At 41.8% G+C, this 54429-nt stretch carries 57 protein-coding genes and 2 pseudogenes; 50 read left to right on the forward strand and 9 right to left on the reverse strand.

All coding sequences use genetic code 11. The annotated features are described in order from the left end of the window. Positions 1–486: 486 nt before the first annotated feature. Entirely contained in the window at positions 487–1311 is an 825-nt protein-coding gene (locus ACE1TI_RS15575) for a tetratricopeptide repeat protein (protein ID WP_375008483.1), read from the reverse strand. Positions 1312–1683: 372 nt separating this feature from the next. Between ACE1TI_RS15575 and ACE1TI_RS15580 the strand changes: the two genes are divergently transcribed. The 10 genes from ACE1TI_RS15580 (at position 1684) to ACE1TI_RS15625 (ending at position 13748) form a co-directional block, all read left to right on the forward strand. Then, the gene (locus ACE1TI_RS15580) at positions 1684–3348 is read left to right on the forward strand and encodes an N-acetylmuramoyl-L-alanine amidase (protein WP_375008484.1); all 1665 of its coding nucleotides are present in this window, start codon (positions 1684–1686) and stop codon (positions 3346–3348) included. A 204-nt stretch (positions 3349–3552) separates the two neighbouring features. After that, positions 3553–5046, forward strand: coding sequence for an S-layer homology domain-containing protein (locus tag ACE1TI_RS15585; RefSeq protein ID WP_375008485.1), 1494 nt, complete (start codon positions 3553–3555; stop codon positions 5044–5046). A gap of 469 nt (positions 5047–5515) precedes the next feature. Beyond that, the gene (locus ACE1TI_RS15590; RefSeq protein WP_375008486.1) at positions 5516–6655 is read left to right on the forward strand and encodes a polysaccharide pyruvyl transferase family protein; all 1140 of its coding nucleotides are present in this window, start codon (positions 5516–5518) and stop codon (positions 6653–6655) included. Between the two features lie 22 nt (positions 6656–6677). After that, a complete protein-coding gene (locus ACE1TI_RS15595) occupies positions 6678–8018 on the forward strand; it encodes an O-antigen ligase family protein (protein ID WP_375008487.1) in 1341 nt (446 codons plus the stop codon). A 3-nt stretch (positions 8019–8021) separates the two neighbouring features. Continuing rightward, positions 8022–9146 (forward strand): glycosyltransferase family 4 protein, encoded by a 1125-nt coding sequence (locus ACE1TI_RS15600; RefSeq protein ID WP_375008488.1) that lies wholly within the window; start codon positions 8022–8024, stop codon positions 9144–9146. Further along, on the forward strand, positions 9130–9606 hold the full coding sequence (gene pssD / locus ACE1TI_RS15605) for a PssD/Cps14F family polysaccharide biosynthesis glycosyltransferase (RefSeq protein ID WP_375008489.1): 477 nt from the start codon (positions 9130–9132) through the stop codon (positions 9604–9606). Before ACE1TI_RS15600 ends, pssD begins: the two co-directional genes overlap by 17 nt. Further along, positions 9603–10082: a PssE/Cps14G family polysaccharide biosynthesis glycosyltransferase gene (pssE, locus tag ACE1TI_RS15610; RefSeq protein WP_375008490.1), complete on the forward strand. Its 480-nt coding sequence runs from the start codon at positions 9603–9605 to the stop codon at positions 10080–10082. Before pssD ends, pssE begins: the two co-directional genes overlap by 4 nt. Positions 10083–10127: 45 nt before the next feature. After that, positions 10128–11660: a murein biosynthesis integral membrane protein MurJ gene (gene murJ / locus ACE1TI_RS15615; RefSeq protein WP_375008491.1), complete on the forward strand. Its 1533-nt coding sequence runs from the start codon at positions 10128–10130 to the stop codon at positions 11658–11660. Next, positions 11657–12955, forward strand: a complete 1299-nt coding sequence (locus tag ACE1TI_RS15620) for a UDP-glucose dehydrogenase family protein (RefSeq protein WP_375008492.1) — start codon at positions 11657–11659, stop codon at positions 12953–12955. The genes murJ and ACE1TI_RS15620 overlap by 4 nt, the downstream gene beginning before the upstream one ends. 28 nt (positions 12956–12983) lie before the next feature. Continuing rightward, entirely contained in the window at positions 12984–13748 is a 765-nt protein-coding gene (locus ACE1TI_RS15625; RefSeq protein ID WP_375008493.1) for an S-layer homology domain-containing protein, read from the forward strand. A gap of 619 nt (positions 13749–14367) precedes the next feature. Here the strand turns inward: ACE1TI_RS15625 and ACE1TI_RS15630 are convergent. Together ACE1TI_RS15630 and ACE1TI_RS15635 are read right to left on the reverse strand one after the other, a co-directional pair. Then, positions 14368–15699: a SpoIID/LytB domain-containing protein gene (locus ACE1TI_RS15630; RefSeq protein WP_375008494.1), complete on the reverse strand. Its 1332-nt coding sequence runs from the start codon at positions 15697–15699 to the stop codon at positions 14368–14370. 140 nt (positions 15700–15839) lie between these two features. Then, the gene (locus tag ACE1TI_RS15635) at positions 15840–16058 is read right to left on the reverse strand and encodes a hypothetical protein (RefSeq protein ID WP_375008495.1); all 219 of its coding nucleotides are present in this window, start codon (positions 16056–16058) and stop codon (positions 15840–15842) included. Positions 16059–16516: 458 nt separating this feature from the next. On the opposite strand from ACE1TI_RS15635, the gene ACE1TI_RS15640 reads away from it, so the two are divergent. Both ACE1TI_RS15640 and ACE1TI_RS21920 read left to right on the forward strand, forming a co-directional pair. Continuing rightward, complete coding sequence (locus ACE1TI_RS15640; RefSeq protein ID WP_375008496.1) at positions 16517–17575, forward strand: glycosyltransferase family 4 protein; 1059 nt, start codon at positions 16517–16519, stop codon at positions 17573–17575. 661 nt (positions 17576–18236) lie between these two features. Then, positions 18237–18797: a reverse transcriptase domain-containing protein gene (locus tag ACE1TI_RS21920; RefSeq protein WP_483860652.1), complete on the forward strand. Its 561-nt coding sequence runs from the start codon at positions 18237–18239 to the stop codon at positions 18795–18797. A gap of 684 nt (positions 18798–19481) precedes the next feature. Here the strand turns inward: ACE1TI_RS21920 and ACE1TI_RS15650 are convergent. Together ACE1TI_RS15650 and ACE1TI_RS15655 are read right to left on the reverse strand one after the other, a co-directional pair. Then, complete coding sequence (locus ACE1TI_RS15650; protein ID WP_375008497.1) at positions 19482–20525, reverse strand: LCP family protein; 1044 nt, start codon at positions 20523–20525, stop codon at positions 19482–19484. 307 nt (positions 20526–20832) lie between these two features. Further along, the gene (locus ACE1TI_RS15655) at positions 20833–21480 is read right to left on the reverse strand and encodes a YigZ family protein (RefSeq protein ID WP_375008498.1); all 648 of its coding nucleotides are present in this window, start codon (positions 21478–21480) and stop codon (positions 20833–20835) included. 239 nt (positions 21481–21719) lie between these two features. Here ACE1TI_RS15655 and ACE1TI_RS15660 point away from each other — a divergent pair, with 239 nt between their 5' ends. The 14 genes from ACE1TI_RS15660 (at position 21720) to ACE1TI_RS15725 (ending at position 34508) form a co-directional block, all read left to right on the forward strand. Next, positions 21720–22865, forward strand: a complete 1146-nt coding sequence (locus tag ACE1TI_RS15660) for a sensor histidine kinase (protein WP_375008499.1) — start codon at positions 21720–21722, stop codon at positions 22863–22865. 181 nt (positions 22866–23046) lie between these two features. After that, positions 23047–23760 (forward strand): response regulator, encoded by a 714-nt coding sequence (locus ACE1TI_RS15665; RefSeq protein WP_375008500.1) that lies wholly within the window; start codon positions 23047–23049, stop codon positions 23758–23760. 959 nt (positions 23761–24719) lie between these two features. Continuing rightward, positions 24720–25565, forward strand: a complete 846-nt coding sequence (locus tag ACE1TI_RS15670; RefSeq protein ID WP_375008501.1) for a DegV family protein — start codon at positions 24720–24722, stop codon at positions 25563–25565. Between the two features lie 97 nt (positions 25566–25662). Further along, the gene (locus tag ACE1TI_RS15675) at positions 25663–27177 is read left to right on the forward strand and encodes an ATP-dependent helicase ComFA (RefSeq protein WP_375008502.1); all 1515 of its coding nucleotides are present in this window, start codon (positions 25663–25665) and stop codon (positions 27175–27177) included. Next, complete coding sequence (locus ACE1TI_RS15680) at positions 27171–27929, forward strand: ComFC family protein (protein WP_375008503.1); 759 nt, start codon at positions 27171–27173, stop codon at positions 27927–27929. The genes ACE1TI_RS15675 and ACE1TI_RS15680 overlap by 7 nt, the downstream gene beginning before the upstream one ends. 24 nt (positions 27930–27953) lie before the next feature. Next, on the forward strand, positions 27954–28379 hold the full coding sequence (locus tag ACE1TI_RS15685) for a TIGR03826 family flagellar region protein (RefSeq protein ID WP_375008504.1): 426 nt from the start codon (positions 27954–27956) through the stop codon (positions 28377–28379). A gap of 86 nt (positions 28380–28465) precedes the next feature. Beyond that, positions 28466–28741, forward strand: coding sequence for a flagellar biosynthesis anti-sigma factor FlgM (flgM, locus tag ACE1TI_RS15690; protein ID WP_375008537.1), 276 nt, complete (start codon positions 28466–28468; stop codon positions 28739–28741). A 90-nt stretch (positions 28742–28831) separates the two neighbouring features. After that, positions 28832–29326, forward strand: coding sequence for a flagellar protein FlgN (locus tag ACE1TI_RS15695; RefSeq protein WP_375008505.1), 495 nt, complete (start codon positions 28832–28834; stop codon positions 29324–29326). 26 nt (positions 29327–29352) lie between these two features. Next, the gene (gene flgK, locus ACE1TI_RS15700) at positions 29353–30942 is read left to right on the forward strand and encodes a flagellar hook-associated protein FlgK (protein ID WP_375008506.1); all 1590 of its coding nucleotides are present in this window, start codon (positions 29353–29355) and stop codon (positions 30940–30942) included. A 20-nt stretch (positions 30943–30962) separates the two neighbouring features. After that, entirely contained in the window at positions 30963–31853 is an 891-nt protein-coding gene (gene flgL, locus ACE1TI_RS15705) for a flagellar hook-associated protein FlgL (protein ID WP_375008507.1), read from the forward strand. A 295-nt stretch (positions 31854–32148) separates the two neighbouring features. Further along, entirely contained in the window at positions 32149–32739 is a 591-nt protein-coding gene (locus tag ACE1TI_RS15710; RefSeq protein ID WP_375008508.1) for a DUF6470 family protein, read from the forward strand. A gap of 22 nt (positions 32740–32761) precedes the next feature. Further along, positions 32762–33223: a flagellar assembly protein FliW gene (fliW, locus tag ACE1TI_RS15715; protein ID WP_375008509.1), complete on the forward strand. Its 462-nt coding sequence runs from the start codon at positions 32762–32764 to the stop codon at positions 33221–33223. Further along, positions 33223–33456 carry a carbon storage regulator CsrA gene (csrA, locus tag ACE1TI_RS15720; RefSeq protein WP_375008510.1) on the forward strand — a complete coding sequence of 78 codons (234 nt, stop codon included), beginning with the start codon at positions 33223–33225 and terminating at the stop codon, positions 33454–33456. Before fliW ends, csrA begins: the two co-directional genes overlap by 1 nt. A gap of 353 nt (positions 33457–33809) precedes the next feature. Beyond that, positions 33810–34508, forward strand: a complete 699-nt coding sequence (locus ACE1TI_RS15725; protein ID WP_375008511.1) for a response regulator transcription factor — start codon at positions 33810–33812, stop codon at positions 34506–34508. Positions 34509–34567: 59 nt separating this feature from the next. Here the strand turns inward: ACE1TI_RS15725 and ACE1TI_RS15730 are convergent, their stop codons facing one another. Continuing rightward, a complete protein-coding gene (locus ACE1TI_RS15730) occupies positions 34568–35050 on the reverse strand; it encodes a competence protein ComK (RefSeq protein WP_375008512.1) in 483 nt (160 codons plus the stop codon). 512 nt (positions 35051–35562) lie between these two features. Between ACE1TI_RS15730 and ACE1TI_RS15735 the strand changes: the two genes are divergently transcribed. The 15 genes and pseudogenes from ACE1TI_RS15735 (at position 35563) to ACE1TI_RS15805 (ending at position 43857) form a co-directional block, all read left to right on the forward strand. Then, positions 35563–37326 (forward strand): flagellin N-terminal helical domain-containing protein, encoded by a 1764-nt coding sequence (locus ACE1TI_RS15735; protein ID WP_375008513.1) that lies wholly within the window; start codon positions 35563–35565, stop codon positions 37324–37326. 100 nt (positions 37327–37426) lie between these two features. After that, on the forward strand, positions 37427–37930 hold the full coding sequence (locus ACE1TI_RS15740; protein ID WP_375008514.1) for a hypothetical protein: 504 nt from the start codon (positions 37427–37429) through the stop codon (positions 37928–37930). A 32-nt stretch (positions 37931–37962) separates the two neighbouring features. Beyond that, entirely contained in the window at positions 37963–38247 is a 285-nt protein-coding gene (locus tag ACE1TI_RS15745; RefSeq protein ID WP_375008515.1) for a hypothetical protein, read from the forward strand. 88 nt (positions 38248–38335) lie between these two features. Beyond that, positions 38336–38509 (forward strand): annotated as a pseudogene (locus ACE1TI_RS15750) (DUF8042 domain-containing protein); the annotation flags it as partial. Between the two features lie 476 nt (positions 38510–38985). Next, a complete protein-coding gene (locus ACE1TI_RS15755; protein ID WP_375008517.1) occupies positions 38986–39117 on the forward strand; it encodes a hypothetical protein in 132 nt (43 codons plus the stop codon). 63 nt (positions 39118–39180) lie between these two features. Then, a complete protein-coding gene (locus tag ACE1TI_RS15760; RefSeq protein WP_375008518.1) occupies positions 39181–39474 on the forward strand; it encodes a JAB domain-containing protein in 294 nt (97 codons plus the stop codon). 429 nt (positions 39475–39903) lie between these two features. Further along, positions 39904–40056 carry a hypothetical protein gene (locus ACE1TI_RS15765; protein ID WP_375008519.1) on the forward strand — a complete coding sequence of 51 codons (153 nt, stop codon included), beginning with the start codon at positions 39904–39906 and terminating at the stop codon, positions 40054–40056. Positions 40057–40092: 36 nt separating this feature from the next. Beyond that, on the forward strand, positions 40093–40302 hold the full coding sequence (locus ACE1TI_RS15770; protein ID WP_483860653.1) for a flagellin: 210 nt from the start codon (positions 40093–40095) through the stop codon (positions 40300–40302). Positions 40303–40506: 204 nt separating this feature from the next. Then, positions 40507–40875 carry a DUF8042 domain-containing protein gene (locus tag ACE1TI_RS15775; RefSeq protein WP_483860654.1) on the forward strand — a complete coding sequence of 123 codons (369 nt, stop codon included), beginning with the start codon at positions 40507–40509 and terminating at the stop codon, positions 40873–40875. A gap of 18 nt (positions 40876–40893) precedes the next feature. Next, positions 40894–41151, forward strand: coding sequence for a YjfB family protein (locus tag ACE1TI_RS15780; RefSeq protein WP_375008521.1), 258 nt, complete (start codon positions 40894–40896; stop codon positions 41149–41151). Next, entirely contained in the window at positions 41148–41381 is a 234-nt protein-coding gene (locus tag ACE1TI_RS15785; RefSeq protein WP_375008522.1) for a hypothetical protein, read from the forward strand. Before ACE1TI_RS15780 ends, ACE1TI_RS15785 begins: the two co-directional genes overlap by 4 nt. 66 nt (positions 41382–41447) lie before the next feature. Continuing rightward, positions 41448–41612 carry a hypothetical protein gene (locus tag ACE1TI_RS15790; RefSeq protein ID WP_375008523.1) on the forward strand — a complete coding sequence of 55 codons (165 nt, stop codon included), beginning with the start codon at positions 41448–41450 and terminating at the stop codon, positions 41610–41612. 37 nt (positions 41613–41649) lie between these two features. Beyond that, positions 41650–41796 carry a flagellar protein FlaG gene (locus tag ACE1TI_RS15795; protein WP_375008524.1) on the forward strand — a complete coding sequence of 49 codons (147 nt, stop codon included), beginning with the start codon at positions 41650–41652 and terminating at the stop codon, positions 41794–41796. A gap of 146 nt (positions 41797–41942) precedes the next feature. Beyond that, on the forward strand, positions 41943–43508 hold the full coding sequence (locus ACE1TI_RS15800; RefSeq protein WP_375008525.1) for a flagellar hook-associated protein 2: 1566 nt from the start codon (positions 41943–41945) through the stop codon (positions 43506–43508). 136 nt (positions 43509–43644) lie between these two features. Further along, a complete protein-coding gene (locus ACE1TI_RS15805) occupies positions 43645–43857 on the forward strand; it encodes a WYL domain-containing protein (protein WP_375008526.1) in 213 nt (70 codons plus the stop codon). Positions 43858–43915: 58 nt separating this feature from the next. Here ACE1TI_RS15805 and ACE1TI_RS15810 read toward each other — a convergent pair whose 3' ends face one another. Further along, on the reverse strand, positions 43916–44557 hold the full coding sequence (locus ACE1TI_RS15810; protein ID WP_375008527.1) for a YczE/YyaS/YitT family protein: 642 nt from the start codon (positions 44555–44557) through the stop codon (positions 43916–43918). Positions 44558–44813: 256 nt separating this feature from the next. Between ACE1TI_RS15810 and ACE1TI_RS15815 the strand changes: the two genes are divergently transcribed. From ACE1TI_RS15815 to ACE1TI_RS15840, 6 genes are all read left to right on the forward strand, one after another. Then, complete coding sequence (locus ACE1TI_RS15815) at positions 44814–45665, forward strand: alpha/beta hydrolase family protein (RefSeq protein WP_375008528.1); 852 nt, start codon at positions 44814–44816, stop codon at positions 45663–45665. A 238-nt stretch (positions 45666–45903) separates the two neighbouring features. Beyond that, positions 45904–46101 carry a flagellar cap protein FliD N-terminal domain-containing protein gene (locus tag ACE1TI_RS15820; protein ID WP_375008529.1) on the forward strand — a complete coding sequence of 66 codons (198 nt, stop codon included), beginning with the start codon at positions 45904–45906 and terminating at the stop codon, positions 46099–46101. Then, a complete protein-coding gene (gene fliD / locus ACE1TI_RS15825) occupies positions 46098–46673 on the forward strand; it encodes a flagellar filament capping protein FliD (protein ID WP_375008530.1) in 576 nt (191 codons plus the stop codon). The genes ACE1TI_RS15820 and fliD overlap by 4 nt, the downstream gene beginning before the upstream one ends. Before the next feature lie 45 nt (positions 46674–46718). Beyond that, positions 46719–47279 carry a flagellar export chaperone FliS gene (gene fliS, locus ACE1TI_RS15830; RefSeq protein ID WP_375008531.1) on the forward strand — a complete coding sequence of 187 codons (561 nt, stop codon included), beginning with the start codon at positions 46719–46721 and terminating at the stop codon, positions 47277–47279. Position 47280: 1 nt separating this feature from the next. Beyond that, the gene (gene fliT, locus ACE1TI_RS15835) at positions 47281–47643 is read left to right on the forward strand and encodes a flagellar protein FliT (RefSeq protein ID WP_375008532.1); all 363 of its coding nucleotides are present in this window, start codon (positions 47281–47283) and stop codon (positions 47641–47643) included. 509 nt (positions 47644–48152) lie between these two features. Next, entirely contained in the window at positions 48153–48548 is a 396-nt protein-coding gene (locus ACE1TI_RS15840) for a DUF8042 domain-containing protein (RefSeq protein ID WP_375008533.1), read from the forward strand. 72 nt (positions 48549–48620) lie between these two features. Here the strand turns inward: ACE1TI_RS15840 and ACE1TI_RS15845 are convergent, their stop codons facing one another. Beyond that, complete coding sequence (locus ACE1TI_RS15845; protein WP_375008534.1) at positions 48621–49703, reverse strand: DUF6612 family protein; 1083 nt, start codon at positions 49701–49703, stop codon at positions 48621–48623. A gap of 492 nt (positions 49704–50195) precedes the next feature. Between ACE1TI_RS15845 and ACE1TI_RS15850 the strand changes: the two genes are divergently transcribed. The 3 genes from ACE1TI_RS15850 to hpf all read left to right on the forward strand — a co-directional run bounded on the left by ACE1TI_RS15850 (position 50196) and on the right by hpf (position 53141). Continuing rightward, entirely contained in the window at positions 50196–51623 is a 1428-nt protein-coding gene (locus ACE1TI_RS15850) for an NAD-dependent succinate-semialdehyde dehydrogenase (protein ID WP_375008535.1), read from the forward strand. Between the two features lie 486 nt (positions 51624–52109). Continuing rightward, positions 52110–52310, forward strand: coding sequence for a cold shock domain-containing protein (locus ACE1TI_RS15855; RefSeq protein ID WP_375008538.1), 201 nt, complete (start codon positions 52110–52112; stop codon positions 52308–52310). Between the two features lie 246 nt (positions 52311–52556). Beyond that, the gene (hpf, locus tag ACE1TI_RS15860; protein ID WP_375008536.1) at positions 52557–53141 is read left to right on the forward strand and encodes a ribosome hibernation-promoting factor, HPF/YfiA family; all 585 of its coding nucleotides are present in this window, start codon (positions 52557–52559) and stop codon (positions 53139–53141) included. A 41-nt stretch (positions 53142–53182) separates the two neighbouring features. On the opposite strand, the pseudogene ACE1TI_RS15865 reads toward hpf, so the two are convergent. Further along, positions 53183–54429: pseudogene (locus ACE1TI_RS15865) on the reverse strand (IS1182 family transposase); the annotation flags it as partial.

Consider the following 54429-nt stretch of genomic DNA (forward strand, 5'->3'; position numbering starts at 1 on the left):
CGCAGAAACTCTAGCACAATATGAATCAGGGAATGTTGCACATTTGGATGATCTTACCTACGATCCAATAATATAATAACCACTTGTAAAAAAATGGATGTTGGACTACCTTTATAGCCCTATTGTCTTTTTTCTTCTGTAATATGGAATATAAAAATCAGAGTATTCCGAACAACTGATAAATGTCAATAAATGGTATATTTGTATTGGTTTACAAGTGTATAAAATTTTTATGCAACGCTAGTGAGGCAATTATGTTTTTACTAGTTGTGGATAACTATCTCCATATTGTTTGATCCGCGTCTAGCTTCAGCGCCCAGCCTCTCGGAGGCCCAAGACGGTTTAAGGAACTTTTGCTAGAATCGCGAACATCGTGTTCGCAACGCAAAAGTTAGCACATCCTGTGGAAGTAAGAGCGCCTTTAGTGACTGGAGAACATTTACCTGTCGAGGATGATCAGGGCGCTTGCGCTTTTGTTCTGAAGATTTATTCTTCGATAGAAGCATTTAAGTAGTCTTTATATAGGTTATAGCTTTTATCACCGTAGCGGTTCAAAAACTCGGCAGTAGGTTCAAACGCTTGGGTAAGCGCTTCTTTCTCTCCTTTGCGGTCATCCATGGCCGCATAAACTTCGCTCATCCGATAAAAATGGGTCGGGTCTTCCGTGTCAAGAGCAGTAAGTTCATCATAGCGTTCCAAACTATTTTCAAAATCTCCAACAGCAAAATAGGCTTGAGCTAAAGCTAATAACAAATCACGCCCTGGCTGCTCATCGTTTTCTTCCATATTTTCTTCTAAATCGAACAGTAATTGCGCTCCTTGTTCCACGTCATATTCAGAGTCAATGAGAAGCTTGGCGTAATCTATCGTATTTTCTTCACTTTCCGGGTCCAGCTCGTATTGCTGTTTCATAAGGGCAACAGCATCTTCCACTAAAGCTTTAGAGGGCTCTGCTGTCCGTTGTACGTGTGCTTCCAGAGCTTCAATATAACGACGGGAAAATGGAGCAGCCTCATCTTCTTCCTCTGCCTGCAATTCTCGTAAGTAAATGATGACTTCGTTAAAATTCCCGCTTTTAATTTCATCTTCCATAATGCTGTTAATGTTGCTTGTGGAAAGGTCTTCATTTCGAAAACGTTCGGCGAGTTCCTGCAGCGTTTCTTCATTGTAAGTAAAATTTTCATCCTGATAAGCGTATTTATCCGTATCTATCGCTTCTTCTTCTGCTAAATGGCGGTTCATTCCGTATGTCGAACAACCGGAAACAATTAATAAACACGAAAGAAAACCAATAACAGTAAACTTTTTCATCATTCTATCACCTGTTCTTTAGGAGTAACTTCTTCATTTTAAACGAAAATGCCGTGAAAAGAAAGATAAAGAATAGGATGGGGGAAGAGTAAAACAATGTCATGTTTTGAACATATTTGTAACCGAATTTTAATATAAAATAATATTATTTTACTATTTTCGATATTTTCCCATAAAAAATCTAGTTAATCTTCATTTTCCGTGCTATTCTTATGTGCAGAAGGAAAGGAATGGAGAATTTTACCTGTCTTTTCTTTTCTTGAAAATAGGATAAAAGGACGGCAGGTATGTTTCTGAATTATTACCTTCGTAATGCCGGCTCCCTGAGAGAGCAGAGAAAGGGATCAACACCAAAGAAGGAGGAACAGGTCTTTGTTAAAGAAAATTTCATATGTGCTGCTGGCCCTGTCTCTTCTGCTTTCTATTTTTCCATCGCTCGGTTTAGAAAAAGCGAAAGCAAGTGACAGGTATTCTGATGTAGGCAGTGATCATTGGGCGTTGGATGAAATTATGTACCTGGCAGATGAAGGAGTTGCCACGGGGGATGACACGGGAAGGTTTAGAACAACAGAGCCGCTTACGCGGGCACAAGCATCTGTTATGATGACTAATGCTCTTAACGAAAGCGGGCTGGACCGTTCTGCACCATCGTTTTCGGATGTAAACACTGAGTTTTGGGCTTACTCCCGCATTGAGCGGGCTGTAGAAATGGGGATTTTCCAGGGGAATAATGGGAAGTTCAATCCAAACGACAGCATTGAAAAAGCTCAGGTCGCAGCCGTTGTGGCTCGTGCTTTTTTTGGACAAGATTCGCAGCATAACGACAGCAGTTTAAATTACAGTGACATATCTGATAGTTTTTGGGCAAAAGGATATATAGCAAGTCTTGTAGACAACGATGTAATAGAAGATAAAGGCAGTTTTAAACCAAATGAATCAGCCACTCGTGCTGAGTTTGCCGTATTTTTAGCTAGAGCAATGAATGAAGATCTTCGTCTTAATAACGATAACGAGGAAGAAATAGAAGAAGATGTGGGGTCGGACGAGTCACCTTCTGACGAGGACATCCTTTTTGAAGGAGTTGTTAATGCAAGCACTCCGTTAAACGTCAGAAAAGGACCGGGAATGGATCACAGCGTTATCCATACATTAAGAGATGGTACGAATATAGACGTCTATGGTATTGAAGGCAACTGGCTTGAAATTTTTGTGAACGATAAAAAAGGGTATGTGTATCAATCTTACATAGACGAAGCAGATGGAGTAGGATCTGATAATCGAAGCAACCCGGCAGATCCTATCGATCAGGGGCAAGTGACTGCTTCTACTTTAATGGTTCGTTCCGGGCCAAGTGCAAGCTACGACAGCATCGGCAGCTTAAGTAAAGGTGATGTTGTAGATATTTATGAAGAAACAAACGGAAGCTGGTTGCTCATTAAGTACAATGGTGATTGGGCTTATACTCACAGCGGATATTTGGGACCAGTCGGCGGTTCGCTCAGCGGAAAAACAATTGTTATTGATGCTGGGCACGGCGGCAGCGACCCGGGAGCACAAGCAAACGGCTTAGTTGAGAAAAATGTCGTTCTATCTGTTGCACTTCGCGTAGAAAAGCTGTTAAAAGAAGACGGCGTTGATGTTGTGATGACACGAACTAATGACACATTCATCACTCTTAGCGGAAGAGTAAGCATTGCTGAACGAGCTAACGCTGATTCCTTTGTCAGTATTCATGCTAATGCAGCGACACCTGCCGCAGAAGGTGCAGAGACTTTTTACAGCACTACTCACAAGGCACAAGAAAGCCGCGAGTTAGCGGAAGCTATTCAGGACCGCCTTGTCAGTGATACAGGCATGAACTACCGCCGTGTAGCAAACGCTGGATTTTATGTAATTAAAAATACAACGATGCCGAGCACGTTGATTGAATTAGGTTTTCTTACAAACTCTAAAGATGCGAATCGTATGAAAAAGGCCGGTTACAATGATAAAGCAGCAAAAGCAGTGTACAATGGTATTAAAGATTATTATGAGTAATAATCTATGAAACTACTTCCCGCTTGAAGGGTGTGTTAAACCTTCAGGTGGGATTTTTTTCTTATTTATGGTGTTTTTTCAATTATCTTCTCTTTTTTTAAAAAGAAATGGTAAAATGTTAAAAGATGCTGTTTTATTTCAGGTGAAAAAAGGAATAGAATGCTAGGTTTTTCTTCTAGAGACTTAGACAGGGGGCGAATAATATTGAAAAAATCAGCTCTACCTTTTTTTCTGCTTTTATTCATCATTGCTTTGCCATTATCACTTGAAGCAAAGACCTCTTTTAAGGATTTGGAAAGTTCTTTTTGGGCAGCTGAAGAAATTCAATTTATTGCGGATCAAGGAGTTGCAGCAGGGTATAAGGATAATACCTTTCGGCCAAAAGCAAACGTAAGCCGCGCCCAAACAGCGAAAATGATTTCCAATGCACTGGATTTAGATGCAGACAGCCAATCTGACCAGGAATTTAACGATGTTGACGAAAGCCATGCAGCTTATCCTTACATAGCTGCAGTAGCTGAGGAAGGGATCATGAATGGAAGTGATGGGAACTTTCGTCCAAATGAAACGTTAAGCCGAGCGCAAATGGCCGTCGTTCTTTCCCAGGCATTTGATTTAAATGAAAAAGAGGATATTTCTTTTTCTGATGTGTCAGAGGATTACTGGGCGTTTTCATCGATTCAGAGGTTAGCAGCAAATAGAATTACGAGCGGTCTTTCTGATGGCAGCTTCGGTCCAGGAGAGAATACAACAAGAGCTCAATTTTCTGTATTTCTTGCCCGGGCGATGGAAGAAGAATACCGCGTAGAGGAAGTAAACCTTCCGCCGTCTGGTGTGGATAGTGAAGAAGAAGCCTGGCATTTCCGCGGTGTTACAATTGGAGATTCAGCAGATAAACTGGCAAGCACGCTGGGAGAGCCGGAAGAAACCGAGAAAAGCCGGTATGGATTTGAATGGCGCCTTTACCACGATGACTATGATAACTACGTGCAGTATGGCGTAGAAAATGGAGAAGTGGTCGCCGTTTATTCAAACCAGGACACTTGGAGAGATGAAAGTGGTCTTCAATTAGATGACAGTAACAGTGATGTTATCGACGGATATGGAGATCCTCTTCAATACATTCAAAAGGGCGGTTCTAACTTCAGCTTGGAGACAGAAGAATCAGGGACCTATAAAGAAAATGGTCGATATACTACATTTTTCTATGACAAGCATCGTGACAACCGCATAACTGCTGTACTGCTTGTGGACAGTGAGGTAGAAGAGAACTTCAATCAATATTACGCAGAACCGACAAAGAGTTTAAAAGAAAGCTATGAACACCAGGTGTTTCACATAGCTAACGCTCAGAGAAAACGATACGGCCGCAGTATCTTAGAATGGGATGACATGGCATCTGGAACAGCACGGGCTCACAGTGCGGACATGGTAAGGAATCAGTTCTTTGACCATACCAATCTGGATGGTGAAAATCCGTTCGACCGGATGAGAAAAGACGGGATTAAATTCTATAATGCTGCCGAAAATATTGCTTACGGTCAAGTCAGCCCTATTTTCGCTCACGAAGGCTGGATGAATTCCAAAAGCCACCGTGATTCTTTACTGGGCAACTATAAGCGTTTAGGTGTCGGTGTCGCATTTAATGAATCGCGGAAGCAGCCGTATTACACACAGAATTTTTTCACACCAAGATAAACAAGAAACCGTTCCTTCACTCTGGAACGGTTTTTTGTTGTTTTAGACAGCGAGGGAAGTGGAGGTAAGTGGAGGTTATCCAGTAGTGTTCATAAATACGAGAAAGCAGACCATATCTCAGAAAGTGTACATAAACCTGAGAAAGTGGTTCATATCCTGCAAATAAATACCGAAAAACATACACCACAAAAATTGAACCCATTCCACATAAAGCTAGCCCAACCTAAAATTATTCTCACAAATTTCAGCATGAAGATCTCGTCAATTTTCAACAATTATCTTTGACATGAAATCGAAACTAGGCGAGCCGGCCGAACGGGTGTATAATAGAAGATATGGTAATATGCGTATGCTGCGTGTCTTATGCCATAGGCACGCAGCATTGTCTTGCATTGACACATAAGAGTTTAGCTGAAGTAATACTTGCACGTTCAATAAATTTCAGAGAAAAGGTTAGGTACGTATACATATGAAAGTTGGAATTATAGGGAATTACGGCCATAACAACAATGGAGATGAAGCGATTCTGTCTGGGCTGCTTCATCAATTAACGACTGCCGGCCACGTCCAAAAAGAAAATATTGTTGTTTTTAGCAACAACCCGTCGAACACAAAAGAAAGACACGGGGTAGCCTCTTTCCCGCTTCTTTATAAGGAAGGAAGTGTGGTTAAATCAGGGCTGAAAACGATAAAAGAAAGCCGAAAAGTGATGAAACAGCTTGACCTCCTTATTATTGGGGGAGGCGGTTTACTGATGGATATGTATAAACGGGACGCTCCTTTATACAGCGTACTTGGCTTAACGGGAAAATTCAGCGGCTGCCGTGTTGCTGTCCATGGAGTAGGAGCAGGGCCGATCACGACAAAGCCAGGCAGATTTTTTATAAAAAAACTGCTGCAAGCGTCTTCTTCCGTCGCAGTACGTGATGAAAAATCAAAGCAACTATTACGAGAGATTGGCGTCCAAAAGAATGTGGATGTTATTTATGACCCTGCTTTTTCTGTGCCTGTAAAAGAGCCTCGTCAACGCTCAGACCGTATTCAAAAGGTAGGGATAACGGCCGTACCTTATTTCAGCCAGCAGTACTGGCCGACGCCTGATCCCGATAAATATGAAGCCTATCTCACCGGCATGGCTGCATCACTTGATCAGCTTATCCCAGAAAAAGGCATAGAAGTGACTTTTTTTTCAACAAAATATCCTGAAGACGTTCAGGTTACAAAAGATATTGCGGCGAAAATGAACCAGCAAGAACATATCAACATCATAGAAGACAATCTGCCGCCAGAGGAGATTGTAAACATAGCTTCATCACAGGATTTAGTTATCGGGACGCGCTTACACTCGCTTATTTTATCCGTGAATGCCGAAACTCCGATAATTGGTGTGGAATATCACAAAAAAGTGAAGGATTTCATGAGTGAAATAAAAAAAGACAAATATTCAGTGCCGATAGACAAGCTCCAGGATAAAGAAAACGGCATCGTTCAAGCCTTTGAAAAGGCTGATACCAACTGGCAGCAATTACAGGAAAACACAACTGATATATCGCGCAACCTGAAACAAAAAGCAGCAGAAGGCATGAAACTGCTCGAACTTAAAAATTAGAAATGAATGGTGTGACAGAGTTATGTTTAATCGGTATCTGCCAAAAGAGAGAGCTAATCATTTTCTCTTAATGGCAACCGTTTTATTAGTTGTATGGACTTCATTTGAATTACTTTTCACCCGTATTTGGAATAATTGGCTTCCTATCATACCAAGCTTATTAGGATATGCAAGTGAAGGGCTTTTGATGGTTATGACTGCGGTTGTCCTATTTCATCCCAAAATAGGGAGAAAACATCTTAAAGAACGATTTAAAAATCCATTAAATAAAAGCCTGCTGATCTTTTTTGGCTTCGTTTTATTTAGTTTATTTGTTAATAATGTTCCATTTGCACAAGGGGTATTTGGAGTACGTGCTTTATTTCAATTTTTAGTGCTGTTTTTTATTTTGCTCGCCCTCGACATTCCCGAACGGTGGGTGAAACGGCTGTTTCATATCATTCTTGGGCTTGGTGTGATGCAGGCTGTAATTGGAATTTTCCAGGTTATTCTCAGAGTTCCGCTCCCGCTTCGAAATACAGAAGAGCGCCGCAGCATTTCGATCGGGGAAGAAATAAGAGCATTTGGATTAATGGATTCTAGTAATACACTCGGCGGCTATTTAGTAGCGATTTTACTTTTGCTGGCGATGTATGTTTTTGTGTTCCGCCAGCAGATTAGTAAAAAACAATTAATAATATATGGATTAATCGGCCTCGTTTTATTAGCGGGCGTTGGTTTAACATTCTCCCGACAGGCCTTTCTTGCACTCATTGCCTGCTTCGGGTTGATTGGATTGATTTTTAGAAAAAACAAAGCATTCCGTATTATGCTCTTTACATCGATTGGGCTGCTGGTCGTTTTTGTCGCAGGATATGGACTTGCGCTTACCTTTTTTGAAGGCTTTGCGCAGCGAAACCTATATACGCTTGATTTATCTAAAAACTACCGTTATTTAATTATATTAAGCGGACTGCTTGTATTTACCTTCAGCCCTTTTTTTGGCGTTGGACCGGGTATGTTTGGGAGTAACGCTGCTTTCTTTTTTAATTCGAAATTTCATCAGTTTATGCACGAAGACCTTCCGACAACGATGACGACTGTGGATAACAACGCTCTCTATGTCCTGGTGGAGTATGGCGTAATCGGGGTTATTTTACTAGCCCTCATTGCTTTTGTGATTTTGAAAATAAGTGGAAAAATGGCACTTTCCGCTGACTTAAAACAACGGTGGCTTGGTCTTTTCATTATTACGTTTACTGTTGCCTGGTTTTTCATGGGGCTGTTATCAACAGCCTGGGAAAATCACCAGATCGCTTTATTTTTCTGGCTTTTCCTCGGTATTGCAGTGAATTGGTTCAAACGAGAAAACACGGGGGAATAAACGATGCGGATTCTAGTGATTAGCAATATGTATCCTTCACATGAGGCTCCGACCTTTGGCATCTTTGTCAAAAATCAAGTAAAAGCGTTATCGAAACAAGGGAATCAAGTGGGTGTAGCAGCCATAAATAACCCAAAAATGGGGAAGAAGAATGTGTTGAAAAAATACAGCGCATGGTTGTTAGGGACAGCGCGCCGGCTTGCTTTTGGCGGAAAAGCATATGATGTCGTTCATGCTCATTATGCTTTTCCATCCGGCTTGCTGGCACGCTGGTTCCGCCGTCGTTACGGCACCCCTTATGTTGTCACCTGCCATGGCGGCGATTTAAATAAGATGGCCAGAAAGGGTGCGTTTTTCCGAAAACAGACAGAGCGCATTCTTCACGATGCTGCTCACGTGATTGTAGTAGGGCGGGATTTAGAACAACAGGTAATCCACGATTTTAACGTCCCAAAGGACAGAGTGTCGGTTTTTAGTATGGGAGTGGATCGCGCAGTGTTTTATCCCCGGCCGAAGGAAGAAATACAGAAGCTTCTGAAGCTTTCCCAGGATAAAAAACACCTTCTGTATGTTGGTAATATTATTGAAGAAAAAGGGATCGGCGATTTAATTGAAGCTGCTGCTTCTTTGCGGGAGAACGTGCCGGAAGCCGTGCTGCATGTAGTCGGGCAGCCAAAACAGGAAGAATACTTTGAAAAACTGAAACAGCGGATTGGAGAATTAAACTTAACGGAACACGTCAATTTCCATGGACCTAAATCACAAACCGAAGTAGCGGACTGGATGAGTGCAGCCGATGTATTTGTGCTGCCTTCTCATACGGAAGGCTTCGGGTTGGTAGCAGTGGAAGCAATGGCCTGCGAAACACCGGTAGTCGGAACAGATACAGGCGGCTTAACACATTTGCTAGCTGATGATGCTGGAGCTATTGCAGAGCCCCAAAACCCAGCTTCTCTAGCAGAAAAAATGCAGCAGGTTCTGGAAGAAGAAAGCTATAAAAAACAGCTGGTGGAAAATGGCAAACAGCAAGCTGAAGCAAATGATGCCGAACAAATTACAGCAAAAGTGATCAACATCTACCAAGAAGCACAACAGAGGCAGGGTGAAAAAAATGAGCAAAAAACGTAAAAAAGTGTTGTTTATTTCATCAGTCGGCGGGCATTTAACCCAGTTAATGCAGCTGAAACCTCTGTTTGAGAAATACGATTACTATTTAGTGACAGAAAAAACAGAGGTAACGGCTGCCATGAAAAAGGATCATCCGATGTCTTTTCTCGTCTATGGAGCCCGAAATTATCCGATCAGTTATCTCTTTAAATTTTCATTTAACTGTTTAAAATCACTAGGAATTTTTCTGAAAGAGCGTCCTGACGTAGTAGTTACAACCGGTGTGCATACCTCCGTGCCAATGTGTTATATTGCGAAGCTGTTCCGCAAAAAAGTCGTTTTTATTGAAAGCTTTGCGAAAACGTCTTCGCCGACCCTCTCTGGACGCCTTGTCTATCCGATTGCAGACCTGTTTATCGTGCAATGGGAAACGATGCTGAAACATTACCCGAAAGCAGTACATGGGGGGTCGATCTATTGATCTTTGTTGTATTAGGAACACACGAACTTCCTTTCACGCGCTTATTGGACGAAATTGAACAGCTTGTGAAAGAAGAAGAGATTACAGAAGAAGTCCTCGTTCAAAGTGGTCATACCAAATATGAATCAGACCGGTTGAAACTCGTGCCGTTTATGAGCTTTGAAGAAATGGATCAAACCTTTGATGAAGCACGGATCGTTATTGCCCACGGCGGTACGGGTTCGATTATCACAGGTGTAAAAAAAGGAAAGCCGGTAATAGCGGTGCCTAGACTTGCGGAGCATGGTGAACATAATGACGACCACCAGCTTGAAATTGTAGAACAGTTTGATTCAGCAGGCCATATTATAGGCACTGAAGGACCGTCAGAGTTAAAAGAGGCATTGAAACAAGCGGAAACCTTTGAAGCCGTACTGTTTAAAAGTGGAAAAGAAAAAATACTCCGTATGTTGGAAGACTTTATCGACAAAGTGTAAAGTTTGTCTGCAGGGGACTTGTTCTCCGAAAGGAACGTGTTTGTAATGAAAGGCAAAAAATTACTGCAAATAATCGGAGCTGTTGCTGTAATTAACCTTCTGTCGCGGCTGATCGGATTTTTCCGTGAAGTCGTTATCGGCTACCAGTTTGGAACGAGCTATGCTGCTGACAGTGTGGTGACGGCCTATACGCTGCCGAATTTTTTTTACGTGGTAGTCGGCGGAGCCGTAACGACCGCTTTTATTTCGGTTTATACAAAAATTGATGATACGCTTGGCCAAAAGCAGTATCTTGAGCGGGTATTCGGCTGGCTTTCTCTTGCTTTGGTTCTTTTCAGCGGAGGGCTTGTCCTTTTCTCCGAGCAGGTCATTTCTCTGCTGTTTTCTGGAATGGGTACAGAAGAATTTCAATTAACGAACGATTTATTCCGTGTTATGGCACCTGCCACTTTCTTTTTAATTATTTCGATGTGGTTTACAGGTATCTTGAATGTAAATAACCGCTTTTCGTGGGCAGCAGCAGGAACACTGCTATTAAACGGGTCTTTTCTTGGAATTGCAGTTGTTTTTTATCCATGGATTGGCGCCTTTGCGCATGCATGGGGAGCTTTAATCAGTGCAGCGCTTATGTGTGTGTTTCTCATTTATTTAATCCGGAGGGAAAAATTTTTCACATTCCGGTTTCGTCTTGATCGAAGCCCGGAAACGTGGCGGACAATGAAAATGGCTGTGCCGATTCTACTTGGCGGGGCGACCTTGCAACTGTATTTTCTTATTCACCGCATGTTCGCTTCATGGCTTGAGGACGGCTATATTGCTGCTTTAAACTATACATCAAAAATTGTACAGCTTCCGCAAAGTGTATTAATGATGGCGGTTACTACCGTTATTTATCCGCTGCTTTCTAAAAAGGTAGCAGCCAACGAAGAAGCTGGCATCAGCACGCTTTATTTTAAAGGTTTAAGAATGATGGGGCTTTCTATTTTACCTGTTGCTATATTTGTTATTTTGTATGCAGAAGACATTATCCGCGTGATTTTTCAATACGGAAACTTTACCGAGCAATCCACAAATATGGCAGCGCCGCTTTTGCAAATACTCGTCATCGGCATGTTTTTTCACTCAGCGAATTTATATGTGACGCGGTTTTTTTATGCTTACGAGCATTCCATTTTTCCTGTAGCGGTAAGCATGCTGTCCGTGTTAGGCATCAATGTCGCTATCATCTTTCTGTTGATTGATTCTTACGGTGCGGCAGGTGTAGCATGGGGTACATCGATTGCTTCCATATGCAACTTTGTTTTCCTCCTTATAGGCACCCAATTTATGTTAAAATTGCAGAAGACGTCTGATGTAAAATGGGGAAAAGACGTAGTGAAACTATTAACTCTCCTTGTATTGTTTGGAGCAGCACTATTTGGCTGGAAGTCGATAATGACAGCTGGAGGCTCTTATTTTTCAGTAATAACAGGAGCTGCTGCAGCAGCAATCATATTAATCATTTTAATGAAATTACTTAGATTTCAAGAAATAGAAGATATAGTGGAAAAAGTCAAAGAGAGGGTTGTGAAGAAATGAAGTTAGCCGTTGTAGGGACCGGTTATGTTGGTCTTGTATCAGGTACGTGTTTTGCAGAGCTCGGCAACGATGTCATATGTGTAGACAAGCTTAAAGATAAAGTCGAACAGTTGAACCGAAATGAAATTCCAATTTACGAACCGGGCTTAGAAGAATTGGTACGAAAAAATAAAGAGGCCGGCCGGTTGGCATTTACAACTGACTTGAAAGAGGCGGTAAAGGAAGCAGAGGTTGTGCTGATTGCCGTTGGAACGCCTGAAACAGAAACAGGAGCGGCAAACCTCTCTTTTGTTTACGCGGTTGCAGAAGAAATCGGAGAAGCGTTGGATGACACATTTAAAGTGATCGTTAATAAATCCACCGTACCGGTTGGAACAGGAGAGGCAGTAGAAGGAATTGTACGGAAAAGAAAGCCGGAAGCTAATATTGATGTTAGCTCCGTCCCAGAGTTTTTACGTGAAGGTTCTGCAGTCAATGACACCTTTCATCCAGATCGTGTAGTGATTGGCACATCTTCCGAAAAAGCAGCAAGCATGTTAAAAGAACTGCATCTTCCGCTCACAGACAACATTGTTATTACAGATCCACGCAGTTCAGAAATGATCAAATATGCTTCTAACGCCTTCCTGGCGACAAAAATATCATTCATAAATGAAATAGCTAACATTTGTGATCTCTATGATGCCGATGTTCATGCTGTCGCCAAAGGCATGGGACTCGACCACCGTATCGGACCGAAATTTTTACATGCCGGTATCGGTTATGGCGGTTCTTGTTTTCCTAAAGATGTAAAAGCATTGAAATATTTAGCCGAAGATAAAGGGTACCACCCCAATATTCTGCAGGCCGTAAATGACGTGAATGAAATCCAAAGCCGCAAAATGGTAGAACACCTCGACCGCATCTTTGATGGAGATATCAGCGGCAGAACGATTGCCATTTTAGGCCTGGCGTTTAAACCAAATACAGATGACATGCGGGAAGCTCCTTCTCTAAAAATTATACAAGAATTAATGGAACGAGGGGCCTCCATTCGCGCCTTTGATCCAATAGCGAAAGAAAATGCTGAGCAAATGCTGCCGGACGAGGTGGAATATGCTGAGAGTGCACTTGCTGCAATTGACGGAGCAGACGCAGCCTTTTTAGTAACAGAATGGGACGAATGTAAAGCCATAACTCCAGGACAATGGAAGAATTCATTAAAACAGCCAGTTGTGGTGGATGGCCGCAATGCCCTCGATAAAGAAAGCTTAAAAGCAGAAGGAATTATTTATCACGGCATTGGCCGCAAGTAGATTTTAGTATGTGAAAGGGGATGGGGACATGAAGATTCATATGAAAAGCCTGTTCCTTGGGGGAAGTATACTTGGAATAGTGGTACTCACAGGATGTTCACAAGCCGAAGCAGATCAGTCAGAGGAAGCTGCAAGTGCGGAATGGACAGAAGAACAAGTAGCCGAAGCTGAAGAAAGTATTGATGGCACAGAAAAACGAATGGATGATCTCGAAAAAGAAATCAATTCTCTCGGAGGGGAACCATCATTCAGTGATGATCCAATTTTTCCAGATGTCGCCCAGGACTTTCATGCTTTCGAAGAAATTCAGTACTTAGCGTCAGAGGGAATCATCAGCGGTTTCAGTGACGGAAACTTCCGCCCATCGGAAACCATCACACGCGCTCAAACCGCTAAAATGCTGACATCAGCTCTTGACCTGGATGCCCCGGAAGATTACGAGATTCAAGCAGAAGATGTAAGCAAAGAAAACCATGCCTATGACCAGCTGGCATCCTTAGAATACCATGGCATTATGACAGGAAAGGACGGCCAAATGATGTCAGGTGAAGGACTGAAACGTTCGCAGATGGCAGCACTGCTAGTAAGCGCCTATGATTTGCCGGACACTGGGGCTGTACATAGTTTCACAGATATTGATGAAAACTATCCAAACTTCAAAGAAATCAACATTATTGCTGACCAACAGATCACGTCCGAAGCCGGGGAAGCCTTCCGCCCGAATGAAACGACCACACGCGCCCAGTTCTCGTTGTTCATGGCAAGAACAATGGAAGATTACTTTAAAGAATAAAGAACGTCTACAGAACCGCCATCGAGATAGGGCGGTTCTTTTCGATTGCCGCAGTTGGGGTGTGGGATTGTGCATAAAAGGTGGAAAGTTGATCAAAAGAGGCAGGGAGTTGCATAAATCAGGACAAGCGGTTCACAAAAGAAGCAAAGCAGTTGCTAACACATACTCCCTGCAGTCTGATCAAATATGTGGGGCCAGACCCCAATATAGGTGAAGTACCTCGAAACGGTAAATTGTTCATAAAAAGGAGAAAGTTGTGCATAAAAGTAGGGAAGTAGTTGATAAACAGCGGGGAATTGTGCATAAAACAGGAGAAGTTGTTCAAAAAAGGAGCAAAGCTGTGCATTAGTCAGGAAAAGCAATTCAAAGCAGGTCCAAAGTCGTCACTGCAGCCTGCTAAATGTGAGAGAGCAGGTCCCAATAGAAATTGGCAGCCCCCTCCCAATAGTATTTTGTTCATAAAAGATAAAAAGTTGTGCATAAATAGCAGAAAGTGCTGCATTTATCCCCCAAAATTTATACATAAAACGCAAATCTCAGCTCCCATACCTAAAAGCGAAACCACCCTAAAAAAAGAGCGGTCCGAATCATTGCTGCGAACCGCTCTTCATCTATGAAACTATCTTTCTACAATATCAATACCAGTATAATAGTGTTTTAAAATTTCTCGAAAGGTGTGACCATCCTGCGCCATCTTATAAGCTCCCCATTGACTCATGCCGAGTCCATGCCCGTGTCCTTTTCCATCAATAATAAAAGAAGAGGCGGTAGTTCCTACATATTCCACACCGCTTGATGTTCGTACAGCTAAATTCTCATAAGAAACGACTTCATCAGATCCGTCACTATGGCGTATTGTCATGCCTAGCGCGCTGTCATATGATTCTTCGGATCCATCTGCTGTTTTTACTTTTACAGAACTGCTTTCTTCTTCCAGGTCAAACATGGTACTTTTCAGCGTGGTGCCAAGTGACCAGCGCAGCGAATCAGGAGACGATCCTTCTGGCAAGGTTTTGACCTGTTCTTCTCCTGTATTAGCATTAATTCCCTTTGCTTCCATTTTTTGAGCTCGTCCGGCATTACTTTTTTCCACAACTTCCAAACCGGTAAGTTCCCAATCACTGCCTGGGAAGATCGCATTGTCGGCATCTTCTCTTGATAAGTCGACCGTCCAGCTTGTATGGGAATTTGCACTGTGTATGTCATAAGGATCTTTAACTGCTTGAATATATGGCACTTGACTGTTCCACACGTTTTCACTATTGTCCGTGTAACCGCCAGAGCTTGCGTGGAAATAGGCATAAATCAAAGATCCGTTATGTACAGCATACAGTCCTTCGGTATTCCGAATCGCTTCGTTACTGCGGCTGTCTTCTCCGGAACGACCATGATAGATCTGATGAGTGGTTGTATCATAAAGAAAATCATTCGTATCCATATTCACTTTTGCGTAGTTTCGAGCTGCTACAGCTTGTGCTTTCAAAGCTTCTGCCGGCCAGGATGCTGACATTTCCCGGGGCACCACTCCCTTTAGGTAATCCTCCATATCCAGCACATTGTAAAGCTGCAGACGGTTAACTGTATTTTCTTCATCTTCATTATCTTTATCTTGCTCTTCTGTGTCATCTGCTCCGCTTGGGTTTCTTTTTTCTTCTGGTTCAATTACAAAAGATCCCCGGTAATTCGTCTTCTGAAAAGAAGTACCTGCCCGCAGCACTGAAGAGATCACCACATAGTTATCGCTGGAAGGTCCATCTTCTTGCAGAACAAACCCTTCAGAAGATGTTTCACTCTTTTCATCCGATTCTCTGACAGTGACTTCATCTTCCCCATATCGAAATTGTAAGTCATTATCCATGTCTACTGTCTCACCATTTTCTAAATCAATTAATTCATAAGAACCGTAAACATTAACATCAAAATTAGAGGAGGGGACGAGTTTGATGGTCATGGGCTCATCATATAAATCTTCTGGTTCGGCACCGTCCGCCCCATCAGCACTCCAAGCAAGCAGAGGAACAGAAAGAAGAGCCCCAATTATTTTTTTTTACATAATAATTAATCCTTTCTTCTATGTATAGGATTGAAGCTTTAATTACTTTGTTCTTCTTTAAGGTCCTCGACTTCACCTTCGAGTTCCTTAATACGGTCTTCAAGACCTTCAATTCGCTCTTCTAACGGTTCAATTTGAGAAATAACCCAGTCCACACTGGCAAGAACGGGTTCCGATTGAGCGATAGCGGGCGTTTTTACAACGATGGCAAGAGCAAGAATGGAGCTCGCGGCTCCGGCAATAAACCACTTTTTCATAATCACTTGGACCTCCTTTTATGAAGAAATGTAGTGTTTGTTCTTACAACTTGAAAGGGAATGTGAAAGATTAATAGATGTTATTTCTAGTGCATTATACCACCTCTATTAGTTGTATAAAAGATACCTTTGCGTTTAAATAATGGAATAACATGGGAAAATTTTCTTAAAAAATATAGAGCTTTTTTGCGACCTTTATTATCATGGTATCGTCTAACGAATCAGAGTGAATTATTGGTAATTATTTTTGTAAATTTGTGTGAACATCTCCGAGCTGAAACATTTTGTGATATAATTCGATGGTGGAATCAACCAATTTAGAAAAAAAAGACTAGATTCATAGACATACATCTGTTATATCGACTGAATTTTAACTGCAATAAAGAAACTTAAATAAAAATGCAAAAAGCAATTATAAAACATCACAGATTGGGTAACGGTAATGAAGGAGGGTCAAAATGACGACCGCATTAGCACTAATTACATGTTTTTTATTATCTTTATTTTTAACACCGCTCGTAAAAAAATTGGCTTTTAAAATAGGAGCAACAGATCAGCCAAACCATCGAAAAGTGCATAAAGGTGCTATGGCCAGAATTGGAGGGCTTTCCATATATGCTGCTTTTTTGGCCGGGCTTATCATTTTGCAGCCTGAAAATGCGTATATGCCATACATTCTGGTGGCAGGTACAATAATCATTTTAACAGGGTTTTTGGATGACCTTACCGAGTTGTCAGCAAAATGGAAGCTGCTTGGGCAGATTGGCGCAGCCGTTATTGTGGTGGCAGGAGGCGTGCAAATACAATTTATTAACCTCCCGTTTGACGGAAGACTCGAGCTGGGATGGTTCAGCATTCCGATCACTTTATTATGGATTATTGGCATTACCAATGCGATTAATCTCATTGATGGGTTAGATGGTCTGGCAGCCGGGGTATCTTCCATTGTGCTTGCGACTATTTCGGTTCTTGCCATTATCCAGGGAGATATTTTTATTGTTGCTATGGGTATTGCCCTTTTAGGCGGTACTTTAGGGTTTTTGGTTCATAACTTTAATCCGGCTAAAATTTTCATGGGTGATACCGGTGCCCTGTTTCTTGGTTTTATGATCGCCGTTATCGCCCTTCTCGGTTTTAAAAATGTAACTATATTTTCTCTCGTTGTACCAGTCATTATTCTTGCAGTCCCGATTTCGGATACGTTCTTTGCGATTATCCGCCGGGTCGTTAACAAGCAGCCTTTGTCTGCACCGGATAAGTCTCATTTGCACCATTGTTTGCTCCGACTTGGATATTCTCACCGCCAAACGGTGTTGATCATTTATGCATTAAGTGCATTCTTCGGTATATCTGCTGTTATTTTTACGATTTCGACCTTATGGGTATCGCTTGTTCTTATGATGGTTCTATTGATCGGGATTGAGCTGATGGCGGAGCGAATCGGCCTTGTCAGCCACAGTTATCGACCAATGTTAAAGCTTGTAAATAAATTCTCTAATTCGCCAAAACGGCCTTAAATTAAACAGCTCTTCCTGTCAGAGGGAGGGCTGTTTTTATAGTGCGCCCGGCATGTCTAACAGCTAGGTGGTGCAAGTCCACTACAGGCTTGACAGTAGGAACTGTTAGCGGAAGGCAACGGTGTCCATCGTGAGGTGGAATCTGAAGGAAGCCGGATGCAAAATCCTGAGGTGACGAACAGGAACTGGATAGAAGGCTGAATAGGGACGGTTGAGTTTGCTATACAAAACAAAGTCCAATACTGCCCGAATCCCTTACAGTAAATCCAGCACCTACATGGGAGGAAAGTGGTTAGACTTACCCGGGAAGGTCTTAACAGGGTTCCCGACAAGAGGGAAGGAATTTCACACAGGAACAATCATGCCAGTGATGATGAATGTTAAGAAGTCAGCAGAAGCCATAGTAATCCAAAAGGATGAAGGGCTGAACGATAGTAATCCTGGAAACAGTGGAGGTGAGAGAAATACGAAAATCTACAAGAGAATAGGATGGAATCCGAAGGTACAGTAGAAGCGTGTAGTATTTCTCACGGTGAAACTGAAAAAAGGGATGGTGTGCCTAACCTCATCGACAAAGTCGTAAGCCGGGACAATCTCAATCTAGCATACGGAAGAGTCAAAGCCAATAAAGGCTCCGCTGGGGTCGATGAGATGAAAGTGGATGACCTTTTCGGTTACCTTACGCTACACAAAAAAAGAACTTATCCAACAAATAAAACAGGGCTCTTACAAGCCACAACCTGTCAAACGTGTGGAAATACCGAAGCAAGACGGAACAAAACGCAAACTTGGAGTACCAACCGTGCTGGATCGCTTTGTTCAACAAGCGATCTTACAAGTCATAGAGAAGATTATTGATCCAACATTTTCCGACTGCAGCTTTGGTTTCAGACCAAACCGTAGTGCTCATGACGCAATGACATGTGCGAAAGAATACTATGAAGAGGGCTATCGAACGGTTGTTGATATCGACATGAAGCAATATTTCGATACTGTCCCTCACGACAAGTTGATGCACAACGTGGAGAAACACATCAAAGACAAGATAGTACTCCGCCTCATTCGAAAGTTTTCACGAAGTGGGGTCTCCATTAACGGGGAGGTCTTTCCCACGGAAATCGGAACCCCTCAAGGTGGTAATCTTTCTCCCATCCTAAGTAACATTTATCTAAACCAACTCGATGAAGAACTGGAAGAACGGGGACATAAATTTGTTCGATAGGCCGATGACTGCAACATCTATGTTAAAAGTGCAAAAGCAGGAAACCGGGTCATGAAGAGTGTTACAACATTTCTCGAAGAAAAGCTGAAACTAACAATCAACCGGGAGAAAAGCAAGGTTGGGAGTCCTACGAAACGAAAGTTTCTCGGATTCTGTCTGCATAGCACCAAGCAAGGTGTAGGGTTTCGCCCCCATCAAAAGTCCAAAAAGAACCTTGAGAAGAAGCTAACACAGCGGACCAAACGAAACCGAAGTGGGAACATCCGTGACATTATCAAGGAAGTCAACGTTCGGCGCATAGATCAATGGATCAGACGCAGAATAAGGCAAATCATATGGAAACGCTGGAAGAAAGTGAAGACAAAGTATAAGAGTCTGATAAAACTTAAAGTTCCTAAACTAAAGGCTTGGGAGTGGGCAAACACACGGAAAGGGTACTGGCGTATCGCATGTAGTTATTTTCTACACAGAGCCATTTCAAATGAGATTCTCGAAAAGTCGGTTTAAAAAATCTAAACCGACTTTTCGAGAAAGCACACTCAAACTATTGAACCGCCGTATACGGAACCGTACATACGGTGGTGTGAGAGGACGGGGTTAACCACCCCTCCTACTTGATTTCAGGTTTTTAGAGGAAAGACTTTATCGTATGAAAAAGCCGCCCCTTGGGACGACTTTTTGTTCTTACCATTCATTTGTTTGATTCTGGTCCGATTGGTTTTCTTCCGGTGCTTGATAATTATCCTGGTCTTCGGGCTTATCGATTTCCAAATGAGCTTTTAATTCTTGTGAAATTTGCTGAATGGATTCTTCATTTAACTGATAATAATATCCGCTGTCTAAGTTAAGGTTTTGGCCTCCCAGCTGGAGGCGTTCAATGTCTCCGATTGAAGTAGCATAACGATGCAAAGAAACTAAATTTCCAAACGAAAAATTCATTTTCATATGCCTTTCCAAACTGGCAAGAACATCGTCATAATTCCGCAGAGATGAAATGGAGGCACTTCGGCGAATGAGAGCTTCTACAATTTCCTGCTGACGCTCGCCGCGGCCAATATCTCCGCGCGGATCTTGTTTTCGCATTCTTGCATAAGCTAATGCTTCTTCACCGTCAAGCATCTGCGTTCCTTCTTCGAGGGCAATAGCATCATGGTTCCCTTCGCTGTCCTGTTCTGTAAATGCAAAAGGAACGTCCACCTCTACCCCATCTAGAGCATTTATAATTTCAATAAAGGCGTCAAAATTTAATTTCACATAATAATCGACAGGAATATCAAATAATTCTTCAACTGTTTGAATGGCCAAATCTGTTCCGCCAAAAGCATGGGCGTGCGTAATCTTATCTTCGCCGCGCTGTGGGATATTCACAAGTGAATCGCGCGGAATACTAGTCATTTTCACGGATTCTTCTTCTTTATTAAACGTAGCCAGAATCATAGCATCCGTCCGGCCTTCCAATTCGCCGCTTCTGTCATCGACACCTAGAAACAGAACAGAAATATTATCCTGCTTTGGATCAACTGCTGCTTCTCTTCGTTCTGATTTTTCACCCCGATCAAGGGTTTCCTGGGTATCAGCCGCTACATCACTCAGCTTCCAGGCAAAATAGCCGAGTGCTCCTCCCAGCAGTAAAAAAGAAAGAAGGCCGATTAGCATAAATGTTTTTATAATGCGTCTTTTCCTTCTTTTTCGACGCCGCAGCCTAGTATTAGGCACTTCATTACCCATAACATAAATTCTCCTTGTTTTCAGTTTTCGTGCCTTTCATTCTCAATTATTTTACATAAAACACACCTATTCGTAAATGAAATTTTATTGAAAAAAAAGAGCAACAAAAGACAGACTGACATAATTCCCCTTTTTTGTGAGACGGTATCAATATGTATATCGTTACAACCATTGACAAAAAAACCGGGGGAAGTTTTATTTCCCCGGAAATAGTGCAGGAAAAACGGAAATAATTGTGATAAAAAAAGGATTGCTAAGAGATAAGTCGAAACAATGTAAAGGGCAGATTGGGTGCGGATGGAAAAGGTTACTCTTTTTTTAGTGTCACGTCAGTTTCCAGATAAGTCTCTTCTTTTTTTTCCAGATGGCCTTGTCCATTTGTCATATTGGTGATCCAATTAGAAAAGGCTTGGACTTTATCTACAGGAACATAAGCAGAAAGAGAAACATTCTCTTCGTATTCAATATCTTTTATCATATAAGAAGACTGCCTTAATTCGTTTTCCACTTTTCCAAGCCATGTGTAGTCAACCCGGACTGAAATGACTTGCATTAGTTTTCTTTCCACCACACCTGTAGCATTAATGCCTTCTGTTACGGCAGACCCGTAAGCTCTAATCAATCCTCCGGCACCAAGTTTAATACCGCCGAAATAACGAGTGACTACAACACATGTATCTTTCAGCTGGCGTTTTTTTAACACTTCAAGCATTGGAACTCCTGCTGTACCACTAGGTTCACCGTCATCGTTGGCTTTTTGAATTTCATCTTTTTCACCGATCATATAGGCAGAACAATTATGAGTTGCATTCCAATGTTCTTTTTTTATCGATTGTATAAATTCTTGTGCTTCTGTTTCGGTTGTAACACGTTTGACATGTGCAATGAATCGGGACTTATTTATGACAATTTCGTTTGTTCCACTTGGTTTTACTGTATAATAGATTGCAAGCATGACAGAATAACTCCTCCTAACGATGTAATTATACTATAATAATATTGTAAAACTTGAAAACAGGAAGACATGATATCCTATAGTAGACGGTGAAAAAATCACAAATTAGCGCATAACTATGTAATTTCTTGATTTTTTATCGGTTCTTCCGTGTGGGTACATAAGAATGTGCTAAAATAATCATAACGGATCGTGGCAGTCTGTCAAACAAACGAATCCGTCGAAGAGTGGTGACATTTTTGTCAACGAAGCTGACACTCGATGAAATCATCGACAAAATGTTAAATACTGTAGAACACAGCAAAGAACAAATCTTTGAGATCAGCGAAAATTCCCGGGAAGAATATGAAGCGCTGCAGCAGGAACTTACAGAAATCCGGGAGAAAGTCGCTGCCATAATTGATAAATCTGAAAAAACAGATATGCACGCCCGATTTGCGAGAAACCACCTTGCAGAAGTGAGCCGTCATTTTAAGAGCTACAGTAATGAGGAAGTAAAAAAAGCTTATGAGCAAGCAAATGAACTGCAAGTAGAGCTTGCTATACTACAGCAAGAAGAAAAACAGCTTCGTGAGCGGCGTGATCAAGTAGAGCGGCGTCTTTTGCATTTAGAAGGAACCATTGACCGTGCAGAAATGCTCGTGGGACAGGTTTCTGTTGTATATAACTTTTTAGCCGGGGATTTAAAAGAAGTCGGTGAAATTGTAGAAGATGCGAAAGAGAAACAGCAATTCGGTTTAAAGATTATCGAAGCTCAAGAGGAAGAACGAAAGCGGGTAGCCAGGGAAATCCACGATGGGCCTGCTCAGATGCTGGCTAATGTTCTTCTTCGCTCTGAGCTTGTGGAACGCGTTCGGGATGAAAAGGGCATGGATGCCGCCGTTGAAGAAATCCGCGACTTGCGCGTTATGATCCGCTCAAGTTTAGCCGAAGTAAGGCGTATCATTTACGACCTTCGACCAATGGCCCTTGATGATCTGGGACTCATTCCTACATTAAAAAAGTATTTGAAAAACGTCGAAGAGCACACTGGATTAAACATCCTGTTCACTCACATGGGCCGACAGCTTCGGCTGCCGCCGAATTTAGAGGTTGGCCTTTTTCGACTTGTGCAGGAAGCAGTCCAAAATGCGTACAAGCACGCAGACCCCAGGGAGGTAAAGGTGAAAATGGAGATGAAACCTTCTCGTGTTGTTATCGTCATAAAGGATGACGGCAAAGGTTTCGACACGGCCAATGCCTCTAAGGAAAAATCGTTTGGATTAATGGGTATGAGAGAAAGAATAAATGTTTTAAAAGGGGAGCTCACCATTGACTCCGCTCCAAACAAAGGAACCATTGTCATTATACAAGTTCCAGTGGAGGGAGCCAAAGCAAAAGCTTAAAACTTTTCGTTAAGACAAAAAGGGGCTTATGTTAGTTTGGTTTGTGGACAGCAAGAGAATCAGCCGCTTATCTTTTATAAAAATAGAAAAAAGAGAAAAAATAGGATAAAGCGGACATAGCAGCAACACTTATTCAGCAGCAGCCAAAACGCAACGCAATGTAATCGAAAGGATGAGAAGCATGCAGGAAACAATAGATAACACTGTCAGACTAATCCTGATAGATGATCATCAGCTTTTCAGAGAAGGGGTCAAACGTATTTTAGATATGGAACCCAACTTTGAAGTAGTAGCAGAAGGCGACGATGGAGAAGAAGCCATAACGCTCGTAGAAAAAAACGACCCTGATGTGGTTCTCATGGATATTAACATGCCCGGTACAAATGGCGTCGAAGCAACCCGAAACTTAATAGAAAAATTCCCGGACATTAAAGTATTAATTCTTTCTATCCACGATGATGAATCATATGTGACCCATGTACTGAAAACTGGCGCATCCGGTTATTTGTTAAAAGAAATGGATGCCGATGCGTTAATCGAAGCCGTAAAAGTTGTCGGCCAAGGCGGAGCATACATTCACCCAAAAGTAACCCATAATTTAATCAAAGAATACCGCCGTCTTGCTTCTGGAGATGAAGGAGCAGATGATACAGCAGAAATCGGCTTCAAGGAAGTCGAATACCGCAAACCGCTTCATATCCTAACCCGCCGCGAATGTGAAGTACTTCAGCTGATGACGGACGGATACAGCAACCGCATGATCGGCGAATCCTTATATATCAGTGAAAAAACAGTGAAAAACCATGTAAGTAACATCTTGCAAAAAATGAACGTAAACGACCGTACCCAAGCTGTCGTAGAATCCATCAAAAAAGGCTGGGTCAAAGTAAGATAAAGAAAAGCGGTACGCCAATCCTCCAAACGGCGGCCGCTTTTTTGCACGATTGAGGTGCTGCTGCCATTCAATCTGAAGTGTGTGGGGCCAGACCCAGGGTCAGACCTTGGTGGGGGCGTTCATAAAAGTCGAAATGTGGTAAAAAATGAGCGGCAGTTTTGCATAAAAAGAAGAATTTAGTTCAAATATCAGGGATATGGTTTATAACACTGCAATTTATCGGTCACTTCGCTATGAATAGTGAAGGGCTAGACTTCAGGTGTACGAGCAGTATTTCAAATCGTAGTTCGGTCAAATAGGGAGAAATGTAGCGCATACGCAAGGGGGAGTTGTTCATAAAAAGCAGAAAGTAGTTCATATACAAGTGAACGTGGTGCATTACAATGTAAAGTCGGTCACTTTACTATCAAGTGGTACGGGGCCAGACCCTCGAGTAGGACAGAGAATACTATATTGCTGGACTATCAATTACTTAAACAAGTACTCATATATGATAAAAAGTCGTTCATAAATCCGGCAAAGCATTGAATAACCTTCAAAAAACAGGCACTAAATCCCCAGCCGCAGTGCATACCTCTGCCGAAATAGTCATCCCAACTAAATTATTGCATATCCCATACAAAGTCGTTCATAAAACCGAAAAAGCAGCGCAATTCCAAACAAAAGCACTTCATAAATTCACTAACACTGTACATAATCCTTCCAAATCGCTCACCAACCCGTAATAACTCCATAAAACCAGTGCATAAACCTGAAAAACCGTACATATCCACACCATCTCTACACATAACAAGCAAAACCCTGTACATAAAAATTCCGTCTCTGACCACAACGCTCCCGCCCCACTGAAAATAAGAGAAATACTTAATTTTCCTTGCAGAAGATTGTTCGACAACTTATGATAAAAGAAGAACTATGCATAGAAGAAATCTATGAGAGATAAAAGAGAGGAAACAGCTATGGCTAATATCGCGATTGTGACCGACAGCACGGCATATCTTCCGCCGGATGTGACAGCTAATGAAAATATTACGATAGTACCTCTTAGTGTCGTTTTCGGAAACGAGGCGTACGAAGAAGAGGTGGAGTTGTCGACGGTTGAATTTTACAACAAGTTAAAACAGTCCGAGGATCTTCCGACAACGTCGCAGCCTGCGTTGGGAAAGTTCGTGGAAACCTATGAGAGACTTGCCCAAAACCATGAAGCTATTATTACGATTCATTTAGCCAGCGGTATAAGCGGCACCTATCAAACCGCTCTTACAGCGGGCGAGCAGGTGGAAGGCGTGGAAGTCTACGGTTTTGATTCAGAAATCAGCTGCATGCCGCAGGGGTACTTTGTGATTGAAGCAGCGCGAATGGCGCGCGATGGCGAAACGGTGGATACCATTCTTGATCGTCTGAAAGAAATGAAAAAAAGCATGGATGCTTATTTTGTAGTAGATAACCTGAACCACCTGCACCGCGGCGGCCGCTTGAACGGAGCGCAGGCGCTTATCGGCAGCTTGCTGCAGATCAAGCCGATTTTAACATTTGAAAATCAGCAGATCGTACCGTTTGAAAAAGTTCGAACAGAAAAGAAAGCATTGAACCGGGTGTTTGAGCTTTTTGATGAAGCTGCAAAAAATGACACCCCGATCCGGGCTACGGTGATCCACGCGAACCGGCGGGACAAAGCAGAAGAAATACAGCAAAAGCTCTCGGAAAAATATCCTAACGCTGTGGTGGATATCAGCTGCTTTGGGCCAGTGATCGGCACGCATCTTGGCGAAGGCAGCCTCGGTGTCGGCTGGTGCAAAATGTAACCTCCTATGAAAAAAGCCGGGCACCTCCCTCTCCTTCTGCCCGGCTCCATTTTTCCTTATTTCCTATTAAACGAAATACAAGAAAGGAGTAATGCCCATGCGATTTTGTCATGTCCTTTTACAGAACAGCAGCGAAGCAATCTGTCTTCCCGAGCTGTTTATCAACCAATCAGAAGCTGTTAAACACGGCCCGGACGTTATCAGTCAGCTTCCCGACTTGCCCCCTCCAACTCCGCACCACCAACCCTTACCCCACTACCACTATCTGCAAGATTTATTATATGGAAAAGAACTTTTATTTGAAGAAATTCAATTATCATGGGAGGAGTTACATCCATATTTAAAAGCTGGATTAATCACAGTACGTGCTGGGTTGCGTCCTTCGAAAAAGAGCTATATGTGCCGGCGCTGTCACAATACTGACCCAAACCGGTTTGGTATGTTTTATTGTGTTCGCTGTCAAAAAAAGTGTGTATACTGCAGGTATTGTTTAATGATGGGAAGAATCAGTGCTTGTTCTGGATTATTTCGATGGAACGGGCTGCCCCCAACCTTGTCGCAAAATATCCACCTGCATTGGAATGGAATTTTTTCAGAAGGCCAAAAACAAGCCTCAGAGGCAATATTTCAGGCAATAAAAGATAAAGATGAACTGCTCGTCTGGGCGGTTTGCGGGGCTGGAAAAACAGAAATTCTCTTTCCGGGCCTCGAACAAGCACTTCAAAGCGGTGAGCGTGTACTGCTTGCTACTCCTAGAACCGACGTCGTTCTCGAGCTGCTTCCCCGGCTCCAGCGTGTATTTCCAAACGCAAGTATGGCGGGTCTGCACGGAAAAAGTGAAGAAAAACAACTCCCTGCACAGCTAATTATCGCAACGACCCACCAAACGATGCGTTTCACAGATGCTTTTGACATCGTCATTATTGACGAAGTCGATGCTTTTCCTTTTACGGCAGATACCTCTCTCGTCCAAGCTGTTACAAATGCAAAAAAGAAAAAAGCGGCCACGATTTATCTGACGGCAACTCCCACGAAAATTCTCCAAAAACGAGTCCACAAAAATACTCTTTCTGTTACCAAAATACCCCGTCGTTATCACGACCATCCGCTGCCGGTTCCGCGCTTTCAATGGAGCGGGCCGTGGAAGAAGAGACTTGAAAAAGGCCGGCTTCCAGCGCCAATTCAAACGTGGTGCGAACAACGTCTGCAAAGCAGAACTCCAGTTTTTTTATTTGTTCCATCGGTTGAATCACTAAAAAAAATAACGGCTATTTTAAAAAATATCGATGCATCGATTGAAGGCGTTCATAGTGCTGATGAAGAAAGGCTTTCGAAGGTAGAGGCTTTTCGAATCGGCAGCGTAGAACTTCTTGTGACAACTACTATTCTGGAACGAGGCGTAACCGTGCCTGGTGTAGAAGTAGCTGTATTCGGAGCGGAAGAAGATATTTTTACTGAAAGTGCGCTCGTTCAAATTGCAGGTCGTGCCGGAAGAAGCAAAGACCAGCCGGAAGGCGATGTCGTCTTTTTTCATTTTGGAAAAACAACAGCCATGACAGCTGCCCGTCGTCATATTTTGAACATGAATTCGGAAAGGAGAAAAGGATGCTAAAAGCTAGCTTAAATGACAGCTGTACCCACTGTATTTTCTGCGGTGAATTAAAAAACGAATCACCAAGCTGGTCAACCCTATTGCCTCTTGCTCCACCATCCCTCTTATGTGAAAGGTGCAATAACGAGCTGGAAGAAATCACCGAACCGGGCTGTACCCTTTGCAGCCGGCCGCTTCTAGAAAAAAAGAGGTGTGAGGATTGTGCACGCTGGGAAGAAGATCCCAACTGGGAGGGCGTCCTTGATCATAACCAATCGCTGTATCGCTACAATGCACACATGCAGGAAATAATCGCGAAATGGAAATACCGAGGAGACGCTGTTCTGGCTCTTATTTTTAGTGAAAACATCCGGCAGCTCTATTTACGGACATATACCGACTACATCCCGGTTCCGATTCCACTCAGTTCCAAACGTCTTCAGGAACGGGGGTTTAACCAATCACAGCTGCTCGCCGATTTTACCAACACACGTCAAAAATGGTGGAAACGCAAGTCACTTTTACCAGTCACTTCTTTCTTAGAACGAACCCTCCATGAAGAAAAACAAAGTAAAAAGTCGCGCCGGGAAAGGCTTGCCTCTAAACAAAATCCCTTTCACTTGTCTTCTTCCACAGAAATTTCAATAAGCAGTAAAAAATTTGTGCTTTTTGACGATATATATACTACGGGAACGACGGTGCGAAAAGCGGCTCAACGTTTGAAGGAGCAGGGAGCGTCAAAAGTTTGCTCGATTACGCTGGCAAGAGGATAACTTACACGCTGGAGGGAACACGTTATGCAGAACCTGGAAAATTGCCCACGCTGCGGCACATTGTTTGTGAAATCACTTCGTCCGATTTGTAAGGACTGTTATAAAGCAATTGAAGAAAAATTTCAAACCGTGTATACCTTTATCCGCAAACGGGAAAATCGTCAAGCAACGATGCTGGAGGTTGTGGAAGGAACTGGGGTGGAGCGCGAAGATATCACGCGGTTTATTAAAGAAGGACGAATTCATCTCCATCAATTCCCAAACCTTGATTATCCATGTGAATCCTGCGGTAAGGGAATCCGAAAAGGGCGGATCTGCAGCAGCTGCAGAGGGGAAATTGAAGGAGGACTGCAAGCTGAGCAGCGTGAAAAAGAGCGGCACGAACGAGCCAAAGAAGAAGAGCGTAAACACTATACAACGTATCATTCGTTGAATGACCGTCTAAAATGAAGACATTTGTACGAGTTAAATGTAAACTGCGATATCCGATATAGTTAATAAGAAGCAACGTTGTACATTATGCTATGCATTGGGAGGTGAATGCTTTGAATATTAATCCTCTCGGGCCATTAAACAATCCATACAACAAACAAACGGCACCGCAGCGAGCGGATAAAACAGAAGGAACGAAGCAAGAGCGTGACAAAGTGGAAATTTCCAGCACAGCTAAACAAATGCAGCAAGGAGAGGAAATGGACGCGACTCGTCAAGAGAAAATAGACGCTCTGAAAAAAAAGATAGAATCGGGCACCTATCAAGTAGACCCGAAAGCAACGGCAAAAAAATTTATTGATTTTTGGTCCGGAAAATAAAGATAGAAGAAGGCTGCTCCCAAAAGAATCGTAACGGTGATTCTTCGGGGAGCAGCCATCTTCTATGGCAGAAAGAAAGCGGGGAACGTAATGTCAGTTAAAGCTATTTTTGAAACCATGGCCCTGCTCGTTCAGCAGCATAAAGAATTAAATACGATTTCAGCTAAAAAAACAGAGTACGTAAAAGCAAATGATACAAAAAGCCTGGCTGCTCTTTTAAAAAAAGAAAGCAAGCATATTCGGGCGATTGAAAAAACAGAAAGAAACAGGCAGGATGCAGTGGCGGATTTTTTACATAGTAGAGATGAAAAAGAGACAAAAGGAACGGTCAGTATCCTATTAAAGCATCTTCCAGAGAGCTATCATGAACCACTGTTGAAGCTGCAGGAAGGGCTGCTGCAGGAAATGGAAAAGCTTCGGAAAAAAGAAGCACTGAACCGCACGTTGGTCGAAGACTCGCTTCGCTTTGTGCAAATAACAATGGATATGATTCAGCCTGACCCGGAAGCGGTCCATTACAACCATCCGGGAGGCACGGATAAAGACAATCGCGAAGGATATTCGATGTTTGATTCTAAAGCCTAATTAATAAAAAAACAGGAGGGGAAGTCATGACTTCTACTTTTCATGGATTAGAAACAGCGCGGCGCGGCATGACCACCCAGCAATCCGCTCTGCATACGACCGGCCACAACATTTCTAACGCAAATACGGAAGGCTACACCCGCCAGCGTGTAAACTTCGGGCAGACAGAACCGTATCCGAATGCAGCAAGAAACGCTCCGCGTATGCCCGGCCAGATCGGGACAGGAGTAGAAGCGGACTTCATTCAACGAGTAAGAGAAGGATATCTTGATATTCAATACAGAGGCGAAAATGCACAGGCAAATTACTGGGAAACACGTCATGCATCATATGAAAGAATCGAAGATCTAATAAACGAACCTTCAGAAGACGGTATTGGCGGCACGATGGATGAATTTTGGAATGCGCTTCAGGATTTATCAGTAAACCCTGAAGATTCTGGTGCTCGCTCGGTTGTCCGCCAGCGGGGTATTGCCCTTGCAGATACCTTTAATTATGTTGCCAATACATTGCAAGCTAATAAAGATGACTTGAAAGGAGAAATAGACACTAAAGAAAAAGAAGTGAATTCTTTACTCCGTAAAATTCATGATGTAAATGAGCAGATTGGGCGTATGGAGCCTCATGGCCAAATGCCGAATGACCTTTATGATGAACGTGACCGTTTGATTGATGAACTTTCAGGAATGATGAATATTGAAGTACAAGAAAAGAATAGTGGTGGTCAAGCCCTCGATGCGGCCGATGGTATAGTTAATGTCTACATGGTTGATGAAGATGACAATAGAATTACTAAACTTATAGATGGAGAAAAGAGAGAATATAAAGAGTTGTCCATCAATTCAAATGGAGAAGAAGGAAACCATGCTTTTGTTACTGATGCTAAATTTGAATGGGTGAAAAAAGCGGGAGATGATATTAGTAATGAAAGTGGAAGTGATGAGGATATAGAATTTGTTAATTCTCCTGGTAAACTAAAAGCTCTTGTAGAATCTTTTGGTTATAAAAATGAAGATGGAGAAGTAACTGGTACCTATCCAGATGTTATGAATAAATTGGATGATATGGTCTATACGTTTGCATCTGCGTTTAATAAACAGCATAGGGACGGCTACGGCCTAAATGAATCAACCGATATATCATTTTTTGACTCGGGTAATGCAACAAAAGATAATAAACAAGGTGCGGCAAAAAATATATCAATGGATGAAAATATTGAAGATAGTGTAGATAATATCGCTGCTGCTTCTGAGTATGAAGGAGATGAAGAAGATGCTTATGCAGGGGACGGCTCAAATGCTCAAAAACTATCAGACATAAAGGATCTAGATTTAGGATTTGATGGCAGCACCACAAACGTGCAAAGTTATTATCGGAATTTCATTGGTGAATTAGCTGTTGATACGGACGAAGCAAATCAAAAAATGAAAAATACAGATAATCTGAGAGAAAGTGTTAACAACCGTCGTAAAGAAGTAAGCAGTGTATCTTTAAATGAAGAAATGACCAACATGATTCAATTTCAGCATGCCTACAACGCATCTGCAAGAAACATTACTATGATTGATGAAATGTTAGACCGAATCATTAATAACATGGGAGTTGTAGGCAGGTAATATCCTGAGGAGGGGCAAAAATGAGGGTTACTCAGTCCATGCTGGCTCAAAACTCGCTGCGGCATATGAGCCAGAGTTATAACCATTTAGGAACATTACAAGATCAGCTGTCCACAGGAAAAAAAATAACGCGTGCTTCTCAGGATCCTGTAGTGGCTATGAGCGGAATACGATATAGAACACAATCAAACGAAGTGGCACAATTTCAGCGTAACTTAGGTGAAGCTTACAATTGGATGGAAGCGTCAGACTCTGCCTTAGATAAATCCACACAGGCCCTGCAGAGAATACGAGAACTAGCAACACAGGCTGCAAATGACACATATGAAGAAGGGCAGCGCAGCAACATGGCAGAAGAAGTTACTCAGCTTTTTGAACATCTCGTTTCCATGGCGAATACACAATCAAACGGCAAATATATTTTCAACGGAACAAATACTACAGAACAACCGGTTACTTTAAATGATGAGGGAAAGATTGATGAAGTTTTAAGCAACACTGGTGATGTAGAAATCGAATTAATGAAAGGGGTGAAAATCCCCGTGAATTCAGAAGCTGGCAAAGTGTTTAACAGTAAATTTTTTGAGGATATTAAAAAATTAATAGAAGACCTTGATGATCCTGATATAGAAGGGGAAGACCTTACTGGTTCTATCGAGACTATCGATAAACATATTGACATTATGGTAAATGAACGAGCAGAAATGGGCGCGCGTTTAAATCGAATTGAAATGATGGATGAACGCTTGGGGAAACAAGAGGTCATTGCAGAGCGTATTCTTTCAGACAACGAAGACGCTGACATGGTAAAAGTGATGATTGATCTCATGAGCCAGGAAAATGTACACCGGGCTGCACTCGGTGCAGGCGCCCGCATCATTCAGCCGACGCTGATGGACTTCCTGCGATAATAAGAAAAGCGCGCGCAGGTTAGCCTTGAAAGGCAAATGTTCCAGACAATAAAAACGTACTTCCACAGGATGTGGTGACTTTTGCGTTGCACTTTCATCTCCAAAAACGCTACGTCCTGTGGCATTGGCGACATTAGCACGTCCTGTGCGTTGATGTGTGCGTATTTAGCAGAAGGATCCCAAGGACGTCGAAGCCTGTGACAACGTTGAACTAACCCACCTGTGTGGCCCACCGTGAGGCTGGGCGCTGATCTAGACATCAAAATGCATAAAAAACGGCGAAGGGAGCTGACCGATGAATATGCCAATTGTTGAAATAACAACTACGAAGGCAGAGCTTGGAATGAAAACATCCAGGCCGCCGCTGGAAATTCGCCAGCCCCCGGCCGATATCGAAATCAACCAACATTTCAATGACACCGTTGAGATTTCAACGAAAGCAGCGAAAGTAAATATTGATCAGTCCGAAGCGTTTGCGGACGCTGATCTCATTCCACCTTTGCAGCAAGGTGATCAATTTGCTGCCAAAGCAAAAAGAACCGCAATGGAATACGTTGCCAAAAAAGCCCAGGAAGGCGAACAATTAAAAGCGGTGGAAAAAAACGGCGGAGGCGGAAAAGCGATTGCTGCAATTGCCAAAGAAAACGGCAAGTTGATCGAAAAACAAGTAGAGCTTGGGTTCACACCAGAAAGTGCCTTTAAAGTGAAGTTTGACGCAGAACCTGGAGACATCTCGTTTCAAGTCGAACGAGCAGAAGCGGACATAAATGTTCAAAAAAACGACCCAGAAATCAACATTCCGCGCTGGGAAATCCAGCACTACTTGAAACAAAAACCAAGCATCGAATTTCATGTGAGCGGAGAACAAATCAATCGAAGATTATAACATGAAGGGGGATCCCATACCCGTGAAACTGCAAACCAAACACCTCGGTGAAGTCGAGGTTCAGCGAGAAGACATCTACACTTTTGAGCAGGGCCTGCCAGCGTTTGAAGAAGAAACGTCCTTTGTGCTGCTTCCGTTCAGCAAGGAAGACGTATTTTTTATTTTACAATCTCTGAATACCCCAGAGTTAGCTTTTGTTATCGCCAACCCTTTTCATTTTTTCAATGATTACCAGGTGAAGCTTTCGGATAATTTGATCGAGCAGCTTGACATTGAAAAAGAAGAGGATGTGGCGATTTTTTCCGTATTAACGCTGCAGGAGCCGTTTAGCGAAACGACGGCTAATCTGCAAGCGCCTATCGTATTGAATATCGCAGGCAAAAAAGGCAAGCAGTTTGTGATGAGCGAGTCCGGTTATCAGACCAAACACTCTCTTTTTCCGCAGCAGTCGAAAGCCGCAGTTAATGAAAAGGAGGGCCAATAATGTTAGTGCTCACCCGGAAAACAAACGAATCTATCCAAATTGGCGACGACATTGAAGTGAAAGTGATAGCAGTAGACGGCGAACAAGTGAAGATTGGAATAGAAGCCCCGAAGCACATTGATATCCATCGAAAAGAAATTTATCTCGATATTCAACAGGAAAACAATGCCGCAGCAGGAGCCGGGAGCCTTGACATATTAGAAAAATTGTCACAGCAGCTGAAAAAAAATTAAAAACTTTAAAATGGCTTATTTTTTGGCCTAATGACCTAGAAAAAATGGAAAAATTTTTTAAATAATTAATACTTCGGCGGGCGAAACATATATAATTAGGTCTATGGTAGTGTGACCTTTAAAATAAAGGAAAAAATCGGCAAAAACAAGGGGTACTCTCGTGCCCTTGTATATATTTTCAGTTATAGGTAAGATTTAGAAAGATAATAATTAAAGTTATATAGGGTATACTCCCCCATTTATGATAGATAGAGAGAAAAACAGATGTACGGGTAGCGTGGTGAAAGTGTGTAGAGATAAAAAAGCTCCACAGCGGGCAATACACTTTCAGGTCACTTCAGGAGGAATACATAATGGCAAAATCTCATCGTAACGATGCAGGGAACAGGCTTCCCACGCTTTTTTTGGATATGGAAGGGAATGGTCTATTAAAAGAGGCAGGAGCGACCCTTGGCAAAACGGTTATCGAAGCAGAATCCTCCCAGGTAATGTCTCTTTTTGAAAAAGGTTTAAAAAAAGACACCATTTATTATTCGGTTTGTGATGAAGAGTCAATTTATGATAAAGTAAATCAACTGCAAGATGTGAAATGCTATTTTCGTTTAGGTATTAACCTTCCAACTCGGGCAGCAGAACTTTTAGATAAGCTTCTTCACAAAGAAGTTTCTATTATTTTAGCTTCCGACCGAGATAAAAATAAATGGCTTGATCATTTTCAGCGCTCTCAATCTTTTCTGGTTTACATTGATCCCATGTTCCAGCCTCATTTGATGCAGAGGTATCGAACGCTTCAAGAGCAGGAAGAACAAGATCCTGAACAGGAACTTGAACTAGACATAGAAAAAGCGAGAAATACGTTGTCAGACGCCGAAGTGCGCATTTTCGAAAAAATTCTAGAAGGAAAAAGCAACCGCAAGATAGCGGAGGAATGCTTCCTGGCTGTAGCAACCGTAAACAACCATGTCAGTCATCTTACAAAAAAAATGAGAGCCAACGACCGAACTCATACCATTAAAAGAGCGATTGAAGAAGGCTGGATAAAAATTTCATAAATTTATTAGAAGAAAGCTGATCTGTCTACACGATGAATAAACAGGTCAGCTTTTACTATTTAATATAAATCTTCTTCAAAAAATATGGTAAAAGCTTCAAAGGCTTTCATTTTTTGCAGTCTCAAACTATACGGAGATACATCAATATGTAACTCCTGTCCGTCATAAAAGGTAATAACAGAATGGAGCTCTTGATCAGGATGTGGCGAAATCGATTTAATATGGTAAGGAAACAGCCAATGACATTCATACAACCGCGGTGAATGAGTAGGCATCGCACCAATTTTCTTAAAGACATTCATTGGTACAGGAATTTTACTCTTTACCCCCGTTCGGTACTTCACCGCATCCTTTCGGCCATCGTAGCTTGATCCACCAAGCAAGCACCCTTCAGAAATAATGTTCATTGACTTCTCTTCTACAAGCATGACACCCTTGTTTCGTTCATAGATCTTGCTTTGCCCCTCTATCTCAAATGCTGGAACAATGGCCATCGTGCTGCGTGATATTAGGTATTCATCTAAAAAAGCTAACTCTGGCAATTTATAAGTCCCCCTCAATTTTTAATGACGTCCTAAAGTCCACCCCTCCTTTCATAAATAAAATTATAAAATAATTGTTACAATTTTCCTAGAACTATTTTTAGGAATCCTCTAATAACTGTAACAAATGGCTTATGGTAATATAGAAAATCTTAATTTAAAGATCTTTCTAATTAGAAAAAATATACAAAAAACATAAGGCAGAGTTAAATAATGATTATTTACAAATAAACAAAATCATATTCAATCATTCTTAACATACCCGCACTAATACTAAACTTTTCCGGCATTATCAACGTGGAAAGCTTAAAGAAGAAAAATCAATAAATCTATCAAAAGAAATACGCAAAAAGACTTAACAAATCATTCCAACCTCCGATATTAGAAATGTAAAGGATAAAAAAACCATCCTGGCGGCCGACAGAATGGCACACTATCCAACAATCGAACGTTTCACCCACAAGGACGTGGACCGGAACGTAAAACACACATTCAAGGAGGAATTTTTACTTATGATTATTAACAATAATATCCCTGCAATGAATACCCACCGTCAAATGGGTATCAACCAACAAGCGAACCAAAATTCAATGGAGAAGCTGTCTTCAGGTCTTCGTATCAATAAAGCTGGAGACGACGCAGCAGGCCTTGCGATTTCCGAAAAGATGCGTGCACAAATCAACGGTTTAGATCAAGCAAGCCGTAACTCTCAGGATGGTATCTCCATGATTCAAACAGCAGAAGGTGCTTTATCTGAAACACACTCCATCCTTCAACGTATGCGTGAGCTGGCTACTCAAGCATCCAATGATACCAATGTTGATGTAGACCGTGATGAAATTCAAAAAGAAATGAATGAACTAACTTCTGAAATCAACCGTATTGGGAATACGACGGAGTTCAACACTCAGGAAATTTTGAAGGGTGATGGAGGCTCTAGTTTAGATAGCACTGGATTAGTTGATGGTGGAAAATTGCAAGGTGGAGAAGACGTCGACTATACTCAAGCTACACAAACTACAACTATTACTGGTGCAGCTGATCATGCTGATGATGGTATAGAATGGGATTTAAATGGTGTAAGTATAGATATTACATTTGATGGTGAAGAGGGCAACCTAGCTGATGCTGATGAAACTGCTGAATTTCTTAGAACGAGATTACAAGAAGAAATTGATAATAATGATGTCTTAAATGGGAATTATGAAGTGACTGGTACTGGCGATGAGGTTACTGTTACAGCTACAGAAGATGGGGAATTTAAAGGTTCGGCAGGTACTATAGGTACTGAAACTGTTACTGATACTAATGGTAATACTTTTGGCGCTACTGCTGGTGGTGCAGATAGTGGTACTACTACCCCTGCCATTGCAGCTTCAACAGCAGTTGATTTTGCTGACTTAGAAGGCGGTGATGCTGCTGAAACTGATGCAAATATTGAAGCGCTTGTAGGTACAGGTATGACCATTAATGGTGAGCAAATTGAATTCTATAATGCAAATGATGGGGAGTATTCCGGCGAAGCAACTGGAGTTAATATAAGTGATGCATTAGTTCCTACAGCTGCTAGTGGTAAGGTAGATCAATTAGTAACCTCTATTGCTGAGCAAGTCGGGGGCGACATTGAAGGAGTTGAGCTTAAAGCAGGTGACGGTGCAATGCAATATTTTGATGAAGATGGAAATGCACAAACTGCTTCTACAACTCACCTAGTAATTGAAGCTTCTACAGCTGGGGAAAGTGGAAATGACCTTGAAATTAGTGATGGCGGTGTTAAAGAGGATTTTTCGGCTTCTTTCCAAATCGGTGCAAATCAAGGACAAAGTTTGACTGTTGATATTAATGATATGCGCGCCAATGCACTGGGTATCTCTGGCACGACAGCCGGCGGAGAAGTCGATGGTGTTGAAGATGCAGCATTTACTGAGAATAGAAATGTAACAGATGGAACAAACAGCACTAATGTTGAATACGCATTAGATGTATCCACACATGATAGTGCGGCAGCAGCTCAAACCGTTATCAATAATGCTATCGAAAGCGTTTCAGCTGAGCGTTCTAGTCTTGGTGCATCCCAAAACCGTTTAGAACACACAATCTCTAACTTAGACAATTCTGCTGAGAACCTATCAGCTGCAGAATCTCGTATCCGTGACGTAGACATGGCAGCGGAAATGATGGAAATGACTCGTTCCAACATCCTTTCTCAAGCTTCACAATCTATGCTCGCACAAGCAAACCAGCAACCACAATCCGTACTACAGTTGCTTGGATAATAGAATTCATCAATATAGAGGCTCTAGTTATTATACTAGAGTCTCTCTTTAAATTTAGGGGGGAATTAATGACTAGCTTTAATCAATTGCAAAAGAATTTTTGGAATTAAAGGAAGACCAGTACTTTGAAATAGTGGAACAGTTTTGTGATAGAAATGAGCTTAAAGGAATTGATGGTATACATGGGTTGTTATCTTATGTTAAAAAGTTAAGAACTATATATTCTAGGAAAAGGTCAGAACAGAGTGATTTAAAGTCATTTTTTGAACTTTCTTTTGCACTTTGGTCCATGGAGACTATGGGGCGAATTGATATAGCTGAAAATGTTGCTAAGAATATGGAGCATAGAGGCGCTCATGGTGATACATGTGCTTATTTAACTGATAGTGAAGTAAACTACTTTAGGAGTTTTGAGAGCGAAATTATGTTTGCTTTAAGGTTATTAGAAAGTAACCAAGATTTTAGAGTAGGTGACATAGGTGAGCCAGATTTTATTTTGGAAAAATCAAAACTTTCTATTGAAGCTTCATCAAGATTAGGGTTGTTTCAAGCTATATTAAAGGCTGTAAAGCAAATCGAAAAATTGAATATGATGGCATTGTAATTCTTGTGTTAGATCATATGGTTGCAAGGAAAATGATTACTAATGCATCAAATGTATTACCAAATGATATTCATGAGATTATACTAACAGGACTGCCGAATCAAGATAACTTCAAAACAATAGGTGCAATAGCTGAGTGGGTAAAATGGGACAAGGCAGAATTTCATCCATCCGCAATAATGCCAATAGCCCATAGAAAAAATATGTTAGTTAATCATAAGGAAAATATCTTGAGAAAATACTGGCAATGTATGACTATAGATAATATTGCAAATAAGAATATAAACCTTCCCTTACAATATAGAAAATATCTCTAATTTAGATACTAAAAAAGAAGGAAAAGACTTCTTTAGGGAAAAATGGGCATAATAATACACAGAAAGCAGTGAGCGAACGGAGAAGCATCTTGATGTAATGAATCAGAGTCTACAGCTGTCAGAGACGGTTTTAGAAGGGTTGACACATGTTCAAAAACAGCTCAATGACATGAAATACCCTGAGGCAATACAGTTGATGGATGATGTCGTTGATGGGTTTGCATCAATTGAGAATTCAGTACGTCCTGTTTTGGGGACATGAACGATACAGAATCAGCAAAAGCACAAATCGACAAGGTTCAGGAAATCCTGGAGCAGGTCGTGAACTCGAAGGGCATCGATATGGGAAAGTACAAGAGATCCTGCAGTTTACGCTCATTCCACAATTCAAGTAGTTGAACGACGACGACGAATTGGAGAAGGGATTTCAACCGTTCGTTACATCTTGATCAGTACACGATGACATAGCGAAAAGGAGGAGTTGCCGACATTGTGAAGGTAGCTCTTTTTCTTTTTGGGACAAATAGGGGAAAGAGGGATGTGTCCGGAAAGCCCCTACTTTGAACGAATACTTCTATAATTGTTAAAAATACATAACCAGCAATGAATGAATAATCATTCCATATATTATTATAAAGAACAGGTGCTTGCGATCAATTGATTCTGTTTACAAGTTGTAAATGTCTCTACTTCCATTTTAGAGAGTAGGGGCTATTTTTATTTTAGGAGGAAGATACGATGAAACATTATGAGAACACAGCACAATTACCATTACCGCTTGTGAATGAAGTAAAAGAGGAAAGAAAGGAGCCAAGAAAACGGGGTAATATTGTCAGCGTAAAATTAGCGAGGGAAACTAGTTTGATGTAGTGATAAACGAAAATTACTTCTCCGGATGATGCACAACAGCTGTTTCATCAGTTTTTACCGGAAGTGGATAGAACATTTCGTTGTCCTTTGCCTCGACACCAAAAACAGCCAACTGCCATTCATGCCTGTCATATTGGAAGCTTAAATGCTTCGGTCGTCCATCTACGTGAAGTCCTAAAGCCAGTCATTCTAGCCAATGCCTGCTCGGTGATTGTGGCACATAACCATCCATCAAATGATCCTTCCCCATCAAGCGAGGAAATCGAAGTCACCAAAAGATTAACTGAAGCAGCAAGAATTATAGGTATTAATTACTGGATCATGTCATTGTCTGTGATGAGTCATTTGTATCTCTAAAGGAGGCAGGCTATGTATAAGTTAAGTCTGGTAGAAAAAGTATTGTTTGTAGGCTATTTAGTGAATGAAATGGCATTTCTTGGGAAGATCACATGTTTTCACAGGAGGAAGTGTTTCCCCCTCATCTGTTGGAATCTTTGCCAGAGCCGTTTTGCTTTCATGTGCAATGGAAGATGATGCAGAAGATCGGCAGTGGTTGTTTAACCTAGTAGAACCTCCAGATGAGGAGGGTTACATTGGCTGGGCAGTCTGTCAAGAAAGCAATTTGGGGAGTCCCCTGTTTGGTTTAGTAATGACAAATATATGTAGGAAATCAACAGTCAGGCAGATGAATACGTTTTATCCCGTGCTTTTGATGTGATTTTGCCAGAGGCCAGTAATGTTTCTGTCACGATTAATTTTCAAGTCGGAGCCAATTAGGGGCAGACCATGACCATTAATTTGAAAGATATGCGTGCAGCTGCCTTAGGTATAGCTGGTGAAGAGGGAGCGGCGATAGAATCCGCAGACGGTGAAGCAGAACCATGTACACTTCTGGTGATGGTGTTGCCGAAGGAACGAATGATGAAAAATACGCATTAGACGTATCCACTCATGAACGCATCGATAGCTGTTTCTATTTTTGACGATACTATCGAGAAAGTGTTTTCGGCCGAATCACGCATACGTGATGCAGACATGGCTTTGCAGATGACAGAGTTTACGAAAAATAATATATTAAATCAATCCGCAACAGCCATGCTCGCCCAGGCCAATCAGCTTCCGCAAGGACTCTTGCAGCTATTTAATTTAACTTATATAATAGACTTCGGCAAATCCGGGGTTTAGAGAAATGTTTGTTATGGAAGACATCGAAGGATAAAACGGTTCAAACCTCAGGCAGGGCGATATTGTGACTTTCACCATAACAAACTAGTAATCTATCAAGACTTCAGCTTGTGCTGGAGTCTTTTTTTAAAGAATAACCTTATAATTTCACGGAAAGCAGCCGATATAAATAGTACACCTCATGGAGAGAAAGTAGTGACTATAATGGAAAAACAATTACCGGTGATCCAAAAAGTACTTGAGTTATCGGAAACCATGGGAGAAGGGCTTCAGCATATTCAATATCTTTTAAATGAAGGAAAGATCGAGTCGGCCCTCCCGTTGTTTGAAGATGTCATTTATGCTTTTTCCGTGTCAGAACAATCCCTTCAGCCAGTGATTGAATCGCAGCATTTCGACACGATACAAGCACAGCACCATACATTCAGAGAATCTCTTCAGTATATCGTTACGATATTAGAAAAAGGAGAATTTGAAAAAGGTAAAGAAGTGCTTCAGTTTACGTTGCTGCCCCGCTGGAAAAAGTGGAGCAGCACCCTGGAGACTTCCTTTCGAGCTTATCTCGTATCCTAACAACAAGGAGGTGGAGAGATGGAGATTGCAGCTATGTCAATCGCTATGAGCCAGGGTCAGGTGAAACAGCAGGCTGGTATGTCTGTGCTGAAGCAGGCAATGGATACAGGAGAGCAGCAAGGAGATTTTGTGAATAAAATGTTCGATCCTTCTGGGACAAAAGCCGTGCAGAAGCGGCGGAACCGCATAAAGGTTCTTCTGTTGATATTTCCGTTTAAGAAAGTGAGCAGCCTTCTCCGACTCTGGGGAGGGCTTTTAAAGGAGTTAGGACGATGACGGGATCTCATAAGGTTTGGTGTGATGATTGCGGGAAGCTGACGCCTAAGATGGGAGCAGGTTTATGTGCAGACTGTTTTCCAGGCTATCATGACGATTATTTAAACGTGAGGCAGTATGTGAAAGAAAGCCAGGAAGCAACAGTGATGGAGACAAGCGTTACCGGAGTCACTATTGACCGCATTCGCAAAATGGTACGCGAGCGTGCGATATCTATTAAAGGTACATAATTATCTAAAAACTTTAAGAAATAAACCGATATAATGTAAAACCTATGGGGGATGGAGGATGGTACAATGGGTTTTTCTATATCAGGAAGTAACGGAGATGTTTCACGCTCTTTGCTAGACGGACAGAAGACAGAACGTTCGACGACTGAGAAAATTCAGCATGTAACGAAAGATCACCGGGCTGCGATGCTTGACTCGAAAGAACTTAGAGCAGGCAGACGGTATGAATAAAATGCTTGAAGCCAGTTACACGGACTTTTAATTTAATGTGCATGAAGATCTTGACCGGATTTACGTGCAGGTGCTTGAGCGGGAAACGGAAGAAGTGGTCCGGGAAATACCGCCTGAAAAATTTTTAGATATGGTCGCCTCTATGCTCGAGCAGGTCGGTATATTGGTGGATGAACAAGTATAAATAAAGCGTAGCAGTTCCTTTTTCGGAGCTGTTTTTTTTATTTTTCTTTAAATCTATTCAAATGTATCCGATATAAATATCAGACAACAATAGAAAGAGAGACCGTAACTGGCTCTCTTTTTTCTATTATAGGAGGTACGGACAAAGTGGATAATAGAATAACAGGATTTGCTTCGGGGATGGATATTAACCAAACTGTTCGGGATTTAATGCAAGCAGAGAGACAGCCGCTTGTGAAAATGGAACAGGACTCATTGAGACTGCAATATGAAATGGAAGACTACCGCGAAATGAACCGAGAGTACCAAAACTTCCATAATTCTATTTTTGATGGAATTATTCGTCGATCGAACACAACCGCTAAAGAAGCAACCAGTTCCAATGAGAGTTTGGTAGGAGTGAGTGCATCTGCAGACGCAGTCGAAGGGAGCCACACGATTTTAAATGTCACTCAGCTTGCTGCTGCTGCTTCAAATGTCAGTGATAATCCAGAGGCTGGGGATGGCGAGCCTCATGTGACAACAGCAGATGGCATGGAAGTGTTAAAAGCAGATCAGGCATTAGGAGAACAAATCGATCTCGATTGGGATGAAGATGGAAATTATACGTTTGAAATAACGACCTTTGGAGAAGACGGAGAGAATACGGAAGAAATTACATTTAGCGAAACCGACAGTTTAAATGATATCATCGATCAGTTGAATCGTTCCGGTGCTGGAGTCAGTGGGTTTTATGATGAAAATGCTGGGAAATTTTCTATTACCCGGAGCGAAACGGGTGTATTTAATGAAGATGGAAATGAAATTAATTTTAATGGTGACGCCTTTTTAACAGATGTGCTCCACCTCGATGAAACCAATGAAACTGCCGGCCAAAATGCAAAGTTTGAGCTGAATGGCATTGAAACCGAACGTACATCCAATCAATTCAGCGAGAATGGTGTGGAGTTTACATTAAAAGATGAATTTGATACGCAGGTTAATGTGAGTGTAAATCCGGACACCGAAGGCATCAAAGAGACGATTATGGGTTTTGTGGATGATTACAATGAAATGCTTGAAAACACCAACGAGAAGCTGAATGAAGAATACTATAGAGACTATCCGCCTCTTACCGAAGACCAGCGTGGTGATATGACTGAAAAGGAAATTGAACAATGGGAAGAACGGTCGCAAAGCGGCTATCTTCACCGTGATGATATATTAACAAGAGGGTTAAATACGATGCGCCAGGATATGTATGAAGAAGTTGACACCGGAGAAGGAGCAGCTTTTTCGCATTTAACTGAAATTGGCATCACGACGAGCAGTGATTACCGGGAACGGGGTAAGCTGGAAGTAGATGAAACTGCCTTAGAGCAGGCCATTCAAGAAGATTCCGAAGCAGTCTATCAATTGTTTGCTGCTGACGGTGATTCTTATGAAGAAAAAGGTCTGGCCCGGCGGGTACGGGATTCCCTTGATAGTACGATGGACAGCATTGCCGAACGAGCAGGTGGTCCCACTGTTCCGTCCCCTGATCAATTTACCATCGGACGTGAGATGACACAGCTTGAGGACCGCATGTCTAACTTTGAACGGCGTATGCAGCAAACCGAGGAACGCTACTGGGATCAGTTTACACGCATGGAACAGGCCATGGCCGAAGCAAATGCGCAGGCACAACAGATGCAGCAGCAAATGGCCGGCATGGGCGGAGGCGGCATGATGTAAAAAGTACATTCATTAAGGAGAGCAGGGCAATGATGCCTTGCTCTTGTTTATATTTGGAAATGTACTAAACGTTCTTTTCACTTGGTAGAAAACAAATGTTCGTGTATAGTGGAAGGGAAGAATGGAGGGATATCCCATGGAAGGTGTGTTAAAAAGAGCATTAGAAAGTGGGAGACCTGTTGAAATTATTTATGAAGCAAAAGACGGCACCCTCAGCCAGAGAAAGGTAACCATACACCGCATGAACGAGAAAGACGCCCTGGTGTGGTGCCATACCAAAAACGGTCTTCGCTCCCTTAAGATCCAGAATATATTATCGGCAAGTCCGGTACGAAAAAATCATGCGTAAAATCACCTAAAAGTCTTTCCAATAAAACAAGATGGAGGCTGTTCTGGCCCCCATCTTGTTAAGAAGAATATAAAACGTCTTTATTCGAGTAAAGCTTGGATAAAGCGGTAAGTTTTTCGTACCAAAATTGAATACAAGATCCTAACGTCAACGCTACGACAACCGTTCCTATTCCCACAGGACCTCCGATTAGAAAAGCTGTTCCGGCGACGACTACAGCAACAAATGTTTGGGAGGCACGTATGGTCCAATTAAACCGCTCACTGAAAGCGAGAAACAATTGATCAATCGGAGCTCGTGGAAAGCCAGGCATGATATAAATAGCTACTCCTAAACTTACCAATATAATCCCGGTGATAAAGACAATGATTTGAGCAAATAAAGGAGCAGAGGTTAAATGAACGTTTTTAAAAACGACCTCTAGCCAAAAGTCTAATATGATTGTCTCCAATATTAAAGGAATGATAGCCCAGTATTCTGGACGTTTCGATAAAAGATACCCATTCACAAAAATAAAGATTAATTGAAAGAATCCATACCACATGCCTACGGTCAAACCGAGCTGTTCGGACAGGCCGGTGAAAAAAGCAGCCCAAAATCCTGCGCCCATTTCCGATTTAACCAGCAATGTTACACCTAAAAAATTAATAACTATACCGAGAAGATAGAAGAAACATCGGTTCAAGTAAGCAATGGACATACGTTGGCCCCCTTTCTATGAAATCTATTATATATAGATAGTAAATATAAGATGTAGTGAGTATTACACATATATAATGACATAAACACGTTTTAACCAGTTATATAACCGTATAAAACGTAAAATAATTATATATGACTGATTTTAATAACGGAAGAGTCTTTTTAAATCTCGGAATATTTAATTTTATAGGGATATGTTATCGTTTTATTATTCTGAACATTTGTGATAACATGCAACATAGGAGGGGATACCGATGGTGTCAGGTTCTATAGAAAATCAATCATTTACGATTTCGATGGATAATGATTTGCATCTTCGAGGAAATGTTCATGCTCCGGCTGCACGTACGAAAAAGCCGGTGGTCATTATCTGTCATGGCTTTAAAGGATTTAAAGATTGGAACTTCTTTCCTCACCTTGCGGATACATTAGCAGAGAACGGCTTTTATGCGATTCGTTTTAACTTCTCCCACAGCGGAGTGAATAAAAAAGATTTTGATGAACTGGATAAGTTTGCGGTAAATACTTATTCAAGAGAACAAGAGGATCTAAATGTTCTCATCGCTAATATAAAAGAGGAAAAGCTTCCTTTTTCTGACCAATTTGATTTAGAGCGAGTTGGGGTGCTTGGCCACAGCCGCGGCGGTGCCAATGCGATTTTGTTTGCAACCGATCACCCGAACGAAGTAAAAGCGGTGGTGACGTGGAATGGTGTTTCCGATATTGACTTTTTCGGGGAGGATCTCAAAAAGGAAATTCGTGAAAAAGGTGTTGGTTATATCGCAAACCAGCGCACGAACCAGGACATGCCATTAAAGTCCAAGGTATTAGACGATATAAAAGCAAACAAAGACCGCTTTCATCTTCTCTCCAAAATGGAATCTTTGAAAGCTCCTGTGCACGTTGTACAAGGCGATGCGGATGGAGAGTGGCTTGTAAAAGGCGCGGACACCATGCAAAATACTGCCTCCCACCACTCTATTGCCGTTATACCAGGCGGAAATCATACCTTCAACGCCGCCCATCCCTTGAAAGAAACCACACCGCAGCTTGACGAAGCAATGAAAGAAACGGTAGATTTTTTGAACCAAACGTTAGGTTCTTAGAATGTAGTTGATCGATTCATTTCCCGTTGACGGGGGAAGTGAATCGATTTTTTCTTGTTTTTTACCTTCACAAAACGATATAGGAGCCGATATAAAAGATAAAGAGTTTTATTACACAATTTCATACACTACTAACAATTGAATATAGAGAGGAGAGGCGTAAATCGTGAGGTTATCAGGTTTTGCGTCTGGAATGGATATTGATCAGATGGTGAAAGATTTGATGCGGGCATAGCGCATGCCTGTGGATAAAATGGTGCAGAAGCGTCAAACGATGGAGTGGCAGATTGACGAATACCGAAGCATTAACCGTTTGTTTGATGAGTTTCGCAACAATATTTTTGATACAGTCATGCGGAGAGCCAACATGGGTGCCCGTTCTGCTGCTTCTACAGATGACAGCCTCCGCTTACCGACGATCAAAAAGAAGCGATGAGTGACCGGGAAATTGAGCTGTGGGAAGAAAAAGCGAAAAGCGGCTTAATTGGAAATGACCGTATTATTTCCAGCTTTACAAATACATTTCGGGTCAATCTCTACGGCAGAGTGGAGACAGATTTTGATACGGAATACAGTCATTTGACAACGGTTGGTATTACGACGACGAAAAACTACATGGACCGTGGAAAGCTTGAAATTGATGAAACAAAGCTCCGCGAAGCGATAGAAAGTGATCCGGAAGGCGTGTTTGAACTGTTTGCAGCCGATGGGGAAAGCCGAGCAGAACAGGGAATTGCAATACGGCTGCGTCATTCTCTCGACAGCGCCATCGAATCACTGGCGGAGAGAGCTGGCGGTTTTAAAGGAAAAATTCAAAATCACCAATTCACATTAGGAAGAAATATTAATAACATCGAAGATCAAATTTCTAACTTCGAGCGGCGCCTTGTTGACACAGAAGAGCGGTACTGGCGGCAGTTTACATCGATGGAACAAGCCATTGCCCGCGCAAACGAACAAGCCAATTATTTTTACGCGCAGATGTTCGGAGGAAGCGGCGGTTTTTAACATAAAATAGGAAGTATTGCAGAAATACAGGAGGATTGAAAAATTATGGCATTTCAAAATGCGCAGGCTGTTTACCAAAAAAATATGAAACAGGCCGAAGCCTATAAAAAAACGGCTCCAGCAAGAAAAGAACAAACATACACACCAATAGCGAATGCTGGAAGCACAGCAGCCGCTGCTTCCACTGCAGCTTCGCAAAAGCCAAACACCAAACCAGCGCCAAAAAATGCTTATCAGCAAAACGCTATCCAAACAGCCTCCCGCGGCGATTTGACTCTATTACTCTATAACGGCTGTCTCAAATTTATTGACAAAGCTGATAAAGCTATGAGCGATAAAGACATAGAAAGCAAAAATAAATGTATAATCCGTGCGCAGGACATTATCCGAGAATTAATGGTAACGTTAAAGACGGATTCTGATATCGGGCAAAACATGTTTAGCTTATACGATTTTATCCACCGTCGATTGGTAGACGCCAACGTAAACAACGATAAAGAGGCACTCGCCGAAGCACGTGGTTTGGTCGAAGAGTTTCGGGATACCTGGAAGGAAATCATTAAACTCGACCGTCAGCAGCGCTTTGGAGAAGGAGACCAAGCATAACATGGCTTTGGTCAAAGAACTGTTTCTTGTAACTAAAGCCCTGCACGAACACGTTTCGACAACACTTCCTAAAGAGCTCGACGAGCGCGATGTGTACGTAGAAAAACTCGAAGACTATCTCCAGCAGCGTGCTAAGCTGTTAGAAGAAATGAATAAGCAAACCGAATTTAACGATGCCGAACAAAAGCTGGGCCGTACTATTGTAAAAATGAACGAAGATATCCAGCAGCGGATGGAAGCTTCCAAAGGAGAACTCCGCCTCGGTATGCAGCAATTGAAAAAAAAGAAAGAATCGAGTCAGCGTTACGAGAGACCATACAACGGCCCCACCGTAGACGGCGTCTTTTTTGATCAAAAAAATTAAAACAAAGCAGCCTGAAATGGGCTGCTTTGTTTTAATTATGTGATTTATGTGGGGCCAGACCCCCACATAATTGAAGTTCATGCGTATTTCGTTATAAGTTGTGCATAAATGGCGGAAAGGAGTGCATATTTGGAGAAAAGCAGCGCATAAGTCTGGATCAGAGGTTCATAACGAGAATAAATCAGCCCCCCTGTCCTTGGGGCCCTTGGAACTCCATGCATGATCATAATAAAACGAAGCTAATTTGGAAGTATGCAGCAGTTAGGTGAGTACATATCTAAGTGAAAGTGCATTATAAAAGCAAGAAAGCAGCCCAAACCTGAAGAAAAGGTGCATAAATCGCAAATAGCAGTTCATAATCCAATACCCAGCACCCTCCATGCTAAAGCCGCCATTCATAATAAAATCGACCGCAACTTCATTCAAAAGAACGTCCTATACAAAAAAAAGCACAATAATGCTATGATCAAACCACATCCCCCCCCCCGCCCCGAAAGGAGAACTCAATCATGTCTCAGCGTTTACGAGAAGCAGAACGCGTTTTTTTACAGAGATACAAAGAATGGCTCGATACGGTCGAAGAGGGCCTTTCCTCGGTGGCCTATTTTTACCGGGAAGGCCATGTGGATAATGGGGATCGGCTGCTAATTCAAATGATGGAAGAATTTGCGCCTTTTTCATCGGATAACATGACGATGCGTTATTTGTTTGTAGAAAAGGAAGAAATGGCAGAGGACATGGAGAATTTTCACGATAAATTGGAAAACGCGCAAAATATTTCTTCCTGCCATACAACAGAACAGCGGATACGTTTTTTAGCGTCGGACTTAATGCCTGCGTTTCAAAAGTGGAAACTTCTTGTGCAAAGCGTAAAAGAAGACGCGAAAAGGCCGGACCCAAGCTGATTTACAACAAACAGCAGGAGTCCGGTCTTATTTGTATCGTATTTCATTCATTTGCTATGGTTATTCTAGAATTTAATCTGTATTTGTATCATTTTCATCTTCTGCATCCTCATCGTTTTCCTCATTGCTAAGAAATTCGTTTAAATCGATTTCTACTTCCTCTTCGTCGTCTTCTGGTTCCGCGTCTTCATTATCCTTATAAAATTCTTCAATTTCTATGCCTTCAATGGTATCGAATTCTTCCATTTCTTTAAAACCGCTGAATTCTTCGAGCTCCATTTCCTCTGCGCTGTCTAGTACATCGGCAGGTACAGATACTTCTTCTGCTTCATTGAAATTATCATATCTGGCTACAACGGTATGAGTGGAGCTGTAAGATTTTCCTTCTTCGCTGTTCATGTTCATATTCATGTCCATTCTCAACTTCTTGGCATAAAAAGTTCCCTTATCAATCGACAGTTCAAACTCGAGACCTTCCATTTCGGTCATATACATCATATCTTCCATCATTTCAGAAAAATCGGTGTTGACCATTCGCATCATTTCTAAAGCAATCTGCTGCAGCTGCTCATTTTCTCCGGAGAAAGTAAGCCTGTAATGCTCATTGCCTTCCTCCATGTGAATGTCTTCAGTGTACGCTTCTATTAATTCAAGCGTATGGGCAGGTTTTTCAAACGATTCATCATAGGATTGAAGGTCTTCTGTAAATTCATCGGGAAACTTCACCCAGCGGCCCTCATTTGAATCAAAAATATAATATCCTTTCTCCGTAAAGTAGCGTTCTAACCCGACAACATCCGTTGACGTTTCCCTTTTTCCGTTTTCCTCTGTCGTTTTAATGGTAGAAGTTTCATGGTAACGAACGGGGTCAAGGTTAACTATGGTATGAGAGCGATATTTATTTCTTAAATATCCATCTTCTTTAAATCGGATATCTTGATTCATATTCGTGTCTATGGAGTAATTCTCTAGATCTTCCATCATATCAATGGACTGATCGAGAACATCATCGGCAGACTCTTCTTGTTCCTCCGGTTTTTCTTTCTCCGGCGGTTCAGAAGGTGTGCCGTTTTCATCCGTTTCTGCTTCTGATGTACATGCCGTGGCAAACACAGCCAGCATGATCACAAGCAGCCCCTTACGGATTCGTGACATGGTACATCCTCCTCTATGTGAAGGGTATCATTAAAATAGTATCATATGTAGGATGGCTTGGATAGAGCAGGAAAAGGAGTTCAGAAAAATAAGTAGAAACTAATAAGAGAGCAGGAGCTGATGAGGGGTATCAGATCCTGTCGATGGTTTGAACCGTCTAAGAGAGGGAATTTCGGTTCAAATAGTAGGCATTTTGGGGAAAAGCGCCTATTAGATTAGTAAGGAGGGATATGTTGGGAGGAAAAGGACGATGTCAAAGAATCAAATATGTATTTCTTTTTGCCCTAAATTTATTTTACCTTAACTTCATTTAATTTCAATAAAATGTAAAATTTCATACGGAAATTTAATTATTAGTTGTAAGTGGTTGTATATAATTGATTTTCTGGCAAGCAAAAATTTAAAATTCGGATAAAAAAGCATATAAATATTTATTTTCGGGTATGGAAATAAACAAATTGTTTACTGAGATGAAAAAAGGAGAGATCATTCATGGACACTAGATTGTATATAAACGGAGAATGGAAAACAGCAGAAAAAGGAACTTTTGACGTAGTAAATCCAGCGAATGGAGAAAAAATCGGCACCGCAGCAGACGGAGGAAAAAAAGAAACCAAAGAAGCTGTCGAAGCTGCCGAAAACGCCTTTAAAAGCTGGTCTGCCCTTACAGCCCAAGAACGTGCCGGCTATTTAAAAGAAATATACCGTCTGATGATGGAGAGAAAAGATGAGCTCGGAGAATTGATTACGGAGGAAATGGGAAAGCCGCTCAAAGAAGCAAAAGGAGAAATTCAGTACGCTGCTTCGTTTCTTGAATGGTTCGCAGAAGAAGGGAAGCGCACCTATGGAAGAATCATTCCAGCCAGCTCTACAGAAAAACGGATGATGGTGATTCAGCAGCCTGTAGGTGTCGTCGGAGCGATCACTCCGTGGAATTTTCCGCAGGCAATGGTTACCCGCAAAGTAGCTCCGGCTCTTGCTTCTGGCTGCACGGTCGTATTAAAGCCGGGAGAAGACACACCGTTTTCTGCAGTAAAATTTGCAGAGATTTGTGAAGAAGCGGGTCTTCCGAAAGGAGTATTCAACCTGGTCACCGGGCAGGAGGCTTCTGAAATCGGCGGAGAATTGATGGAGAATAAAGCGGTACGAAAAATTACTTTTACTGGATCTACGGAAGTTGGGCGTTTATTAATGAAACAAGGCTCCGAACAAATTAAAAAACTGTCGCTTGAATTAGGCGGACATGCGCCTATCATTGTCTTGGATGACGCGGATGTAGATAAAGCGGTTCAAGGTTCGATTGCTTCGAAGTTTAGAAATGCTGGTCAAACGTGCGTATGCGGCAACCGTATTTATGTACAAGAAGGCATTTATGATGAGTTTATTGAGAAATTTAAAGCAGAAACAGAAAAGCTGAAAGTCGGTAACGGGTTTAAAGACGATGTGGACATTGGACCACTTATCAACCAGGGAGGTTTTGAGAAAGTAGGTCGTCATGTGAAAGACGCGATCGACAAAGGCGCCGAGCTTGTTGTCGGCGGAGAAGGTTATGAAGAAAATGGCGCTTATTTCTTTAAACCAACTGTCCTGAAAGACATCACGCATGAGATGGTGATTATGGAAGAAGAAACATTCGGCCCTGTCGCTCCTGTGCAGAAAATTTCAAGCGACGAGGAAGGCATTCGTTTAGCCAATTCTTCTCCATACGGTTTAGCTTCTTATTTCTTTACAGAAAACATGAGCCGGGGCATGAAAGTAGCGGAAGGACTTGAGTTTGGTATAGTCGGCTGGAATGACGGCGTACCGTCTGCTGCCCAAGCGCCATTTGGCGGCTGGAAGCAAAGCGGTATAGGCCGGGAAGGCGGACGCGAAGGCATTGAAGTCTTTCTTGAAACAAAATATATTTCTATGGGTGTATAAGTGTTGGTGATAATGAAGGAGCTGTCTGAAAAGCCCTTGCATGGTAAACAGCCGGTTGTGAAAATAAATCACGACCGGCTGTTTTGCTTTTATTTGTTTTTTCTGTACAGGCAGTGCCATTGCTCTTAATCAGAAAGTTGGCAGCGGCGATCGATGTGGACCTTCCTCAAGCTTGGCAAAAAGAGTTAGGGAGGTCCTAATCACGCGAGTGCTTCCAAAAAGAATATGGGACTGTCTCTTACTTTCGAGACAATGTTTTTTGAAGAGAGCAGTTAACCTTGCTGCTACAGCACGGACCAAAAGGATTCTCGTTCCGCTAAATCTACAAAAGTAAGCTCCGCCCCGCCTATGCCTCTCATTGCGCAGCTCCATCACCTTCTAAATAAAAATGTGCAAATAGTTTGAAATTTTATTGACTATTTACTTGTTCATCTGCTATAGTAAAAAAGTGGGAAAGCCCGCGCATAACTTTCGAAAGGAATGTGAATTATGCAAGGAAAAGTAAAATGGTTTAACAATGAAAAAGGTTTTGGATTTATCGAGCGAGAAGACGGAGACGACGTTTTTGTACATTACTCTGCGATTAATGCAGAAGGCTATAAGTCGCTCGAAGAAGGACAGGACGTTGAATTTGAAATTGTGGAAGGTGCGCGCGGCCCCCAGGCTGCAAATGTTAACAAACTATAATATATTTTTCTGCCTCCTGAAAGACTGAGGAGCGCAGGACACAAATTTAAAATTAAGGCCGTTTTCAGCGATGAGGCGGGCTTTTTTACGTCTGAAACGAACCTGATTTTTTCATGAAGCTTGCTGTTCGACAAATTTCGCATTTTCTTTACATTCTTTCGATTTTTTTGACGATTTTTCTGTTTTGAGAAGGAGTCTAAAAGTGAATATAGAATAATAGTAGCATCGAAAGGAGGAGTTTACTTGATGAATTACAATATTCGTGGTGAAAACCTAGAGGTAACTCCGGCACTTAAGAATTATGTGGAAAAGAAAGTGACTAAGCTTGAACGTTATTTTGACAACACTCCGGTGGCTGATGTGCATGTGAAAATGGAGGTTCAAAATAGCGAACACATTATTGAGGTTACTGTTCCGATGCCGCAGCTTTTGCTTCGGGCAGAAGAAACACACGCTGACATGTACGCTGCCATCGATCTCGTCGTTGAAAAGCTTGAACGGCAGATTCGAAAACACAAAACAAAAGTGAATCGCAAGTTTCGTCAAGACGGCAGTGTGAAATACATGTTTAAAGACAACATTGAAGACTTAAATGAAGAGCTTGTTAATGGAGAATTATCGAATAACGAGTTTCCTGAAAGCGAAGTGGATGATTATGAAATCGTCCGTACGAAACGCTTTAACTTAAAACCGATGGATACAGAAGAAGCTATCCTGCAGATGGATATGTTAGGTCACAACTTTTTCGTATTTTCTAATGCGGTGAATGGCGATACTAATGTAGTATATCGAAGAAGAGATGGACGTTACGGCTTAATTGAGCCGGAATAAAGAATTATTAAGAATATATGTTGACGGCAGGATAACAGCCGTCATGAATAAGGAATATAAGAATGGCATAGCCATCTAGATAAAGATGGGGCTGGGACATAACTAGCCCGAAATAGTAAAAAAAGATTCCGATTATCGTTTTTTAATAATCGGAATCTTTTTTGGTTACTATTCAGGGGTCCATGATGTGTGGAGGCGGTATACTTTCTCAAGTTCACCGCCATAAATGCAAACCCTAACTCATTTTCTACTTTTTCTTTGCCTCTCACCGACATTCGAGTGAAACGCAAATTAGCCTTCAAAAATCCGAAGACTGGCTCTACATCTATCTTACGCTTACCATAGATTTCACCCGTTTTCGTTTCCGAAAGCTTTTCTCTCATATATGCTTTTTGGTTTTCCCATTTTTCGTTGTAATAAACCTTCCGATTCTTTCCTTCCTTTGCTTTTGTACACTTGGATCGTAATGGACAACCAGAACAGTCTTCACATTCATAGACCTTAAATGTTCGTTGAAATCCTGCTTTATCCACTCGGTTTGACGTATAGCGAAATGTCAATGTTTTCCCGTTTGGACAGGTCAATGAATCGTCTTTTTGATCATAGTCCCAGTTGGCCATGTTAAAAGGATCTTCCTTATATTTCTTTTTCTTTTCTTTACGATACAAGTTATACGTGATGAGTGGTGTACGTTTTCGATGGTTTAGAATATCTTCATAATTTTGTTCACTGCCATAACCGGCGTCAGCGACAATGTAGTTGGTAGCTGAAAAAAACCTTTCTCAATCTTATTTAGAAAAGGGATGAACGTTCGTGTATCCGTTGGATTGGGGAAAACATCATAAGCCAATGCATATTGTCCTTCTGTCGCCATTTGTACATTATAACCGGCTTTGAGTTTGACCATTTCTCATATAGTCATCTTTCATTCGCATAAATGTGACGTCATGATCGGTTTTCGAATAACTGTTGCGCTCCCCGAAGATTTTCATGTCCTTTTGGTATTTTTGTTTGCGCGCTACATAATCCTTGAATGGTTTTCGATATTGCTTTGGTGCTTTACGTTCGGAACGAAGCTGTTTACGTTCGCTTCCGTCTTCGCTCGCTTCGATTTGTTGATCATAATTCTCTACCTTTTCGTCTAGCTTTTTCACTATTTGGGTGAGTTCATCGGTAGATAATTCATCCATGTTGTCCCGTTCTATTTCTGGAATAATTTCTTTTTCCAATAGTTCTTCATACATTTGGTTGGATCTCTCCACCAACTGAGCGCTATATTTCTCCACGG

The organism is Alteribacillus sp. JSM 102045 (assembly GCF_041949975.1).
Lineage (GTDB): Bacteria > Bacillota > Bacilli > Bacillales > Marinococcaceae > Alteribacillus.

Coding starts and splice junctions, on each gene's coding strand:
- flgK (WP_375008506.1), top strand. CDS start 29,353: ATGACTTCTACTTTTCATGGATTAGAAACAGCGCGGCGCGGCATGACC.
- ACE1TI_RS15745 (WP_375008515.1), top strand. CDS start 37,963: ATGATTACTAATGCATCAAATGTATTACCAAATGATATTCATGAGATT.
- fliT (WP_375008532.1), top strand. CDS start 47,281: ATGGCTTTGGTCAAAGAACTGTTTCTTGTAACTAAAGCCCTGCACGAA.
- ACE1TI_RS15665 (WP_375008500.1), top strand. CDS start 23,047: ATGCAGGAAACAATAGATAACACTGTCAGACTAATCCTGATAGATGAT.
- ACE1TI_RS15815 (WP_375008528.1), top strand. CDS start 44,814: ATGGTGTCAGGTTCTATAGAAAATCAATCATTTACGATTTCGATGGAT.
- ACE1TI_RS15725 (WP_375008511.1), top strand. CDS start 33,810: ATGGCAAAATCTCATCGTAACGATGCAGGGAACAGGCTTCCCACGCTT.
- ACE1TI_RS15685 (WP_375008504.1), top strand. CDS start 27,954: ATGCAGAACCTGGAAAATTGCCCACGCTGCGGCACATTGTTTGTGAAA.
- ACE1TI_RS15595 (WP_375008487.1), top strand. CDS start 6,678: ATGTTTAATCGGTATCTGCCAAAAGAGAGAGCTAATCATTTTCTCTTA.
- ACE1TI_RS15650 (WP_375008497.1), bottom strand. CDS start 20,525: ATGGGTAATGAAGTGCCTAATACTAGGCTGCGGCGTCGAAAAAGAAGG.
- ACE1TI_RS21920 (WP_483860652.1), top strand. CDS start 18,237: ATGACCTTTTCGGTTACCTTACGCTACACAAAAAAAGAACTTATCCAA.
- ACE1TI_RS15710 (WP_375008508.1), top strand. CDS start 32,149: ATGAATATGCCAATTGTTGAAATAACAACTACGAAGGCAGAGCTTGGA.
- flgL (WP_375008507.1), top strand. CDS start 30,963: ATGAGGGTTACTCAGTCCATGCTGGCTCAAAACTCGCTGCGGCATATG.
- ACE1TI_RS15680 (WP_375008503.1), top strand. CDS start 27,171: ATGCTAAAAGCTAGCTTAAATGACAGCTGTACCCACTGTATTTTCTGC.
- ACE1TI_RS15670 (WP_375008501.1), top strand. CDS start 24,720: ATGGCTAATATCGCGATTGTGACCGACAGCACGGCATATCTTCCGCCG.
- ACE1TI_RS15780 (WP_375008521.1), top strand. CDS start 40,894: ATGGAGATTGCAGCTATGTCAATCGCTATGAGCCAGGGTCAGGTGAAA.
- ACE1TI_RS15765 (WP_375008519.1), top strand. CDS start 39,904: ATGACCATTAATTTGAAAGATATGCGTGCAGCTGCCTTAGGTATAGCT.
- csrA (WP_375008510.1), top strand. CDS start 33,223: ATGTTAGTGCTCACCCGGAAAACAAACGAATCTATCCAAATTGGCGAC.
- fliS (WP_375008531.1), top strand. CDS start 46,719: ATGGCATTTCAAAATGCGCAGGCTGTTTACCAAAAAAATATGAAACAG.
- ACE1TI_RS15805 (WP_375008526.1), top strand. CDS start 43,645: ATGGAAGGTGTGTTAAAAAGAGCATTAGAAAGTGGGAGACCTGTTGAA.
- hpf (WP_375008536.1), top strand. CDS start 52,557: ATGAATTACAATATTCGTGGTGAAAACCTAGAGGTAACTCCGGCACTT.
- murJ (WP_375008491.1), top strand. CDS start 10,128: ATGAAAGGCAAAAAATTACTGCAAATAATCGGAGCTGTTGCTGTAATT.
- fliD (WP_375008530.1), top strand. CDS start 46,098: ATGAGTGACCGGGAAATTGAGCTGTGGGAAGAAAAAGCGAAAAGCGGC.
- ACE1TI_RS15590 (WP_375008486.1), top strand. CDS start 5,516: ATGAAAGTTGGAATTATAGGGAATTACGGCCATAACAACAATGGAGAT.
- ACE1TI_RS15635 (WP_375008495.1), bottom strand. CDS start 16,058: ATGAAAAAGTGGTTTATTGCCGGAGCCGCGAGCTCCATTCTTGCTCTT.
- ACE1TI_RS15620 (WP_375008492.1), top strand. CDS start 11,657: ATGAAGTTAGCCGTTGTAGGGACCGGTTATGTTGGTCTTGTATCAGGT.
- ACE1TI_RS15575 (WP_375008483.1), bottom strand. CDS start 1,311: ATGAAAAAGTTTACTGTTATTGGTTTTCTTTCGTGTTTATTAATTGTT.
- ACE1TI_RS15655 (WP_375008498.1), bottom strand. CDS start 21,480: ATGCTTGCAATCTATTATACAGTAAAACCAAGTGGAACAAACGAAATT.
- ACE1TI_RS15790 (WP_375008523.1), top strand. CDS start 41,448: ATGGGTTTTTCTATATCAGGAAGTAACGGAGATGTTTCACGCTCTTTG.
- ACE1TI_RS15840 (WP_375008533.1), top strand. CDS start 48,153: ATGTCTCAGCGTTTACGAGAAGCAGAACGCGTTTTTTTACAGAGATAC.
- ACE1TI_RS15640 (WP_375008496.1), top strand. CDS start 16,517: ATGACGACCGCATTAGCACTAATTACATGTTTTTTATTATCTTTATTT.
- ACE1TI_RS15785 (WP_375008522.1), top strand. CDS start 41,148: ATGACGGGATCTCATAAGGTTTGGTGTGATGATTGCGGGAAGCTGACG.
- ACE1TI_RS15600 (WP_375008488.1), top strand. CDS start 8,022: ATGCGGATTCTAGTGATTAGCAATATGTATCCTTCACATGAGGCTCCG.
- ACE1TI_RS15820 (WP_375008529.1), top strand. CDS start 45,904: ATGCCTGTGGATAAAATGGTGCAGAAGCGTCAAACGATGGAGTGGCAG.
- ACE1TI_RS15695 (WP_375008505.1), top strand. CDS start 28,832: ATGTCAGTTAAAGCTATTTTTGAAACCATGGCCCTGCTCGTTCAGCAG.
- ACE1TI_RS15735 (WP_375008513.1), top strand. CDS start 35,563: ATGATTATTAACAATAATATCCCTGCAATGAATACCCACCGTCAAATG.
- ACE1TI_RS15810 (WP_375008527.1), bottom strand. CDS start 44,557: ATGTCCATTGCTTACTTGAACCGATGTTTCTTCTATCTTCTCGGTATA.
- ACE1TI_RS15625 (WP_375008493.1), top strand. CDS start 12,984: ATGAAGATTCATATGAAAAGCCTGTTCCTTGGGGGAAGTATACTTGGA.
- ACE1TI_RS15630 (WP_375008494.1), bottom strand. CDS start 15,699: ATGACCATCAAACTCGTCCCCTCCTCTAATTTTGATGTTAATGTTTAC.
- ACE1TI_RS15755 (WP_375008517.1), top strand. CDS start 38,986: ATGAAACATTATGAGAACACAGCACAATTACCATTACCGCTTGTGAAT.
- ACE1TI_RS15850 (WP_375008535.1), top strand. CDS start 50,196: ATGGACACTAGATTGTATATAAACGGAGAATGGAAAACAGCAGAAAAA.
- ACE1TI_RS15775 (WP_483860654.1), top strand. CDS start 40,507: ATGGAAAAACAATTACCGGTGATCCAAAAAGTACTTGAGTTATCGGAA.
- ACE1TI_RS15845 (WP_375008534.1), bottom strand. CDS start 49,703: ATGTCACGAATCCGTAAGGGGCTGCTTGTGATCATGCTGGCTGTGTTT.
- pssD (WP_375008489.1), top strand. CDS start 9,130: ATGAGCAAAAAACGTAAAAAAGTGTTGTTTATTTCATCAGTCGGCGGG.
- ACE1TI_RS15675 (WP_375008502.1), top strand. CDS start 25,663: ATGCGATTTTGTCATGTCCTTTTACAGAACAGCAGCGAAGCAATCTGT.